At 67.5% G+C, this 55591-nt stretch carries 57 protein-coding genes (2 of these 57 only partly in view); 36 read left to right on the forward strand and 21 right to left on the reverse strand.

Translation table 11 applies throughout. From position 1 onward, the window contains the following. The 6 genes from narJ to ABZ789_RS01105 form a co-directional block, all read left to right on the forward strand. Positions 1-221, forward strand: the end of a protein-coding gene (narJ, locus tag ABZ789_RS01080) for a nitrate reductase molybdenum cofactor assembly chaperone (RefSeq protein WP_358417663.1). 463 nt of this gene lie to the left of the window's left edge; 221 of the gene's 684 nt are visible here — the last part of the coding sequence; its start codon lies off the left edge, out of view; it ends in the stop codon at positions 219-221. Continuing rightward, positions 218-949, forward strand: a complete 732-nt coding sequence (gene narI, locus ABZ789_RS01085) for a respiratory nitrate reductase subunit gamma (protein ID WP_358417666.1) — start codon at positions 218-220, stop codon at positions 947-949. Before narJ ends, narI begins: the two co-directional genes overlap by 4 nt. 98 nt (positions 950-1047) lie before the next feature. Continuing rightward, complete coding sequence (locus tag ABZ789_RS01090) at positions 1048-2385, forward strand: pitrilysin family protein (RefSeq protein WP_358417669.1); 1338 nt, start codon at positions 1048-1050, stop codon at positions 2383-2385. A gap of 186 nt (positions 2386-2571) precedes the next feature. Continuing rightward, positions 2572-3318 carry a 4-hydroxy-tetrahydrodipicolinate reductase gene (gene dapB / locus ABZ789_RS01095; protein ID WP_358418200.1) on the forward strand — a complete coding sequence of 249 codons (747 nt, stop codon included), beginning with the start codon at positions 2572-2574 and terminating at the stop codon, positions 3316-3318. A gap of 8 nt (positions 3319-3326) precedes the next feature. Next, entirely contained in the window at positions 3327-3794 is a 468-nt protein-coding gene (locus ABZ789_RS01100) for a hypothetical protein (RefSeq protein WP_358417672.1), read from the forward strand. Between the two features lie 48 nt (positions 3795-3842). Then, positions 3843-4346 (forward strand): flavodoxin, encoded by a 504-nt coding sequence (locus ABZ789_RS01105; RefSeq protein ID WP_358417674.1) that lies wholly within the window; start codon positions 3843-3845, stop codon positions 4344-4346. An 18-nt stretch (positions 4347-4364) separates the two neighbouring features. Here the strand turns inward: ABZ789_RS01105 and ABZ789_RS01110 are convergent, their stop codons facing one another. Together ABZ789_RS01110 and ABZ789_RS01115 are read right to left on the reverse strand one after the other, a co-directional pair. Next, positions 4365-4805 carry an SRPBCC family protein gene (locus ABZ789_RS01110; RefSeq protein WP_358417677.1) on the reverse strand — a complete coding sequence of 147 codons (441 nt, stop codon included), beginning with the start codon at positions 4803-4805 and terminating at the stop codon, positions 4365-4367. 58 nt (positions 4806-4863) lie between these two features. Beyond that, positions 4864-5421, reverse strand: coding sequence for a hypothetical protein (locus ABZ789_RS01115; protein WP_358417682.1), 558 nt, complete (start codon positions 5419-5421; stop codon positions 4864-4866). 142 nt (positions 5422-5563) lie between these two features. On the opposite strand from ABZ789_RS01115, the gene thyX reads away from it, so the two are divergent. The 6 genes from thyX (at position 5564) to ABZ789_RS01145 (ending at position 13835) form a co-directional block, all read left to right on the forward strand. Next, complete coding sequence (gene thyX / locus ABZ789_RS01120) at positions 5564-6319, forward strand: FAD-dependent thymidylate synthase (protein WP_358417685.1); 756 nt, start codon at positions 5564-5566, stop codon at positions 6317-6319. Between the two features lie 60 nt (positions 6320-6379). Beyond that, entirely contained in the window at positions 6380-7285 is a 906-nt protein-coding gene (dapA, locus tag ABZ789_RS01125; RefSeq protein ID WP_358417688.1) for a 4-hydroxy-tetrahydrodipicolinate synthase, read from the forward strand. Beyond that, complete coding sequence (locus tag ABZ789_RS01130) at positions 7285-9090, forward strand: ribonuclease J (protein ID WP_358417691.1); 1806 nt, start codon at positions 7285-7287, stop codon at positions 9088-9090. Before dapA ends, ABZ789_RS01130 begins: the two co-directional genes overlap by 1 nt. Before the next feature lie 88 nt (positions 9091-9178). Next, a complete protein-coding gene (locus tag ABZ789_RS01135; RefSeq protein ID WP_358417694.1) occupies positions 9179-9805 on the forward strand; it encodes a TIGR03085 family metal-binding protein in 627 nt (208 codons plus the stop codon). A gap of 91 nt (positions 9806-9896) precedes the next feature. Then, positions 9897-12683, forward strand: a complete 2787-nt coding sequence (locus ABZ789_RS01140) for a DNA translocase FtsK (protein ID WP_358417697.1) — start codon at positions 9897-9899, stop codon at positions 12681-12683. Positions 12684-12851: 168 nt separating this feature from the next. Next, complete coding sequence (locus ABZ789_RS01145) at positions 12852-13835, forward strand: TerC family protein (protein WP_358417700.1); 984 nt, start codon at positions 12852-12854, stop codon at positions 13833-13835. Here the strand turns inward: ABZ789_RS01145 and ABZ789_RS01150 are convergent. Both ABZ789_RS01150 and ABZ789_RS01155 read right to left on the reverse strand, forming a co-directional pair. Further along, complete coding sequence (locus ABZ789_RS01150; RefSeq protein WP_358417703.1) at positions 13825-14109, reverse strand: YciI family protein; 285 nt, start codon at positions 14107-14109, stop codon at positions 13825-13827. The genes ABZ789_RS01145 and ABZ789_RS01150 overlap by 11 nt on opposite strands. Positions 14110-14146: 37 nt before the next feature. Further along, positions 14147-14674, reverse strand: a complete 528-nt coding sequence (locus ABZ789_RS01155; RefSeq protein WP_358417706.1) for an amino-acid N-acetyltransferase — start codon at positions 14672-14674, stop codon at positions 14147-14149. 43 nt (positions 14675-14717) lie between these two features. Here ABZ789_RS01155 and pgsA point away from each other — a divergent pair, with 43 nt between their 5' ends. The 4 genes from pgsA to ABZ789_RS01175 all read left to right on the forward strand — a co-directional run bounded on the left by pgsA (position 14718) and on the right by ABZ789_RS01175 (position 17903). After that, on the forward strand, positions 14718-15431 hold the full coding sequence (gene pgsA / locus ABZ789_RS01160) for a CDP-diacylglycerol--glycerol-3-phosphate 3-phosphatidyltransferase (RefSeq protein WP_358417709.1): 714 nt from the start codon (positions 14718-14720) through the stop codon (positions 15429-15431). Positions 15432-15678: 247 nt separating this feature from the next. Further along, the gene (locus ABZ789_RS01165; RefSeq protein WP_358417712.1) at positions 15679-16062 is read left to right on the forward strand and encodes a helix-turn-helix transcriptional regulator; all 384 of its coding nucleotides are present in this window, start codon (positions 15679-15681) and stop codon (positions 16060-16062) included. Positions 16063-16256: 194 nt separating this feature from the next. Then, a complete protein-coding gene (gene pspA / locus ABZ789_RS01170; RefSeq protein WP_358417715.1) occupies positions 16257-17066 on the forward strand; it encodes a phage shock protein PspA in 810 nt (269 codons plus the stop codon). 27 nt (positions 17067-17093) lie between these two features. Further along, the gene (locus ABZ789_RS01175; RefSeq protein ID WP_358417718.1) at positions 17094-17903 is read left to right on the forward strand and encodes a hypothetical protein; all 810 of its coding nucleotides are present in this window, start codon (positions 17094-17096) and stop codon (positions 17901-17903) included. A 55-nt stretch (positions 17904-17958) separates the two neighbouring features. On the opposite strand, the gene ABZ789_RS01180 is transcribed toward ABZ789_RS01175, so the two are convergent. The 3 genes from ABZ789_RS01180 to ABZ789_RS01190 are packed head-to-tail and all read right to left on the reverse strand — an operon-like array spanning position 17959 to position 19858. After that, positions 17959-18564 carry an energy-coupling factor transporter transmembrane protein EcfT gene (locus tag ABZ789_RS01180; RefSeq protein ID WP_358417721.1) on the reverse strand — a complete coding sequence of 202 codons (606 nt, stop codon included), beginning with the start codon at positions 18562-18564 and terminating at the stop codon, positions 17959-17961. Beyond that, the gene (locus ABZ789_RS01185; RefSeq protein ID WP_358417724.1) at positions 18561-19241 is read right to left on the reverse strand and encodes an ABC transporter ATP-binding protein; all 681 of its coding nucleotides are present in this window, start codon (positions 19239-19241) and stop codon (positions 18561-18563) included. The genes ABZ789_RS01180 and ABZ789_RS01185 overlap by 4 nt, the downstream gene beginning before the upstream one ends. A 20-nt stretch (positions 19242-19261) precedes the next feature. After that, positions 19262-19858: a biotin transporter BioY gene (locus ABZ789_RS01190; RefSeq protein ID WP_358417726.1), complete on the reverse strand. Its 597-nt coding sequence runs from the start codon at positions 19856-19858 to the stop codon at positions 19262-19264. 164 nt (positions 19859-20022) lie between these two features. Here ABZ789_RS01190 and ABZ789_RS01195 point away from each other — a divergent pair, with 164 nt between their 5' ends. The 6 genes from ABZ789_RS01195 to ABZ789_RS01220 all read left to right on the forward strand — a co-directional run bounded on the left by ABZ789_RS01195 (position 20023) and on the right by ABZ789_RS01220 (position 24404). Continuing rightward, positions 20023-20277, forward strand: a complete 255-nt coding sequence (locus ABZ789_RS01195) for a hypothetical protein (protein WP_358418227.1) — start codon at positions 20023-20025, stop codon at positions 20275-20277. Between the two features lie 15 nt (positions 20278-20292). After that, positions 20293-21015 carry a PIG-L deacetylase family protein gene (locus ABZ789_RS01200; protein ID WP_358417729.1) on the forward strand — a complete coding sequence of 241 codons (723 nt, stop codon included), beginning with the start codon at positions 20293-20295 and terminating at the stop codon, positions 21013-21015. A gap of 39 nt (positions 21016-21054) precedes the next feature. Next, the gene (locus tag ABZ789_RS01205) at positions 21055-22200 is read left to right on the forward strand and encodes a nucleotide disphospho-sugar-binding domain-containing protein (RefSeq protein WP_358417732.1); all 1146 of its coding nucleotides are present in this window, start codon (positions 21055-21057) and stop codon (positions 22198-22200) included. A gap of 37 nt (positions 22201-22237) precedes the next feature. Beyond that, entirely contained in the window at positions 22238-22432 is a 195-nt protein-coding gene (locus ABZ789_RS01210; RefSeq protein WP_358417735.1) for a DUF3046 domain-containing protein, read from the forward strand. A gap of 221 nt (positions 22433-22653) precedes the next feature. After that, complete coding sequence (gene recA / locus ABZ789_RS01215) at positions 22654-23697, forward strand: recombinase RecA (RefSeq protein WP_358417738.1); 1044 nt, start codon at positions 22654-22656, stop codon at positions 23695-23697. Positions 23698-23798: 101 nt separating this feature from the next. After that, positions 23799-24404: a regulatory protein RecX gene (locus ABZ789_RS01220; RefSeq protein WP_358417741.1), complete on the forward strand. Its 606-nt coding sequence runs from the start codon at positions 23799-23801 to the stop codon at positions 24402-24404. A gap of 4 nt (positions 24405-24408) precedes the next feature. On the opposite strand, the gene ABZ789_RS01225 is transcribed toward ABZ789_RS01220, so the two are convergent. The 4 genes from ABZ789_RS01225 to gluA all read right to left on the reverse strand — a co-directional run bounded on the left by ABZ789_RS01225 (position 24409) and on the right by gluA (position 27733). Further along, entirely contained in the window at positions 24409-25317 is a 909-nt protein-coding gene (locus ABZ789_RS01225; RefSeq protein WP_358417744.1) for an amino acid ABC transporter permease, read from the reverse strand. After that, positions 25314-25994 (reverse strand): amino acid ABC transporter permease, encoded by a 681-nt coding sequence (locus ABZ789_RS01230; protein WP_358417747.1) that lies wholly within the window; start codon positions 25992-25994, stop codon positions 25314-25316. Before ABZ789_RS01230 ends, ABZ789_RS01225 begins: the two co-directional genes overlap by 4 nt. 109 nt (positions 25995-26103) lie before the next feature. After that, positions 26104-26937, reverse strand: a complete 834-nt coding sequence (locus tag ABZ789_RS01235) for a glutamate ABC transporter substrate-binding protein (protein WP_358417750.1) — start codon at positions 26935-26937, stop codon at positions 26104-26106. Between the two features lie 67 nt (positions 26938-27004). Further along, positions 27005-27733, reverse strand: coding sequence for a glutamate ABC transporter ATP-binding protein GluA (gluA, locus tag ABZ789_RS01240; protein ID WP_358418203.1), 729 nt, complete (start codon positions 27731-27733; stop codon positions 27005-27007). 221 nt (positions 27734-27954) lie between these two features. On the opposite strand from gluA, the gene miaB reads away from it, so the two are divergent. Then, entirely contained in the window at positions 27955-29484 is a 1530-nt protein-coding gene (miaB, locus tag ABZ789_RS01245; protein WP_358417753.1) for a tRNA (N6-isopentenyl adenosine(37)-C2)-methylthiotransferase MiaB, read from the forward strand. Continuing rightward, positions 29481-30065: a hypothetical protein gene (locus ABZ789_RS01250; RefSeq protein ID WP_358417756.1), complete on the forward strand. Its 585-nt coding sequence runs from the start codon at positions 29481-29483 to the stop codon at positions 30063-30065. The genes miaB and ABZ789_RS01250 overlap by 4 nt, the downstream gene beginning before the upstream one ends. 63 nt (positions 30066-30128) lie before the next feature. Here ABZ789_RS01250 and ABZ789_RS01255 read toward each other — a convergent pair whose 3' ends face one another. Next, entirely contained in the window at positions 30129-31547 is a 1419-nt protein-coding gene (locus tag ABZ789_RS01255; RefSeq protein ID WP_358417758.1) for a DUF349 domain-containing protein, read from the reverse strand. 149 nt (positions 31548-31696) lie between these two features. Here ABZ789_RS01255 and ABZ789_RS01260 point away from each other — a divergent pair, with 149 nt between their 5' ends. The 5 genes from ABZ789_RS01260 to ABZ789_RS01280 all read left to right on the forward strand — a co-directional run bounded on the left by ABZ789_RS01260 (position 31697) and on the right by ABZ789_RS01280 (position 36867). After that, positions 31697-32410: a hypothetical protein gene (locus tag ABZ789_RS01260; protein WP_358417760.1), complete on the forward strand. Its 714-nt coding sequence runs from the start codon at positions 31697-31699 to the stop codon at positions 32408-32410. Continuing rightward, entirely contained in the window at positions 32407-33387 is a 981-nt protein-coding gene (miaA, locus tag ABZ789_RS01265) for a tRNA (adenosine(37)-N6)-dimethylallyltransferase MiaA (protein ID WP_358417761.1), read from the forward strand. Before ABZ789_RS01260 ends, miaA begins: the two co-directional genes overlap by 4 nt. 10 nt (positions 33388-33397) lie before the next feature. Further along, positions 33398-34264, forward strand: a complete 867-nt coding sequence (gene dapF, locus ABZ789_RS01270) for a diaminopimelate epimerase (RefSeq protein ID WP_358417764.1) — start codon at positions 33398-33400, stop codon at positions 34262-34264. 93 nt (positions 34265-34357) lie between these two features. Beyond that, entirely contained in the window at positions 34358-35824 is a 1467-nt protein-coding gene (hflX, locus tag ABZ789_RS01275) for a GTPase HflX (RefSeq protein ID WP_358417767.1), read from the forward strand. Continuing rightward, positions 35824-36867, forward strand: coding sequence for a hypothetical protein (locus tag ABZ789_RS01280; RefSeq protein ID WP_358417770.1), 1044 nt, complete (start codon positions 35824-35826; stop codon positions 36865-36867). The genes hflX and ABZ789_RS01280 overlap by 1 nt, the downstream gene beginning before the upstream one ends. 2 nt (positions 36868-36869) lie before the next feature. Here ABZ789_RS01280 and ABZ789_RS01285 read toward each other — a convergent pair whose 3' ends face one another. The 4 genes from ABZ789_RS01285 to ABZ789_RS01300 are packed head-to-tail and all read right to left on the reverse strand — an operon-like array spanning position 36870 to position 41057. Further along, positions 36870-37127 carry an HPr family phosphocarrier protein gene (locus ABZ789_RS01285; protein ID WP_358417773.1) on the reverse strand — a complete coding sequence of 86 codons (258 nt, stop codon included), beginning with the start codon at positions 37125-37127 and terminating at the stop codon, positions 36870-36872. A 43-nt stretch (positions 37128-37170) separates the two neighbouring features. After that, positions 37171-39255 (reverse strand): fructose-specific PTS transporter subunit EIIC, encoded by a 2085-nt coding sequence (locus ABZ789_RS01290; protein WP_358417776.1) that lies wholly within the window; start codon positions 39253-39255, stop codon positions 37171-37173. A 48-nt stretch (positions 39256-39303) separates the two neighbouring features. Then, positions 39304-40293 carry a 1-phosphofructokinase family hexose kinase gene (locus tag ABZ789_RS01295; RefSeq protein ID WP_358417779.1) on the reverse strand — a complete coding sequence of 330 codons (990 nt, stop codon included), beginning with the start codon at positions 40291-40293 and terminating at the stop codon, positions 39304-39306. Further along, entirely contained in the window at positions 40290-41057 is a 768-nt protein-coding gene (locus ABZ789_RS01300) for a DeoR/GlpR family DNA-binding transcription regulator (protein WP_358418206.1), read from the reverse strand. The genes ABZ789_RS01295 and ABZ789_RS01300 overlap by 4 nt, the downstream gene beginning before the upstream one ends. 132 nt (positions 41058-41189) lie before the next feature. On the opposite strand from ABZ789_RS01300, the gene ABZ789_RS01305 reads away from it, so the two are divergent. Continuing rightward, on the forward strand, positions 41190-42878 hold the full coding sequence (locus ABZ789_RS01305; RefSeq protein ID WP_358417782.1) for a putative PEP-binding protein: 1689 nt from the start codon (positions 41190-41192) through the stop codon (positions 42876-42878). A gap of 124 nt (positions 42879-43002) precedes the next feature. On the opposite strand, the gene ABZ789_RS01310 is transcribed toward ABZ789_RS01305, so the two are convergent. Beyond that, positions 43003-43725, reverse strand: a complete 723-nt coding sequence (locus ABZ789_RS01310; protein ID WP_358417784.1) for a YoaK family protein — start codon at positions 43723-43725, stop codon at positions 43003-43005. A gap of 224 nt (positions 43726-43949) precedes the next feature. Beyond that, a complete protein-coding gene (locus tag ABZ789_RS01315) occupies positions 43950-44258 on the reverse strand; it encodes a hypothetical protein (RefSeq protein WP_358417786.1) in 309 nt (102 codons plus the stop codon). A 453-nt stretch (positions 44259-44711) separates the two neighbouring features. Here ABZ789_RS01315 and ABZ789_RS01320 point away from each other — a divergent pair, with 453 nt between their 5' ends. From ABZ789_RS01320 to ABZ789_RS01330, 3 genes are all read left to right on the forward strand, one after another. Beyond that, positions 44712-45101, forward strand: coding sequence for a DUF2776 family protein (locus ABZ789_RS01320; protein WP_358417789.1), 390 nt, complete (start codon positions 44712-44714; stop codon positions 45099-45101). Between the two features lie 39 nt (positions 45102-45140). Further along, positions 45141-46433, forward strand: a complete 1293-nt coding sequence (locus ABZ789_RS01325) for a solute carrier family 23 protein (RefSeq protein WP_358417792.1) — start codon at positions 45141-45143, stop codon at positions 46431-46433. A gap of 117 nt (positions 46434-46550) precedes the next feature. Continuing rightward, the gene (locus ABZ789_RS01330) at positions 46551-47693 is read left to right on the forward strand and encodes an acyl-CoA dehydrogenase family protein (RefSeq protein WP_358417795.1); all 1143 of its coding nucleotides are present in this window, start codon (positions 46551-46553) and stop codon (positions 47691-47693) included. Positions 47694-47773: 80 nt separating this feature from the next. On the opposite strand, the gene lexA is transcribed toward ABZ789_RS01330, so the two are convergent. Then, complete coding sequence (gene lexA / locus ABZ789_RS01335; RefSeq protein ID WP_358417798.1) at positions 47774-48484, reverse strand: transcriptional repressor LexA; 711 nt, start codon at positions 48482-48484, stop codon at positions 47774-47776. Between the two features lie 217 nt (positions 48485-48701). Here lexA and ABZ789_RS01340 point away from each other — a divergent pair, with 217 nt between their 5' ends. Together ABZ789_RS01340 and nrdR are read left to right on the forward strand one after the other, a co-directional pair. After that, on the forward strand, positions 48702-49238 hold the full coding sequence (locus tag ABZ789_RS01340; RefSeq protein ID WP_358417801.1) for a LysM peptidoglycan-binding domain-containing protein: 537 nt from the start codon (positions 48702-48704) through the stop codon (positions 49236-49238). 195 nt (positions 49239-49433) lie between these two features. Then, entirely contained in the window at positions 49434-49904 is a 471-nt protein-coding gene (gene nrdR, locus ABZ789_RS01345) for a transcriptional regulator NrdR (RefSeq protein WP_358417804.1), read from the forward strand. A 41-nt stretch (positions 49905-49945) separates the two neighbouring features. On the opposite strand, the gene hrpA is transcribed toward nrdR, so the two are convergent. Further along, positions 49946-53839 carry an ATP-dependent RNA helicase HrpA gene (gene hrpA, locus ABZ789_RS01350; protein ID WP_358417807.1) on the reverse strand — a complete coding sequence of 1298 codons (3894 nt, stop codon included), beginning with the start codon at positions 53837-53839 and terminating at the stop codon, positions 49946-49948. Between the two features lie 55 nt (positions 53840-53894). Next, on the reverse strand, positions 53895-54845 hold the full coding sequence (locus ABZ789_RS01355) for a TIGR03621 family F420-dependent LLM class oxidoreductase (protein WP_358417810.1): 951 nt from the start codon (positions 54843-54845) through the stop codon (positions 53895-53897). Between the two features lie 125 nt (positions 54846-54970). Here ABZ789_RS01355 and ABZ789_RS01360 point away from each other — a divergent pair, with 125 nt between their 5' ends. Further along, positions 54971-55591: the 5' portion of an aminotransferase class III-fold pyridoxal phosphate-dependent enzyme gene (locus ABZ789_RS01360; protein WP_358418208.1), read on the forward strand. The gene runs 573 nt beyond the window's last position; the window shows 621 of its 1194 coding nt (coding positions 1-621); its start codon is at positions 54971-54973; the stop codon falls past the right edge of the window.

A 55591-nucleotide genomic window follows, 5' to 3' on the forward strand; every position in this document is an offset into this window, starting at 1 on the left:
ATGTCCTCCATGCTTCTCTGCGCGATGCGTTGTCTCCGTACGCGCAGGTCGTCGAAGCGGTCTGCGCGACGCTCCCGCCGGTCACGGACCAGGAGGAACAACGTGCGCGGCGCCTCGCGCAGGCAGGCCCGCCTCGCGAATCGATCGGTCTCCAGCCGTTCACGCTGACGGTGCCGCCCCGGGCCGAGGGGACGCCGCAGAAAGGAACCTCGCAACCATGAGCGCAGGAGACACCTTCTGGGACATCGTGCCCTACGTGACGCTCGCGATCCTGGTGGTGGGTACCTGGTGGCGCTATCGCTACGACAAGTTCGGGTGGACCACCAGATCGTCGGAGCTCTACGAATCCCGGTTGCTGCGCATCGCCAGCCCCGTCTTCCATTTCGGGATCCTGGTGGTGGTCGTCGGGCATGTGATCGGTCTGGTGATCCCGCAGTCCTGGACCGATGCGATAGGTATCAGCGAGCACGGCTATCACGTGCAGGCGATCATCCTGGGAACAATCGCAGGTGCCTCGACTCTCGTGGGCATCTCACTGCTGATCTACCGCCGCCGCACCAATGGACCGGTCTTCTCCGCCACCACGCTCAACGACAAGGTGATGTACATCGTGCTCGTGGCTGCGATCGTGGTGGGACTGGCGACGACCCTCCTGGGTGTGGGCGCCGTGGGGGAGGAACACAACTACCGGCAGACCGTGTCCCCGTGGTTCCGGTCGATCTGGGTGCTGCAACCACGCGGGGAGCTCATGGCGGAGGCACCGTTCACCTTCCAGTTGCACACCTTCATCGGTCTCGTACTGTTTGCCATCTGGCCTTTCACCCGCCTGGTCCATGCGTTCAGTGCGCCGGTGGGCTACCTGTTCCGGCCGTACATCGTCTATCGCAGCCGGGACGAGGCCCCTCCGGGCCGGCTCGTGGGTTCCGAACCGCGACGGCGAGGATGGTGACCCGGCGCAGCCTGCTGTAGGCCGGCGGTCCCTGGGCCTGGGTGTACTGTGAAATGCTCCGCGCCCTCCCCAACCTGTCAGGACCACCGAAGATCCCCATGTCTGCCAGCTTCCACCTGAAGAACGACCCTTCGACTCCCGCACCCGCTGCGGATACCGGGGTCCGTCGCTCGGTCCTTCCCGGGGGCGTGCGGGTCGTCACCGAGCACGTGCCCGGGGTGCGTTCGGCGGCCGTCGGAGTATGGGTCGGCGTCGGATCACGCGACGAACAGCCATCGGTCGCCGGTGCAGCCCACTTCCTCGAACACCTGTTGTTCAAGGCCACCCCGACACGCACCGCTCAGGACATCGCCGAGGTGATGGACGGAATCGGTGGCGAGCTCAACGCCTTCACCAGCAAGGAGCACACCTGCTTCTACGCGCATGTGCTCGACGACGATCTGCCCATAGCCGTCGAGGTCGTCGCCGATGTGGTCCTGCGCGGCCGGTGCTTGAACGCGGACGTGGACGTGGAACGTCAGGTGGTGCTCGAGGAGATCGCGATGCGGGACGACGATCCCGAGGATCTGCTCGGCGATTCGCTGCTCACCGCGCTCTACGGAGCTCACCCCATCGGCCGGCCCATCATCGGCTCCGTCGAGTCGATCGAGTCGATGACCCGCACTCAACTGCACTCCTTCCACGTGCGCCGCTACACCCCGCCCCGGATGGTCGTCGCGGTCGCCGGCAACGTCGACCACGCGCACACCGTCGAACTCGTCCGGCGCGCCTTCGCAGGCCATCTCGACAATGCAGCAGATCCCGCGCCCTGCCGAGGGGGGAATCTCGCACTCCGGACCGCGCCGACGATGAGCATCGTCGAACGCGACAACGAGCAGGCGCACCTCACCCTCGGGGTGCGATCCTTCGGTCGCCACGATGGTCGCCGCTGGGCGCTGTCGGTGCTCAACGCGGTCGTCGGCGGCGGGCTGAGTTCGCGCCTGTTCCAAGAGGTGCGGGAGAAGCGTGGGCTGGCGTACTCGGTCTACTCGGGTACCGACACCTTTGCCGATACCGGTGCGTTCTCGGTCTACGCAGGTTGTCAGCCCGAGAATCTCGGCGAAGTCGCCGCAGTCGTTCGGGAGGTTCTCACCGACGTCGCCGAACACGGCATCACCGACGCGGAATGCGCCCGCGCGAAGGGATCGCTCCGCGGCGGTCTCGTTCTCGGTCTCGAGGACACCGGAGCGCGAATGCATCGGATCGGCCGCAGCGAACTCAGTTACGGCCGGCACTGGAGCGTCACCGAGACGCTGGAACGGATCGCATCCGTGTCCACCGAGGAGGTGCGCGCCGTCGCCGCCGACCTGCTGCATCGGCCGTTCGCGGTAGCGGTCGCCGGGCCTTATCGGCGTGCGCGGGACCTTCCGGCGTCGGTCCGCGAACTCATGTCCTGAGGCATCCGCAGCTCGGCAAGCCGACTCTGTCACAGCTCTACACGTCGGCCGGCTCTTCCCGCGGCCCGGTGGCCCGTGCGTACGAACCGGTTAGGCATACTCGCCCCGCTCGGGGCGCCCACCGGTGGTTGCGTAGGATCTCCGGGAAGACTGCAACGAAAGGGCGTGACGACGCAAGTGGATGCAATCAAGGTTCGGGTGGGTGTGCTCGGTGCTGCGGGCAAGGTCGGTCAGGCGATCTGTGCCGCTGTCGAAGCCGCCCCCGACCTCGAGCTCGTCGCCGCCGTCGACAAGGGTGACAGCCTCGACACCTTCGTGAGCTCGCGGACCGAGGTGGTCGTCGACTTCACCCATCCTGATGTGGTGATGGACAACCTGCGCTTCCTCGTGGAGAACGGCATCCACGCCGTGGTCGGTACCACCGGCTTCGACGACGAGCGTCTCGACCGGGTGCGGGGCTGGCTCGCCGACCGGCCCGAGGTGGGCGTGCTCATCGCGCCGAACTTCGCGATCGGTGCGGTGCTGTCGATGCGCTTCGCGCAGGCCGCCGCGCGGTTCTTCGATTCGGTCGAGGTCATCGAGCTGCACCACCCGAACAAGGCGGACGCGCCGTCCGGCACCGCGTACCGCACCGCTCGCCTGATCGCGCAGGCGCGTGCCGAGGCCGGGGTGGCTCCGAGCCCGGATGCGACCACCACCGAACTCGAGGGCGCGCGCGGCGCCGATGTCGACGGCGTCCGGGTGCACTCCGTGCGCCTCGCCGGCCTCGTCGCCCACCAGGAGGTGCTGCTCGGCACACAGGGCGAGACCCTCACCATCCGCCACGACTCGATCGACCGTTCTTCCTTCGCTCCCGGCGTGCTGCTCGGCGTGCGGGAGATCGGTGCACGACCGGGGCTCACCGTCGGTATCGACCCTCTCCTCGACCTGTGAAGATCGGCATGTTGAAAGTCCTCGCGCCCATCGCGTTCATCGTGGTGGCGCTGGGGTTCTACTTCGTTCTGCTCGGTTCGACCGGTCTCGAACTCGTCCGGTCCGGTGAGGTCGCGGCGATCGGTCTGGGAATCGGCATCCTCATCCTGCCCGTCGTGGGCGCGTGGATCGTCTACGCGACCATCCGGGCAGGTCTGCAGCATCAGCACCTCGCCCGGCGTATCCACGACGAAGGACTCGAACTCGACGTCGACGATATGCCGCGCATGCCCTCGGGGCGGATCGACCGGGACGCCGCCGACGAACTCTTCGCCACCGTGAAGCAGGAGTGGGAAGCGGACCCCGACAACTGGCGCAACTCCTACCGGCTCGCGCGCGCCTACGACTATGCCGGGGACCGGAGCCGGGCGCGCGAGACGATGCGGCGGGCTGTCGCGCTCGAAAAGCTCGAACGGGACGGGCGCTCCGGTTCCTGAGCCGCGAGCGACTTTGACAACCTTTCGCCGGTACCGCAGCCTGCAGGTGTGACAGACGAGGCGCAGCACGAGACGTCCGACCGGCCGGAGGGATCCCGCACGGTGCTGGTGGTGCACCACACGCCGTCGCCCTCCACCCGCGAGATCCTCGAGGCGGTGCTGGCCGGTGCGCAGGATCCGGAGATCACGGGTGTCACCGTCCGGGTGGTGCCCGCATTGGGCGCCACGATCCCCGATGTGCTCTCCGCCGACGGTTTCCTGTTCGGGACCACCGCCAATTTCGGCTACATGTCGGGAGCGCTCAAGCACTTCTTCGACACCGTCTACTATCCGTGCCTCGATGCGGTGGCCGGTCGCCCCTACGGGCTGTGGGTGCACGGGAACAACGACACCGCCGGTGCGGTGGCCTCCGTTCGCCGCCTGGTCACCGGGATGGGTCTCGTACAGGCCGCAGCCGATCTGGAGATCACGGGCCCGGTCGACGCGAAGGTGCGCGAACAGTGCTACGAACTCGGCGCCGTCCTTGCGGCGACCGCGGCCGGTGAGATCTGACGATCTGAGATCTGACGATCAGCGGAAATTCTTCTCCGTGAACGACTTCAGGCCTTTCCCCGCGGTTTCCAGTGCCATCTTCTCGGCCCGCCGGACGAGGAACCCGGGAACGGGGATCTTCGGGTCGATGGTCAGCGAGAACTCGACAGCCGTGCCGGGTCCCTTCGCGGCGAGAGTGTAGGCGCCGTCCTGCTGTCGCTGCTGGCTGCTCTCTACCAGGGTCCACGACATCGACTCGTCCCCGTTCCAGGAGTACTCGACGACCTGCTCGTCGGTGATGCCGACGATCGAGACGGTCATCCGCACGCGATGCGGACGACCGTCCGGATGAGTGGACTCGACGGTGACGGACTTGTGGGTCGACGACCATTCCGGCAGGCGTTCGACCGCAGCGAGCGCTGCCATCACCTGCTCGGGGGTCGCGTCGATGTCGAAACTCCTGGTACTGCTGACCGCCATGCGACCTCCGTCTCGCCCGAAATGTGTGCCTCGGCACTCTATCGTGAGGTGAGTTGCCTCACGCGTCGTCGCGCGGATCCGTGTCGGATCCCGCCGCATCGTCCTGATCCGACGGCTGCTCGGTGGGGGCCGGCGGGGACGGTTTCGCCCAACCGCCCTGCCGTCGCCATTCGTCGGCCCGGCGCTGGTAACGCATCTGCTCGCGCAGCGCGCCCTGCACGGCCTGCGCCATCCAGGAGTTGAGCGACAGGCCGCTCTGCTGTGCCGCTTCCTCCGCCTTGGTCTTGATCTGTTCGACGAGGCGCAGCGTGACCCGGCTGATGTCGCCGGTCATCTCCTCGAAGGAGGGTGTCGGATCCTCGTGCGGTGGAGCGGGCTCGCTGTGCACGACGAGGACGGCGTCGGTGCCGTCGAGGCGCACCGTGACGGTGCGGTCCCCGAGTTCCTCACTGACCTCGTTGGCCATGTCCGACAGGGCGGCCAGAACCGCGAGTCGGACGGGTGCGGCGATTGCCGTCGCCAAGGCCGCAGCGGTTCGGCGGGTCTGCTCGTCACCGAGTTCGGCTGCGGCGATCACGGAGTCGATGATCGCCGACGTGTACTTGTCGATATCCATGATGTCAGTGTGACGCCGAGTATGGCGTCATGCAAGGCGTCACTGTGATGTCATGGTTCCGCCGGGGCCGGGTCGCGTTACTGTGCGGACAGAACGACACGCGCCACCGAGCGCGCACAACGATCGAGGTGAGGAGGAGGCGATGGTGCCCGAACCCGCCTGCCCCAAGGTCCGGCTCGTCGCTACGACGGAGTTCCACCTCCCCGAGGACGTCGACTGGGGTACCGACGCCGACGGTGGCGAAGCGCTGATCGAGTTCGCGGGCCGCGCGTGCTACCAGAGCTGGGACAAGCCCAATCCCAGAACTGCGACGAATGCCGGCTACCTCCGGCATCTGCTCACCGTCGGCTACCTGTCGGCGCTCGAGCACGCGACAGCGACCTTCTACATCACCGGCATCTCGCGCTCGTGCACGCACGAACTGATCAGGCACCGGCATTTCTCCTTCTCCCAGCTCTCTCAACGGTTCGTCGCCGACGGAGACGTACCGGTGGTGGTCCCACCGGCGATCGAGGGAGACCCCGAACTCGAGAGCCTGTTCTTCGCCGCTGCGGAGCGCAGCCGCGAGGCGTATGTGGAACTGCTGGCAGCCTTGGACGAGAAGATGTCGCATCTACCTGCTGGGCCCCTGCGGGCGAAGCAGGTCAGGGAGGCTGCCCGGTCGGTTCTCCCCAACGCCACCGAGACCCGCATCGTGGTCACCGGTAACTACCGATCGTGGCGGCACTTCGTGGCCATGCGAGCGACCGAACACGCCGACGTCGAAATCCGGCGTCTCGCCGTCGAATGTGTGCGGCGGCTCGCGGAGGCTGCACCGAACGCCTTCTCCGACTTCGTCATCAGCACGCTGCCGGATGGCAGCGAAGTCGCTGTTCCCACTCTCGCGACCGATCTGTGATCCGTCTGAGGGGGGCGGGCGTGTGTCGAGGCGCCCAGGCCACGCGGTAGCCTTCTGACCATGACCAACGGTGATTCCGCAACTGCTGTCGAGCTTCCGTTCGGCACCGTCGCCACTGCGATGGTGACCCCGTTCACTGCCGATGGCAAGCTCGACGTGGATGCGGGTGTGCGTCTGGCGAACTACCTCGTCGACGGTGGCTGCGACGCACTGGTTCTCGCCGGTACGACCGGCGAATCGCCCACCACGACCGAGAACGAGAAGATGGAACTCATGCGAGCGGTGCTCGCGTCCGTCGGCGACCGCGCCAAGATCATCGCGGGGGCAGGAAGCAACGACACCGCCCACAGCGTCGAACTCGCGCGCGACGCTGCCCGCGCCGGTGCGCACGGCCTGCTCGTGGTGACCCCGTACTACTCGCGACCCCCGCAGGCAGGGCTCTACGCTCACTTCCTCGCCGTTGCCGACGCGACCGATCTGCCGGTTATGCTCTACGACATCCCACCGCGTTCGGTCGTACCGATCGAGACCGACACGTTGCGCCTTCTCGCCGAGCATCCGCGGATCCTCGCGGTCAAGGACGCCAAGGGCGACCTCAACGCGGGCGCCGAACTGATCGGAACCACCGAACTTCAGTTCTATTCGGGCGACGACCCCTTGAACCTGCCCTGGCTGTCCGTCGGAGCTGTCGGATTCGTGAGCGTGATCGGCCATCTCGTGCCGGGCCGCCTCCGCGAGCTGCACACGGCCTTCGCGGCCGGGGATCTCGAGCTCGCCCGCCGCATCAATCTGTCCATGATTCCGATCTATCGGGCCGTCGCGCGCCTGGGCGGAGTGAGCGCGTCCAAGGCCGGCCTGCGATTGCTCGGTATCGACGTCGGGGAACCACGTCTGCCGCAAGTCGCGCCGGTCGCCGCGCAGATCGATGCTCTCGCAGCAGATCTGCAGACCGCGGGGGTGCTGTGATGAGTCGTCCCGCCCGCGGTCGTGGCCGCGCTACCCGTAACGCCGGCCCGCCGGCCCGCGCCCCGCGCCGGGTGGCGCAGAATTCCGCCGCCGCTCAGCGCCCCGACACACGGATCGTCGACCCCACCGAGCGGCTGGGCACGCCCCCCAAGGCTCCTCGCAACGGTCTGCGGGTCGTCGCGCTCGGTGGTATCGGCGAGATCGGCCGCAACATGACGGTCTTCGAACACCAGGGACGCCTGCTCATCGTCGACTGCGGTGTGCTCTTCCCCGAAGACCAGCAGCCGGGTGTCGATCTGATCCTCCCGGACTTCCGGTACATCGAGGACCGGATGGCCGACGTCGAGGCGATCGTGCTGACCCACGGTCACGAAGACCACATCGGCGCTGTGCCGTTCCTGCTGCGACTGCGCCCGGACATCCCGGTCGTCGGCTCCAAGTTCACCTTGGCGCTGGTCGCCGCGAAGTGCCGCGAACACCGGCAGCGGCCCAACCTCGTCGAGGTCGTCGAGGGGCAGACCACCTCGCACGGCCCGTTCGAGTGCGAGTACTTCGCGGTCAACCACTCCATCCCGGACGCCATCGCCGTCGCCATCCGCACCGCCGCAGGTGTCGTGTTGCACACCGGCGACATCAAGCTCGACCAGTTGCCGCTCGACAACCGTCTCACCGACCTTGCGGGTTTCTCCCGCCTCGGCGACGAGGGCGTCGACCTCTTCCTCGTCGACTCGACGAACGCCGAGGTGCCGGGCTTCGTCACGCCCGAACGCGAGATCGGGGGAGTTCTCGACAACGTCATCGGCAAGGCCACGAACCGGGTGATCGTGGCGTCCTTCGCGAGCCACGTGCACCGCATCCAGCAGATCGTGGACGTCGCCGAACGCTACAACCGGCGCGTGGCGTTCGTCGGCCGGTCGATGGTGCGCAATATGCAGATCGCGCAGGATCTCGGTTACCTGAACGTGCCCGACGGTCTCGAGGTCGACATCGACACCGCGGCGAGCATGCCCGACGACCGCATCGTGCTGGTCTCGACGGGTTCGCAGGGCGAACCGCTCTCGGCCCTGTCCCGGATGGCGCGGGGCGAGCACCGGCAGATCAATATTCGCGCCGACGACCTCGTGGTGCTCGCGTCGTCGTTGATCCCCGGCAACGAGAATTCGGTGTTCGCGGTCGTCAACGGTCTCGCCAAGCGCGGAGCGAAGGTCGTGACGCAGCAGAACGCGAAGGTGCACGTCTCGGGCCACGCCTCGGCCGGTGAACTGCTGTATCTGTACAACGCGGTGCGACCGACCAATGCGATGCCGGTGCACGGCGAATGGCGTCACCTCCGAGCCAACGCGGCGCTCGCAGAGGCGACGGGTGTTCCCCGCGAGCGGATCGTGCTCGCGGAGGACGGCGTCGTCGTCGACATGGTCGACGGACTCGCCGAGATCGTCGGCCGGGTGCCGGTGGGCCACGTCTATGTCGACGGTCTGTCGGTGGGCGATGTCGGGGAATCCACCTTGTCCGACCGTCTCGTCCTCGGCGAAGGAGGGTTCATCTCGATCTCCGTGGCGGTCGACGCCACCACCGGTCGTGCGGTGAGCACCCCCGAGGTCTCGGGCCGTGGGTTCTCCGACGATCCGGCTGCTCTGAACGAAGCGGCGCAACTCGTCGACAAGGCTCTCAACGAACTCGCAGCCGAAGGTGTCACCGAGACCCATCGCATCGCCCAGGGCATCCGCCGGGTCGTCGGCCGGTGGGTGGCGGAGACCTACCGGCGTCGCCCGATGATCGTGCCCACGGTGATCGCGGTCTCCTGAGCGCAACCCCACGAATCCCGTCGGCGCGGGCCCGAACACGCGGGCTCGCGCGATGGGCGGGGCGATCACCGCTCGCTAGAGTGGCGGAATGAGCCTCGCCCGAAGCGAACGACATGCCCTCGTCCGCACCATGTCCGAGGTCGGCCCCGACGCCCCGACGCTCTGCGGCGACTGGACGGTCCGGGATCTGGCCGCGCATCTGCTCGTCCGTGAGCGTCGCCCGGATGCGATGCCCGGGATCATGGTCCCGGCCCTGTCCGGGCACACGGAGAAGGTGCGTCGCGCCGCCACCGACCGGCAGTGGTCACACCTGCTCGCGGACGTCGATTCCGGCCCGCCGAAGTGGTCCCCGATGTTCCTGCTCGATTCCGTGGCCAACGCCGCCGAGATGTTCGTGCACCACGAGGACGTGAGGCGTGCCCGGCCGGGCTGGGAGCCACGCACGTTGTCGGCGGCAGACCAGGACCAGCTGTGGCGGATGGCCCGGATGATCGGCCGGAGGAGCTACGGCGGCTGCGACGTCACCGTCGTGTTCGAGCGGTCCGACTCCGGCGAGAAGGCGACCGTGCGCAAGCGCGGTCCCCGCACGGTCGTCATGCGCGGCGAACCGTCCGAACTCCTGCTGCACGCCTTCGGTCGTGACGAGGTGCGGGTGGAGACCGACGGCGACGAGTCGGCTGTGACGGAACTGAAGGGATCGAAACGCGGGCTGTGAGCCGTCGCCGGAGGCCCGTGTGACCAGTGCCGCCGTGCGGCTCCCGTGTGGCTGATGGTTCAGGAGAGGCTCGTGCGGCTACCCTGGCGATATGGCAGGAAAGTCGTCGGGTGCTCGCGGAACGTCGTCTGCCACCTCTCGGTCGCGGACGGGGACGCGTAGCTCGGGTGGCAGCACTGCCCGCGCCCGCACCACGAGCGCGTCGAACTCGAAGAGCAGATCGACGACCAAGTCGTCGAAGGCGTCCGGTTCCGCGAACAGGTCCACCCCCGCACGTAGGCCGCGTGGCGGTGCCTCGACCACGAGCCGTCGGGCCTCGGGCACCGCGCGGCGTGCGCCGGCCGGTCGTCGCCCCGCGCCTGCCCGCGCCCGGCGCAGTTCCGGAGGAATCCTTACTGCGGTGGGCCGCACGATCAGCGCCGGCTGGGTGATGACGGCCCGTGCCGTCGGAGCCACGACCCGCACGATGGGACGCGCGACCGAGATCGAACACGGCCACCGCCGCGACGGGATCGCCCTCGGTCTGCTCGCGGCCGCTGTGATCGTCGCCGGCACGGTGTGGTTCGGCGTCGGCGGGCCGGTAGGGGAGTGGGTCGAGACGGCCGTCCGCGCCGTCACCGGTGGTGCGAGTGCAGTTCTTCCCCTCGCCGCGATCGGTGTCGCGGTCACTCTCATGCGTACCGAACCCCAGCCCGAGATCCGGCCCCGGCTCGTCGTCGGCGGATTGCTGCTGGGCCTGCCGGCGCTCGGACTGTGGCACATCGCGTCCGGCTCACCGACCGATGCCGACGGACGCGCCGAAGGAGCAGGTTTCGTCGGCGCCGCTGTAGGCGGGCCACTCACCACCGGACTGACGGTCTGGCTGTCCGTCCCGCTGATGCTGCTCGCGGCGGGCTTCGGAGTACTGCTGCTCACCGGAACCACCGTGCGCGAACTGCCCGAGCTCTTCCGCGACTACTTCGGGCTCGGCTACCGCGTCGACGACGAGTACGGCGACTACGACGACCACTACGACGACGGTTACGGACACGACGAGCCCCCGATGTTCGACGCCGACGGCTATCCCCTCGACGAGGCGCCGGCTCCGAGGAGATCGCGGCGCCGGCGCACCCCGGTCGAGAACTATCCGCCCGACGAGTTCGACGGCGACGCGAAAACCGAGGCCCCCCCGCTGTGGGAGGACGCCGACCCCGAACCCGAGGCGCCCCGCACCCCCCCACCGACCTCGGAGATGCCGGCGGCGGAGTCCGAGGCCGCAGCGGTTCCCGCGGTGCCGGCGCGCAGCAAGAAGCAGGCACCGGCTCCAGCGTCCCCTGTCGCCGACCAGACGTCGGAACCCGAGCCGGCCGAGACGTTCGTTCGCGATCGGGAGGTCGACGGGGACTACACGCTCCCGTCGCTCGCCCTGCTCACCAAGGGCGACCCGCCGAAGACACGCTCGGCCGCCAACGACCAGATGATCGAAGCGATCACCGAGGTCCTCGAACAGTTCAAGATCGATGCCGCGGTCACCGGTTTCACTCGCGGCCCGACGGTCACCCGCTACGAGGTCGAACTCGGGCCCGGCGTCAAGGTCGAGAAGATCACCGCGCTCGCGCGCAACATCGCCTATGCCGTCGCGACCGACAACGTGCGGTTGCTCGCGCCCATACCCGGAAAGTCCGCTGTCGGCATCGAGGTTCCGAACACCGACCGTGAACTCGTCCGCCTGTCGGACGTGCTCGCGGCACCCTCGACCCGCCGCGACCATCACCCGCTGGTCATCGGCCTCGGCAAGGACATCGAAGGGGATTTCGTCTCCGCGAACCTCGCGAAGATGCCGCACCTGCTGGTGGCCGGTTCCACGGGTTCCGGTAAGTCGAGCTTCGTGAACTCGATGCTCGTCTCGCTGCTCATCCGGGCGACTCCCGACGAGGTCCGACTCATTCTCATCGACCCGAAGATGGTCGAACTCACCCCTTACGAGGGCATTCCGCATCTGATCACACCCATCATCACCCAGCCGAAGAAGGCCGCTGCGGCGCTCGCCTGGCTCGTCGAGGAGATGGAGCAGCGCTATCAGGACATGCAGGCGAACCGGGTGCGGCACATCGACGACTTCAACGCGAAGGTGAAGTCGGGGGAGATCACCGCACCGCTCGGCAGCGAGCGGGTGTACCGGCCGTATCCGTACATCCTCGCGATCGTCGACGAGCTCGCCGACCTCATGATGACGGCGCCGCGCGACGTCGAGGATGCGATCGTGCGCATCACGCAGAAGGCCCGTGCCGCCGGCATCCACCTCGTGCTCGCCACCCAGCGACCCTCTGTGGACGTGGTGACCGGCCTGATCAAGACGAACGTCCCGTCGAGGCTCGCTTTCGCCACGAGTTCGCTGACCGACTCGCGTGTCATCCTCGATCAGCCGGGCGCCGAGAAGCTCATCGGTATGGGCGACGGGCTGTTCCTGCCGATGGGTGCGGGCAAGCCCGTGCGCATGCAGGGTGCCTTCATCACCGACGAGGAGATCGCGGCGGTCGTCGACTTCGCGAAGAACCAGGCCGAGCCCGAGTACAACGAGGGCGTCACCGCGCCGAAGGCCGGTGACAAGAAGGATGTCGACCCCGACATCGGCGACGACCTCGACGTATTCCTCCAGGCGGTCGAGCTGGTCGTGACGAGCCAGTTCGGTTCGACCTCCATGCTCCAACGCAAGTTGCGCGTCGGATTCGCGAAGGCCGGTCGCCTGATGGATCTGATGGAGACACGCGGAGTCGTCGGGCCCAGCGAGGGCAGCAAGGCCCGAGAAGTGCTGGTCAAGCCGGAGGAACTCGACGGGCTGCTGTATTCGATCCGCGGTGGCGGCGATGCTCCGGAGGACGCGTCCGGTGCCCAGTAGACGCCTGTGGCACAATCGAGGAAGCTGTGGAGGGGAGTATCCCCTGATCCGCGGCGGTCTCGTCAACACGTGCGGCGCCGATGCCGTCCCGGGGCCGTCGGTCCGGGAACGTTCCGGGCGGGAGAGACCTCCGGCAGGTACGAGAACCTACCGGAAGGCTGTGGGCCCGTGCACGTAACTCTGACGACCTGGCTGATCACGATCGCCGTCATCATCGGACTGTTCGTCTTCGACTTCTTCGCTCACGTCCGCAAACCCCATGCGCCGACGCTGCGTGAATCCGGATTCTGGTCGGCGGTGTTCATCGCGATCGCAATCGTCTTCGGCGTCATCGTCTTCGCCGTATGGGGGCCGACCTACGGTGGCGAGTACTTCGCCGGTTACATCACCGAGAAGGCGCTGTCGGTCGACAACCTGTTCGTGTTCGTCATCCTCATGGCGACCTTCGCCGTACCTCGCGAGTTCCAGCAGAAGGTCCTCACGATCGGCATCGTCCTGGCCCTGATCATGCGCGGTGTCTTCATCGGGGTCGGTGCGGCGGCTATCAACGCCTACAGCTGGGTGTTCTACCTCTTCGGCATCTTCCTGATCTACACGGCCGTCAAGCTGATCCGCGACCACGGCGAGGACCCGCAGGAGATCTCCGAGAATCGGATGGTCAAGCTGGCCCGGAAGTTCTTGCCGGTCCACGACGAGTACGACGGAGACAAGCTCGTCACGCGAATCGACGGCAAGAAGATGGTCACCCCGATGCTGCTCGCGCTCGTCGCGATCGGCTTCACCGACATCCTCTTCGCGCTCGACTCGATTCCGGCGATCTACGGGCTGACCGCCGAGCCCTACCTGGTCTTCACCGCCAACGCCTTCGCGCTGATGGGTCTTCGCCAGCTGTTCTTCCTCATCGGCGGTCTGCTCGAGCGGCTCGTGTATCTGTCCTACGGCCTCTCGGTCATCCTGGCGTTCATCGGTGTGAAACTGGTTCTGCATGCCCTGCACGAGAACACGCTCGGCTGGATCAACGGGGGCGAGCACGTGGCCGTACCCGAGATCTCGACGGGTCTGTCGTTGACGGTGATCGTGGGCGTGCTGGTCGTGACGACGGTGGCGAGCCTTGTCAAGACACGAGGGGCGGACGAACCCGTCAAGCGTTGAACACGCCCATCACCGGGGTCCACCCGGTGATGCGCACGGCCTCGACGAGGTCGCGCTGCGCGAACGGGTCCTGGGCCATGAGTTCGCGTGCCGCGGCCTCGTCCGCCACATCGATGAGGATGAGAGCGCCGGAACCGTCCGTCCACGGTCCGGTCGCCCGCACGATGCCCTGCTCCACCAGTTCGCCGAGCCAGGCCCGATGCTTCGGGCGGTGTTCGTCACGCGCCGGGGCGGTCGCGTCCGAATAGGTGTACTCGACGGCGAAGAGGGCCATCGTTCCTCGCTTTCTTCGTGGGGCTCTGTTCGGGGCTTCAGAGGGTGAGCAGCATCCGGGTGTTCCCGAGCGTGTTCGGTTTCACGTAGCTCAGGTCCAGGAACTCGGCGACGCCCGTATCGTACGAGCGGCACATCTCGGCGTAGACCTCGGCGGTGACCGGTGTCCCGTGGATCTCCGCAAAACCGTGCCGTGCGAAGAAGTCCACCTCGAAGGTGAGTACGAACAGCCGTTCCAACTCCAGCTCACGCGCGACTTCGATCAGCCGCGACACGATCAGGTGACCCGCGCCGTGGCCCTTGACCGCGGGATCGACCGCCACGGTGCGCACCTCGCCGAGATCCGACCACAACACGTGCAGCGCACCGCACCCGACGACACTGCCTCCGAGTTCGGCCACCCAGAACTCCTGGACTGCTTCGTACAACGTCACCAGATTCTTCTCGAGCAGGATCCGGCCGGCGTAGATGTCGATGAGTCTCTTGATCTCGGGCACGTCGGAGGTTCGGGCGCGGCGCACGACCATTCGATCGGTCGAGTCGTGATTCGTCGCCGATGTCGTCATGCGGTGAACAGTAGCGCGTGCGGCTACCGATATTGTGGGGCACATGAGCACGCCCCGCCAGCATGTCACCGCGTCGGGCGGGAGCGGTGCCGCACCGGGACCGCACGCCGGGAACCCGCACGAGCCGGTGCCGCTGTGGAACATCGCCAACATCCTGACGGTCGGCCGGATCGCACTGGTACCGCTTTTCCTCGTGCTGCTCTTCGTCGGCGACGGGCACGACACAGCGTGGAGGCTCGCGGCGACCGGAGTCTTCGCGATCGCCGCCATCACAGACCGGATCGACGGTCAACTCGCGCGGCGATACGGGCTCGTCACCGACTTCGGAAAGCTCGCCGACCCCATCGCCGACAAGGCCCTCATCGGCGCGGCGCTGGTAGGCCTGTCGTTGCTCGGTGACCTGTCGTGGTGGATCACCGGGATCATCGCCGCCCGGGAGCTGGGAATCACCGCCCTGCGCTTCGCCGTCCTGCGCCACGCTGTAATCCCCGCGAGCCGGGGAGGCAAGGCCAAGACTTTCGTGCAGACCCTCGCCATCGGGATCTACCTCCTTCCCCTGCCGGAGGCGGTGGCCCCGATTGCGATGGGCTCGATGATCGTGGCCGTCGCTCTGACGGTCGTGACGGGACTCGACTACGTGATCCAGGCCGCACGACTGCGCACCGGAGTGCGCCGCAGCGAGAACGCCCATGCCGAGGATGCCTTCGAAGGGGAGCGTTCCGACGCGGAGCGTGCTGTGGGTGAGGACGCTCGGTGAGGGTTTTCGTCGCGATCAGCGGACCCGGCGGGACCGCGATGACAGGGCCTCGGCCGGTCGGCGATCGTCGGCGGATCCGGCTCGGCGCCGTCGCCGGCGCTGTGTCGGGACTACTCGCGCGTCTGCAGTGGCCGTCGGCGTTGTAATGTCTGGACACCGCAGTATCGAGGTCCGATCGATCTGTGGGAACCTCGCGACGTCGTCGTGCGTTGTCGAGGTGTCGGCACGACGGACGAAGGAGGATGGGATGGCGCTGTTGTTGCGTGAGGCACTCGGTGACAGCCTTCGGCGCACCCGTGTTTCGCAGAGTCGCACCCTGCGCGAAGTTTCCAGCAGCGCCCGGGTCAGCCTCGGTTATCTCTCGGAAATCGAGCGCGGAAGAAAGGAAGCCTCGAGCGAACTGCTCGCGGCCATCTGCGATGCACTGGACGTCCCGCTGTCCGACGTGCTCTTCGACGTCAGCGGTCTGTTGGCAGACGGGGTCGCCCGTCGTACAGCTATGGAGACCACCGGATCCGAGGCGGCATCGGCCGACCGGACCGACAACGGCTCCGCCGAGCCCGGGTTGCTCGCTCAGGAGCCACGGATGGTGATTCCCGCACCCGCCGCACAGGCGCTGGCAGCCGCCTAACATGGATCACGAACCGTGTCGGCTTCGCCGGACACGGGTGGAAGGCGAGATGGACCGGGGGCGTTCACGGCCTCGGAGAGGGCAGGTGGGTCGCCGGGGATAGCAGCGGACCGGCGACCGTCGAACCGGGGCGCGAGGGCCGCGTCCCGGGTCGCGTTCGGCGCGGCGTACCAGATGGAGGCAGGATCACACCCATGGCTAATCCTTTCGTCAAGGGCTGGAAGTACCTCATGGCACTTTTCAACTCGAAGATCGATGAGAAGGCCGATCCGAAGGTCCAGATTCAGCAGGCGATCGAGGACGCTCAACGTCAGCATCAGGCGCTCTCGCAGCAGGCGGCTTCCGTCATCGGTAATCAGCGTCAGTTGGAGATGAAGCTCAATCGTCAGCTGGACGAGGTCGAGAAGCTCAACGCCAGCGCTCGACAGGCCGTGATGATGGCCGATCAGGCCACGGCCGCCGGCGACACCGAGAAGGCGATCCAGTACACGAATGCAGCGGAAGCGTTCGCTGCGCAACTCGTGACCGCCGAACAGTCCGTCGAAGATCTCAAGGTGCTGCACGATCAGTCGCTGCAGGCTGCCGCGCAGGCCAAGAAGGCGGTCGAGCAGAACGCCATGGCGCTGCAGCAGAAGGTCGCCGAGCGGACGAAGCTGCTCAGCCAGCTCGAACAGGCCAAGATGCAGGAACGCGTGAGCGAGTCGTTGCGGTCGATGGATTCGACCCTCGCCGCCCCGGGCAGCACCCCGAGCCTCGATGCGGTCCGGGAGAAGATCGAGCGCCGGTACGCCAACGCTCTCGGCTCGGCCGAACTCGCCCAGAACTCCGTGCAGGGACGCATGCTCGAGGTGCAGCAGGCCACTGTCCAGATGGCGGGCCACAGTAGGCTCGAGCAGATCCGGGCTTCGATGAAGGGGGAGGCGCTTCCCGGTGCGCCCGCCGCCAACCCTGCGGTCGAGACCCGCAAGGAACCACCGAACGCGGCCGGCACCACGGGCCGCTGATTCCGCACGTCGCCGAGTAGATCCACCGTGAACGCCCCCGGAGACGACCGGGCCGGGAACCTCTCCGGCTCGGCCGTTGCGGCCATCCGCGATATGACAGGTACCGCGTTGGATGCCGCGCGCCGCTGGCGTGATCCTGCGGCACGACTACGGCGAAAGAAGCGCCGTGCCCGTCGCCGCGCCAGTTTCCTCGGAGCCGGCTCGGCGACCACCGCGATCGGAACTGCCACGCTCGCCGTGGCGTCGGCCCCCGAATGGACGGTCGTGGCGACCGGAGGTGCCGCGGCGGCCCTCGCGGTGCCCGCCGTCCTGTCCCTCCGGACGTTCCGCCGCCTCGATTCGCGGCCCTTGCCCCCACCTCTGCCTCGTCGCCGGTCGCTCCCACCGGCCGGATCGGTCGCCCGTGCCCCGATGGAACGGCTGGCGGCGAACGAGGACAGCCTGAGGCGACTGCTCGGCGTGCTCGTTCGGTCGAACTCGGTAGCCGCGGAGGATCTCGCCGAGATCGACGATGCTGCCCGCGCAGCGGCGTCCGCTCTCGAGGACGTCGTGGAGGACGTCGTGGCCCTCGAATCCGCCGCACGTGGCAGCGCGGCCGCGAAAGCCCACCTGTCGGTCGCGATCACCGACGCGGGGGAGCGTCTGGGTATCGGCGTCGACCAGTTCGAGGAACTCGTCGCCGCGGCCGCACGTCTGGCCGCGACGGCGGAGGGCAACCGGTCGCTGACGCTGCTCGACCAGCGGCGTGCCGAATTGATCGCGACGTCCGACAAACTCGAGGGCTGGGCTCAGTCCTGGCGCGAAGTCGGGCAGATCGAGCAGCGTTACCGCAGCTGAGACCACCTCGTCACGACGCCTCCGACGTCCGCTTTCTCTGCGCCTTCCGGTGTGGTCAGTCGTCCACACCGCGGGCAGCGAGGGCCTCGCCCATCGCCTCGGCGGTGCGCAATGCTCCCACGACCACGGGCACCACGAGCGCGCGCAACGAGAAGCCGAGGCCGCGCGCCTTGCGTGCCTCGGTGACCCGGGTGACCACCGTTGCCAGCAATGGGATCGCGCGGACGGTCATCACCAGTACCAGCCCCACCCGATCGGGGTCCACTCCCACACGGGCGAGGGGCCGCGCCGCCCGCACGATCGCGTCGAGCATCTCGGTGGTCCGGGTCGTAAGGGTCACGAGGGCTGCGAGCGCGACCGCCACGAGCAGCGATCCGCAGATCACCACTGCGCGTTCCCACCCGGCCACGAGCATCTGGAACACCGCGACGACCCCCAGCATCCACACCAGCGGCCGCAACTGAACAGCGGCGAGACGCGGGGGGATGCGGGCCGCCGCGTAGGCGAGAACGGTCAGGCCCAGAGACGGAAGGACCTGCCAGGGCTGCCGGATCCACAAGGTCAGCGCGAGGATGATCGCTGCGGCGGCGAGCAGTTTCACTCCCGCCGGAAGCCTGTGCAGGACGGAGTCACCCGGGTGATAGAGACCGAAGGTGTTCACCCGATCAGGTCCCGGTAGAACGCCAGCGCCGGGACAGGCTCGTCGTCGGCGACGATGCGCCCCGAATCCACCACGAGAACGCGATCGAAATCGGTGAGTAGATCGAGATTGTGGGTCACCGCGATCACCTGCTGCGGCAGGTTCGCGAAGGTGCGCGCGATGAGTTTGGTGTTGCGGAGATCGAGGAGGGTCGTCGGTTCGTCGGCGACGAGCACCGCGGGGTCGGTGACCATGATCGCCGCGAGCGCGAGCAACTGTTTCTGTCCGCCCGAGAGCAGATGGCTCGGGTGGTCGTGGTGGCCCGCGAGCCCGAAGTCCTCGAGGACTTGCCGGACCCGGGATGCCCGCTCCTGCTTGCCGAGTCCGCTGCGTCGCAGGGAGAACGCCACGTCCTCGGCGACCGTCGGCATGACGATCTGGTGGTCCGGGTCGGTGAAGACGAAGCCCACCTTCCTGCGCACCTCACGGCCTTTTCCCGCCGTGTCGAGACCGTCCACGGTCACCGAGCCGGATGACGGGACGAGCAGGCCGTTGATCATCCGTGCCATCGTCGACTTGCCGCTGCCGTTCGCGCCGACGATGCCGATGCGCCGCTCGGTGAGGGCGACGTCGACGCCGTCGAGGACGGTGCGCTCGCCGTAGGCGTGTCGAACGTCCCGGAATCGGATCTCACTCATCGACGGCAGGTTTACCGTCGTCAGTGGGTGGGGTCGGCCGCGGGCCGGTGCGCGAGGCGCGGTGCCACCAGCGACGGGTAGGCGCGGTGCACCTGGGCGGCGACTGCGGCGGCGACGACCGCCTTGATCATGTCGCCGGGGAGGAAGGCGAGGTTGGCTGCGGCCGCAGCCCATACCGTGAGTTCGGTCCGCAGGACCATCCCCGCGATACCGAAGGCGTAGAGCACCACGATGCCGCCGAGCACGTTCACGGCGACACCGGGCAGCGTCCGATATCGCGGCAGCATTCGCATGCTGAGCCAGCCGATCACGGCGACCGCCGGGATCCAGCCGACGAGGAAGCCCACTGTGGGTCCGGCCAGCGATGTGAGAGTCGTGCGGCCGCCGGCGAGTACGGGCAGTGCCAGTCCCAGCACGATCACGGTGAGCACCGAGAGAACACCCTTGCGCGCACCGAGCAGTGCGCCCGCGAGCATCACACCGAGGGTCTGCAGCGTGATCGGCACACCGGACGACCCGATACTGATCTGACCGGGCAGGCCCAAGGCGATGATCAGGGCGGCGAAGACGGCGATCTGCGCGAGGTCGCGCGCGGGGACACGTCGGGACGAGGACACGATTTCTCAGCCTTCTGGTGTGGACGGTGAACCCGTCGAGCCTAAGCCGTGCAGGGGTGCCCTGCGTCACCGACCCGGCCCCGAGTGTTCGGGTGCCGCCCCGGGGTGCGCCTCGGGGAGACCCCCGATCTTTCCCTGATATCTGTGTTGACCTGGTGTTTTTCGTGGCAGCAGCTGCCAGGATCGAGGTGTACCAGCAAATGCAGGCCGGCGCGGAGCAGTCGGCATCGAGGGTGGGAGTACCCATGTTCTGGAAGATCGTAGGAATCGTCGCGGTGGTGTGGGTCGGACTCGCCGTGCTCGGCGCCCTGCTCGACAACCTGTTCGGCATTCTCGTGCTCGGCGCCGTGATCTTCGGCGGATATCTGCTGTACAAGGCAGTATCGGGAGGTGACAAGCACGATCTGACACGACTGTAGGACGAGGGGACGTCCATGGAGGCGGTACCGGAGGACTGGCAACGCGGACTGGTCGTCGTGGCCCACCCGGACGACATCGAATACGGTGCCGCGGCAGCGATCGCGCGATGGACCGGGCAGGGCAAGGAGATCGGGTACCTCCTGGCCACCCGGGGTGAGGCGGGTATCGAGGGTCTGCCGCCCGAACAGAGCGCTCCGCTACGTGAAGCCGAGCAGCGTGAGTCCGCACGGATCGTCGGGGTGGAGACCGTCGAGTTCCTCGGGCATCGGGACGGGCAACTGGTCGCGGGGCTCGATCTACGCCGCGATATCGCCGCCGCGATCCGGCGTCACCGGCCCGAGATGGTGGTCACGCTCGCCTTCACTCTCAACCCGCTGCCCGGGTGGATCAACAGCGCCGATCATCGGGCCCTCGGAATCTGTGTCGTCGACGGCGTGTCCGACGCCGCGAACGAATGGATCTTCCCGGAACTCACCGCGCGCGGCCTCGAGCCGTGGCGCGGAGTCCGATGGGTCGCTGTGTGCCCGTCGTCGTCGCCCACCCATGCGGTGGACGTGACCGAGACGGTCGATATTGCGGTCGAATCCCTTGCCGCACATAGGCGTTATCTCGAGGCTCTGGACGACAGGCCGGTCGAGGCCCAGGCGCGCGAGCAGGTCGAGGGCGTGTCGGCGCCCCTCGACGGATTTGCGGCCGCACGCGCCTCGGGATTCGAGTTGTACACCTTCGCGGGATAGGGGACGTCCCGCGAAGGCGGTGTGTGGCACGCTGGGCGCGTGCGAGTGGCGGTGGTGGCCGGACCCGACGCGGGTCATGCGATTCCGGCGATCGCGTTGTCGCTGCGGCTGGTGGGTGCCGGGCACGACGCGGTCGTCTTCACGGGCAAGCGGTGGCTCGGGGCGGACGTGCCGGGCGTGACGGTCGCGGAGTTGAAGGGACTCGCTCCTCGCTTCGAGGACGACGACGGTGACGCCGGGGCGAAGATCCACGCACGTGCTGCTCACATCGCGAACGAGATGATCGACGATCTCGGTGCTCTCTCGCCCGACCTGGTGGTGTCGGACGTGCTCACCGCAGGCGGAGGGATGGCCGCCGAGCGACTGGGGATCCCGTGGATCGAACTGTCACCGCACCCGCTGTATCTCCCGTCGCGTGGGCTCCCGCCCATCGGAAGTGGTCTCGACGTGGGCACGGGTGTGAGAGGTCGCCTGAGGGACGCTGCGCTGCGGACGATGACCGCGCGGTCGCTGCGGCAGGGGGAGCGGGAGCGCGTGGCCGCGCGCGTCGGAATCGGACTGCCCGCTCGCGATCCCGGACCGCGAGCGCGTCTGATCGCCACACTGCCGGCGCTCGAGGTGGCCCGCCCCGACTGGCCCGGGCATGCACATGTGGTCGGTCCGTTGCTGTGGGAACCCACCGAGGAGATCCTCGAGATTCCTCCGGGCGACGGCCCGCTCGTCATGGTCGCACCGTCGACCGCGACGACCGGCGTTGCAGGGATGGTCGAGACGGTGTGCGAGGCCCTCGACGGGACCGGCATGCGGGTCGCCGCAACGATGCTGGATCCTCTCGGGCAGTCGCTCCCGAATTGGGCTGTCGCCGGTCGCGGGAGGCAGGACGTCCTGCTCCGGCAGGCCGATGTCGTCGTGTGCGGTGGCGGCCACGGGATGCTGGCGAAGACTCTGAGTGCCGGGGTCCCCGCAGTGATCGTGCCCGGCGGCGGCGACCAGTGGGAGTTGGCGAACCGCGCCGCGCGGCAGGGGAGCGCAGTAGTGGTGCGTCCGCTCGCTGCCGCGTCGATCCGGTCCGCGGTGGACCGGGTGCTCTCGTCGCCGGACTTCGCTGTCGCTGCGCGGGCGGCTGCGGCCAGTGCCGGCCGCGTGCAGGATCCGGTCGAAGTGTGCGAGGCCGTACCGGACTGACTGTCGCAGCGCAGCGCACACGACTACCGTGGTCGGGGTGCGGTTGACGGAGTTCTACGAGGTGGTCCGGGACGAGTTCGGGCAGATGCACGGCGATGCACTGCTGCGTGATCACGTGCTGCTCACGCTCGGTGGGCGGACGGCAGCGGAGGCTATCGAGGCGGGGCAGGAACCCCGTGAGGTCTGGCGGGCCCTCTGCGACGAGTTCGACGTCCCACCTGTGCGACGGTAATCACCCCGAGCGCCCGGCGGGCGAGATGCGCCGCCCCTCGGGGCGAGGAATCATCCGGCTTCGAACACGTGTTCGGTTATGCTCGGGGTATGGACGGTTGTTGTCCACAGGTGGTGACGACATCCACAGATGCGGCGTTTCGCGCTCGCGGCGGCGAACTTGTCGGTGCCGGGTTCTAACGTCGTCGACAACAAGGACGAGATTCGATTAAGGGGACCAAGATGGCAGCACAGGCTCACGACCGCGAGAAGGCGCTCGAACTCGCCCTCGCGCAGATCGACAAGAGCTTCGGTAAGGGCTCGGTGATGCGCCTGGGCGAGGACGTACGTCCGCCCATCGCAGTCATTCCCACCGGGTCGATCGCACTCGACGTGGCACTCGGCATCGGCGGTCTGCCGCGCGGCCGCGTCGTCGAGATCTACGGGCCCGAGTCGTCGGGTAAGACGACGGTGGCTCTCCATGCGGTGGCCAACGCCCAGGCCGCCGGCGGTATCGCGGCATTCATCGACGCCGAGCATGCGCTCGACCCGGACTATGCTCGCAAGCTCGGTGTCGACACCGACGCCCTGCTCGTGTCCCAGCCCGACACCGGTGAGCAGGCCCTCGAGATCGCCGACATGCTCATCCGTTCGGGCGCGCTCGACATCATCGTCATCGACTCGGTGGCGGCGCTCGTACCGCGTGCCGAGATCGAGGGCGAGATGGGCGACAGTCACGTCGGCCTCCAGGCCCGGTTGATGAGCCAGGCGCTCCGCAAGATGACCGGTGCGCTCAACAATTCCGGTACCACCGCGATCTTCATCAACCAGCTGCGCGAGAAGATCGGTGTGATGTTCGGTTCCCCCGAGACCACCACGGGTGGCAAGGCACTGAAGTTCTACGCTTCCGTGCGTCTGGACGTGCGCCGGATCGAAACGCTCAAGGACGGCGGCGACGCGGTCGGCAACCGCACTCGGGTGAAGGTCGTCAAGAACAAGGTCTCGCCTCCGTTCAAGCAGGCCGAGTTCGACATCCTGTACGGCCAGGGCATCTCCAAGGAGGGCTCGCTCATCGATATGGGTGTCGAGCAGGGCTTCATCCGAAAGTCCGGTTCCTGGTACACCTACGAAGGCGACCAACTCGGCCAGGGCAAGGAAAACGCTCGCAAGTTCCTGCTCGAGAACACCGATGTGCGCGACGAGATCGAGAAGAAGATCAAGGAGAAGCTCGGCATCGGTGCCGTTCTCACCGATCCGAGCGACGTCGAGGAGCCGGTCGACTTCTAGTCACGGCCTCGAACGCCCCCGGGGCACGGACGCACGTCGTCCGTGCCCCGGGGCATTTCCGAGCAGCCGCATTGTCGGTGGGCTCGGTTAGTGTGCGCGTCATGGACGACACCGAGGATCGGCGGCCCGAGCGACGGTCGCGGCGGCGCTCCGCTCGCACCGAGCAGGAACTCCCCGGCGGGGGAACGGAAGCGCAGGCCAAGGATCTCTGTCTGCGTCTGTTGACCGATCGTGCACGCAGCCGGTCGGAACTCGCGGTGAAACTCGAGCAGAAGGGCTTCGCCTCGGAGGTCGCCGAGCGTGCCCTCGATCGTCTCACCGCGGTCGGATTGATCGACGACGCCGAATTCGCCAACCAGTGGGCGCGCTCGCGGCACCTGCACGCGGGGAAAGGCAAGCGCGCGATCGCACTCGAATTGCGCCGCAAGGGAATCGACGCCGCCGACGCGGCGTCCGCACTCGAGCAGATCGACACCGCCGACGAGCGCGAACGTGCCGTCGAACTGGTTCGCAAGAAGTTGCGGACCCAGCCGCCGCTACCCACCGAGGGTGATCGGCGCGAGGTCGCCGCCGAACGCGACAAGCTGGTGCGGCGACTCGTGGGCATGCTGGCCCGGCGCGGTTACGCGCAGGGAATGGCGTTCGACGTCGTGCGGGAGGAACTTGCGGCCCTCGGGGCGGATGCGAGCGACCTCCCGCACGACTGAGACGCTATCGGCGTCCCTCACCACTCATGTCCAGGCCCGGCACCGCCATGGTGGGAAGGGTCTGGGGCTCTTCGGTCCGGACCGCACCGCCCTTGCGCTTGCCGGAGCGCAGGCGCTTCTCGAGCCACATCGCGAATCTGGTCAGCGCGCTGTTGAGGACGATCATGATCGCGGCGACCACCAGGAGAGCCGGCAGATAGTTCGCGAAGAACGCGCCCAGCTGCTGACCGGACCGCACCACTTCGACGTAACCGATCAGGTAACCGAGCGCCGAATCCTTGAGCGCGATCACCATCTGCGACACGATGGCCGGAAGCATGACCGTGACGGCCTGCGGCAGCAGGATCAGCCGCATGATCTGGTTCTTGCGCATACCGATCGCGGCCGCGGCCTCGGACTGACCACGCGGAAGCGACCGGATACCCGCGCGAACGATCTCGGCGATCACCGACCCGTTGTACAGAGTCAGGCCGGTGATGACCGCGGCGAGCGCGAGGTACTCGGACTTGAAGACGCGATACTCGGCGAACACCTGGTACGCGAAGATCATCAGAATCAGCACCGGGACTGCCCGGAACAGTTCGACGATCGTCCCGGCGACCACGCGGACCCACCGGTGATCCGACAGGCGTGCGATTCCCAGCACCGTGCCGAGCAGGAGTGCCAGCACGATGGACGCGACTGCCGCCACGATCGTCCCGCGAATACCCGGCAGCAGATAGGTCGTCCAACTGGTGGATTCGAGGAAGGGCTCCCATTTCGCCGCCGTCAACTGTCCGTTGGCGTCGAGCGCACGGTAGACGATCCAGCCGACGAGGAGGAGAACCGCGACCACGACGACCGACAGGATTCGGTAGATCGCTCTGGCACGGGGTCCGGGAGCGTCGTAGAGAACTGTTCCGTGGGCACTCATCGGGCAACCTCGAATCGCTTGCTGAGCCGGCCGAACAGCAGTCCGGTGGGGAGGGTGAGGATGACGAATCCGAGCGCGAAGATGCCGCCCACGACGAAGATGGCCGCTTCGTTCTCGATCATCGTCTTCATCAGCAGCGAGGCCTCGGAGACGCCGATCACCGAGGCGATCGTCGAGTTCTTGGTCAGCGCGATGAGGACCGAGCCGAGAGGTGCGATGACGGCCCGGAACGCCTGCGGCAGCACGATCAGGCGCAGATTCTGACCGAACGTCAGGCCCAGTGAGCGGCCCGCCTCCGACTGACCGAGCGAAACCGTATTGATGCCGGAGCGAAGGGACTCGCAGACGAAAGCTGCCGTGTACACGATCAGTCCCAGCACCGCGAGCCGGAAGTTGTTGTCCACCAGGAAGGTCGGTGACGACTCGGAGGCCAGCTTGATGCCGAGGGTCTGAGACAGACCGAACAGGCAGAAGATGATGATCAGCGTCAGCGGTGTGTTACGGAAGATCGTCACGTAGGCGGTGGCCACGGCGCGTGCCACCGGTATCGGGGACACACGCATCGCCGCGAGGATCGTTCCGAGGATCAGGGCGCCGATCGCTGACGCGACGGTCAACTGGATCGTGGTCCAGAACGCGTCGAGTAGCTGGCTGTCGTATTTGCTCAACAGATCCACAGGTCACTCCGGGATCGAGGGGACGGGACTGGGTCCGGAACGGTCCGGCCGGTCCGTGTGCTTCCACAGACCGGCCGTACCGGCGGACGAGAACGATGAGCGCCTGGGCTCAGTACCGATCGACGGTGGGGGGCTCGGGGAGGGGGTAGCCCGAGGCGCCGACCGTCTCCTCGAAGGCAGCCTCCCAGGCGCCGCTGTCGATCATCTGCTGAACCGCGTCGTTGATGGCGGTACGGGATTCCTCGTCGCCCTTGGCGAGACCGATACCGTAGCGCTCGGTGGTGAAGGGCTCACCGACCACCTTGAAGTCGCCCGGGCTCTGCGCGGCGTAACCGGCGAGGATGATGTCGTCGGTGGTCACTGCGTCCACCGCGCCGTTGCGCAGCGCCTCGACACACAGCGAGTAGGTGTCGAATTCCTGGAGCTGAACGTCCTGCGCGTAGGTGTCCTTGACGTTCTGGGCCGGGGTGGATCCCGAGACCGAGCACAGACGCTTGCCGCCGCTCAGCGACTCGGGGCCGGTGATCTCGGTGTCGTCCGCGCGCACGAGGAGGGACTGTCCCGCGAGGAAGTACGGTCCGGCGAAGTCGACCTTCTCCTTGCGGGAGTCGGTGATCGAATAGGTCGCGACGACGAAGTCGACTTCACCGTTCTGGATGAGCGTCTCGCGCTGGGCGGAGGGTGCTTCCTTGAATTCGATGTTCTCCGCGGGAACACCGAGTTGCTCGGCGACGTACTCGGCGACCTCCACGTCGAATCCGCTGAACGAACCGTCCGGGTTGCGCAGGCCAAGGCCCGGCTGGTCGAACTTGATACCGACCGTCAGGGTGCCGTTCTCCGCGGACTGCGAGACGCTGCGGGTCTCGTCGCCTCCGCACGCCGTGGCGACCACTGCCACGGCAACGGCACCGACGCCCAGGCGGATGGAGCGGGACAATTTCATCGATTACCTCCGGTGCGGTTCGTTTCGAAAACGTCCGACGAGCGGGGCGCTCGTCGGATGCGGTCGTTCAGTGGCTGAGGATCTTGCCGAGGAAGTCCTTGGCGCGGTCGGACTCCGGAGTGGTGAAGAAGGTGTCGGGATCGGTGTCCTCGACGATGCGACCGTCGGCCATGAACAGCACCCGGTCGCCGGCCTTGCGGGCGAATCCCATCTCGTGCGTGACCACCACCATGGTCATGCCCTCTTTGGCGAGGGAGGTCATCACGTCGAGGACTTCTTGGACCATCTCGGGGTCGAGGGCAGAGGTGGGCTCGTCGAACAGCATCACCTTGGGGTTCATCGCGAGTGCCCGCGCGATCGCGACGCGCTGCTGCTGGCCACCGGACAACTGGGCTGGGTACTTGTCGGCCTGGTTCGCGATCCCGACCCGATCGAGCAATTGCATCGCCGACTCGCGGGCCTGGTCCTTCTTGATCTTGCGTACCTTGATCGGGCCGAGCATGACGTTCTCGAGGATCGTCTTGTGGGCGAACAGATTGAACGACTGGAACACCATGCCGACATCCGAACGCAGGCGGGCCAGCGCCCGCCCCTCCTCCGGGAGCAAGGTGCCGTCCACGTGGATCTCACCCGTGTCGATCGGTTCGAGACGGTTGATGGTGCGGCACAGCGTCGACTTCCCCGAGCCCGAGGGGCCGACGACGATCACGACCTGCCCACGGGGTATCTCGAGGTTGATGTCCTGCAGGACGTGCAGGGATCCGAAGTGTTTGTTCACTCCGCTCATCGAGATCATGGACGAGGTGTTGTCCGACTTCTCGGACGGACGATCCGTTCCGGCTGCCGCAGATGTCATGTGACGACCCTATGTCGTGCCGTCGTCGATTCTTCGCATTTCGGGACACCTGCGGCGAGTGTCACGGGATTTTTACGAGCGGTCCGGTAGCGGTCACCACAGGTGGGCCCTTGCACGGTCGGCGCCGCGAAGGCCGCGTCCCGCGTGAGATACCCTGAGACGTGTCACTGATCGACGAAGAAGCCCCCCGTACCGGTAGCCGGACCTACGAGGTCCGCACCTACGGCTGCCAGATGAACGTCCACGACTCCGAGCGTCTGTCGGGGCTGCTGGAGGAGGCCGGCTTCACCAGGGCGGAAGCCGGGACATCGCCCGATCTGGTCGTCTTCAACACGTGTGCGGTGCGTGAGAACGCCGACAACAAGTTGTACGGCAATCTGAGTCACCTGCGTCCGGTCAAGGACGACAACCCCGACATGCAGATCGCGGTCGGGGGCTGCCTGGCACAGAAGGATCGCGACACGGTCGTCGCGAAGGCGCCCTGGGTCGACGTGGTGTTCGGCACGCACAACATCGGCAATCTTCCTGCCCTGCTCGAACGCGCCCGGCACAACCGCCGGGCCGAGGTCGAGATCCTCGACGCACTCGAGGCGTTTCCCTCGACCCTGCCTGCCAAGCGTGAGTCGTCGTACGCCGGATGGGTGTCGATCTCCGTCGGCTGCAACAACACGTGCACCTTCTGCATCGTGCCGTCACTGCGAGGCAAGGAGGTCGATCGGCGTCCCGGCGACATCCTCGCCGAAGTGCAGGCGCTCGTCGACGAAGGTGTCCTCGAGGTGACCCTGCTCGGCCAGAACGTCAACTCCTACGGCCGTTCGTTCGCCGACCCCGAGCAACCCCGCGACCGCGGCGCCTTCGCATCGCTGCTGCGCGCGTGCGGTGACATCGACGGTCTGGAGCGGGTGCGTTTCACTTCCCCGCACCCCGCGGAGTTCACCGACGACGTCATCGAAGCGATGGCGCAGACCCCCAACGTCTGCCCGCAACTGCACATGCCTCTGCAATCCGGCAGCGACCGGATCCTGCGCGCGATGCGCCGCTCGTATCGCAAGGAGCGATTCCTGGGCATCATCGAGCGGGTACGGGCCGCCATGCCGCACGCCGCGATCACCACCGACATCATCGTCGGTTTCCCGGGTGAGACGGAGGAGGACTTCCAGCAGACCCTCGAGGTCGTGGAGAAGGCCCGGTTCACCAGTGCGTTCACCTTCCAGTACTCCAAGCGCCCCGGCACGCCCGCAGCCGACATGGACGGGCAGATTCCCAAGGCTGTGGTGCAGGAACGGTACGAACGCCTGATCGCACTGCAGGAGCGCATCACGCTCGAGGAGAACCGCAAGCTCGTCGGAACCGAGGTCGAACTCCTCGTCGCGGCGGGGGAGGGCCGTAAGAACGCGGAGACCGCCAGGATGAGCGGCCGCGCCCGCGACGGCCGCCTCGTGCACTTCCGTCCGGAGGGTGCGATCGACACCGCGATGCGTCCGGGCGACATCATCACGATCGTCGTCAGCGACGCCGCGCCGCATCACCTCGTCGCGGACACTCCGGTCCTCACGCACCGCCGTACCCGCGCCGGCGACCACTTCGAACAGGGCCGGCTCCCCAAGACTCCGCCGATCGGTGTCGGCCTCGGACTGCCCAGCATCGGCGTTCCGGAACCGCTGCCGTCACAGATGGGATGCAACGCATGACCGCCGACAAGCCGCACGATGACCATCAGGCCGGTGACATACGCGCCGAACTCGCAGCCGCCGAACGGAAGGTCGCAAGCGACATCGACCCGGGCGCCCGGGCGATGTTCGTCGCGATCGCGGTCCTCGTGCTGCTGGGAACGTTCACCCTGCCCCACGCCGGTTCCGCCAACGGGTGGGAGGTGCTGTCGTTCGCGCCGGACGCGACCACCGAGGAGATCGGTCTTCCGTCACGTCTCTTCGTGGTGTTCGCGGTGATCTTCTCCGGTCTCGGCTCGATTCTCGCGCTCCTCACTCGCAAGTGGGCGATGGCGTGGGTCGCCCTGGCCGGTTCGGCGGTGACCATCGTCTTCGGCATGCTGGCGATCTGGTCGCGGCAGACACTGCCGGTGGAGTCGTCCGCTGCGGGCCCGGGTATCGGTCTCGTGATCGGATGGTTCGCCGTGATGGTGATCGTCTTTCATTGGGCTCGGGTGGTGTGGGCGCGCACTTCTGCCCATCTGGAGGCCGAAGCAGAGCTGCGAAAGGTGACCGCACAGCACGAACGTCCGCGCCTCATGCGCGACGACTCCGGATCCTGACACTCCGGCTCCGAACCGACGAGCCCCTCTCCGTACGGAGAGGGGCTCGTTGCGTAAAGAGATTCAGCGTTCGCCGACCGCGCCTTCTGCGGCGTCGGCCCATTCGCGCCACTGCGCTGCCTGCGCGAGGGCCTTCTCGGCTTCCTTGGGCCGGCCGGCCGCGGTCGCCTTGGCGGCCTGTTCCTCGAACTGGCGTACCCGCTCACGGAACTGCGCCGCACGGGCGAGGGCTTCGGGGTCGGTACGTCTCCATTCGGAGTCCGCGGCCTCGCGCACCTTCTTCTCGACAGCCCTCAGACGGCCTTCGAGATCGTGCATACGCTCGCGCGGAACCTTGCCGATCGCCTCCCACTGATCCTGCAGCTCGCGCAAACGTGCCCGGGCACCTTCCAGATCTGCCGACGGATCGATCGACGAGGCCGCCTCGAGGAGCGCCTCCTTCGCGCGGGCGTTCTCCTCGTATTCGGCGTCCCGTTCGGCATTCGCGGCATTGCGGGCGGCGAAGAAGACGTCCTGGGCGCCCTTGAAACGTTTCCACAGTTGGTCGTCGGCGTCCTTGGGTGCGCGACCGGCGGCCTTCCACTCGGTGAGCAGGTCGCGGAAAGCAGCTGCGGTGGCACCCCAGTCGGTGGAGTGCTGCAGTTCTTCCGCCCTCACGACGAGCTCCTCCTTACGGCTCTTCGCCGCCGCTCGCTCGCGATCGAGTTCCGCGAAGTGGGCTCCACGACGCCGGTTGAATGCTTCACGCGCCTTGGAGTAGCGACGCCACAACACGTCGTCGACCTTCCGGTCGACTCCGCGGATCGTCTTCCATTCCTCGAGGATCTCGCGCAGCCGATCGCCCGCGGCCTTCCACTGGGTCGACTCGGCGGCGATCGTCTCGGCCTCGGCCGCGAGCGCCTCCTTACGGGCGGTGCTCTCGGCGCGACGCTTCTCCTTCTCCTGCTTTGCGAGCGCCGCAGCTTCCTCGGAGTGTTCGATGATCGATTCGAGCCGGGCGGCGAGTGCGTCGAGGTCGCCGATGACCGCTGCCGTCGGCAGCGACTCGGCGAGTGCCTCGGCCGCCGCCCGGGTCTTCTTCACGTCGGCGGTGCCGGAGGACAGCCGCGTCTCGAGGATCGCCACCTCGGTGGCGAGATCGTCGTAACGACGCCCGAAATGGGCGAGCCCTTCGGCGGCGTCGCCTGCCTGCCACGAACCGATGCACCGCTCACCCTCGCTCGTGCGGACCCAGGCAGTGCCGTCCTCGTCCACGCGTCCGAAGAGGCTCGGATCGCTTGCGGGCACCGCGGGAGCATGCGGATGCGTGTGGGCTGCCACGGGGTGCGGCTTGGGGGGCGCTGTGGTCGAGCCCTCACCGTCTCGTGCCGTAGCGGTGGTGCCGGGCGTTGCAGCAGCACGGGCTCCGGGTGTGGGGCCGGGACGCGGGGTCCGGTCCTGCGTCGGTTCGCCCGTTCGGTCCTGTGCGTTCGGGTCGCTCATCGATACCTCATCTCTGCCGCGCGGCACGGCTGCCTGGTCGCATGGTTCTACCGCAGGTCGATCCCGGGGCTCCGCGATCGTGTCCGCCCACTATTGAAACAGGTCATGTCGCTGCGGGGCGCCGGGTCCGGTGGACTACGGTTGCCGATGTGTTGACCGCCGCGGCGTTCGTGCCCTCCCCACCGCTGCTCGTTCCCGAATTGAACGGTCTCGCTGCCGCCGAGACCGACGACCTTCGACAGTCGGTTCTCGAGGTCGGTCGTAGCCTGTCCGGCGCTGCGGAATGGATCGTCGTCGGTGCCGGGACGGCCGGGCAGATCGTTCCGTCCACCGCGTGCGGAACCTTCAAGGGATTCGGCGTCGACGTCCGGGTGCAGCTCGGACCCGAGGCCGCGGGAGAACCCGACCCTGCGCTGCCGCTGGCGGCGCTGGTGGCCGGCTGGATCCGCGACCGTACGGCACCTCGCACTCGGGTGACCACCCACGTGATCGCCACCGACTCGGACGCTTCGCATTGCGCGGAGCTCGGCCACGATCTGCGCGCGGCCCTCGACGGCGACGACCTGCCGCGGGCACTGCTCGTCGTAGCGGACGGAGCCGCGACGCTCACCGCCAAGGCACCCGGCGCATACGATCCGAGGTCCGGGGAGGTGGAGGCGGCGCTGGCGACCGCGCTCGCCGCCGGCGATCCGGATGCGCTCAGGGTGCTCGACCCCGGCCTGTGCGCGGAGATCGAGCTCGCCGGACGCGCCGCGTGGCACGTGCTGGCGGCAGCCTTCACCGGCCGGCCTCGGTCGGCTTCCGTCAGCTACTCTGCCGCGCCGTACGGGGTCGGATATCACGTGGGGATCTGGACGCCATGAAGGAGACATCCACCGGCGGGCAGGCTCGCTCCCTCGGCGCCGACCTGCCCCGGCCGGTTGCGGTGGTGGGGCCCACGGCCACGGGTAAGTCCGATCTCGGGCTCGATCTGGCCGAGGCGCTCGGCGGCGAGATCGTCAACATCGACGCAATGCAGCAGTACCGGGGAATGGACATCGGGACGGCGAAGCTCTCACTCGAGGAGCGTCGCGGGATTCCGCACCATCAACTCGACGTCCTCGATGTCACGGAGACGGCGACCGTCGCCCGGTACCAGCGGGCAGCGACCGCCGATGTGGAGGCGATCCGCGAGCGCGGCCGTGTCCCGATCGTCGTCGGCGGCTCGATGATGTATGTGCAGGCGCTGCTCGACGAATGGCAGTTTCCTGCAACGGATCCTCGGGTGCGGGCCAAATGGGAGGCGGTGCTCGAGTCCGACGGCCTCGCCGCGATCCATCAGGCGCTGAAACGCGCCGATCCTGCCGCCGCGGCCACGATCCTGCCCACCGACGGTCGGCGCATGGTCCGTGCGCTCGAGGTCGTCGAATTGACCGGCGAACCGTTCGCGGCGTCGCAGCCGACGATCGGCGAGCCCCGCTGGGGCACGGTGATCCTCGGTGTCGACCGAGCCACCGGTGAACTCGACGAACGCATCGCGCGGCGCACCGACCTGATGTTCGAGCGCGGTCTCGTCGAGGAGGTGCACGAGCTGGCCGGGGCCGGTCTGCGTGAGGGTGTCACCGCTCCTCGCGCCATCGGCTATGCGCAGGTCCTGGCGTACATCGACGGCGAGTACAGCCTCGACGAGGCGCGGGAGCGGACGTTCGTCGGGACGCGGCGCTACGTCCGGCGTCAGCGCTCGTGGTTCCGCCGCGATCCGCGCATCCACTGGCTCGACGGCGCTGATCCGGATCTGCTCGGCTCGGCCCGGCGACTCGTGCAGGACGCGTGGACATCGTCTGCCCCACCTGCCCGATAAGGTATCGCCCATGGAGTTCAGCAAAGGGCACGGAACCGAGAACGATTTCGTGATCCTTCCCGATCCCGCCGCGCGCCTGAACCTCGACGCCGACCGGATCGCAGCCCTGTGCGATCGGCGGCGCGGACTCGGAGCCGACGGCGTGCTCCGGGTCGCGCGCGCCGGTGCGCTGGTCTCGGCCGGGGTGCTCGAGGAACTTCCCGGCGGCACCGATGCGGACGACTGGTTCATGGACTACCGCAATGCGGACGGATCCATCGCGGAGATGTGCGGCAACGGCGTGCGGGTCTTCGCGCACTATCTCACTGCGCACGGGCTCGAGAGCCGACGCGAATTCGTGGTCGGCAGCCGGGCAGGTGGCAAACCCGTGCAGGTCCACGAGACGGGACCGGTCCTGGGTGAGGTGACCGTGGACATGGGGCCGGTGCGCGTTCTGGGCGAGTCGGCCGCGACGATCGACGGGCGGGTCTACCCGGGCCTCGGGATCGACGTCGGCAACCCGCACCTGGCGTGCGTGGACGCGCATCTGAGCGAGGCGAGCCTGGCGGGTCTCGATCTCACCTCCCCCGGGTTCGATCCGGGGTTCTTCCCCCAGGGGGTCAACATCGAGTTCCTGACACCGATTGCGTCCGGGACCGTCCACATGCGGGTCCACGAACGCGGAGTGGGGGAGACCCGCTCCTGCGGCACCGGCACGGTGGCGGCCGCCGCTGCGGCCCTGCGCTTCGACGGCGTGTCCGACGGGGTGGTGCGTGTCCGCGTTCCCGGTGGTTCGGTCGAGGTGCGGATCGAGGACGGACGGGCCTGGCTACGGGGACCGTCGGTGCTCGTCGCGGCCGGTGAGATCGACGAGACATGGTGGTCGGCGCCCAACTGATCCCGTCCGCGTGCTGCCCTCGCGACATGCCGTGAGCAACGGGCAGAAAAACTCGAATGCACCGATTCGGGCTTCGTGACACCATGGAGGTGTATGACGAACACAGAGCGCACCCCCCGCGCAGACACAGACGACAGCTCTTCCGGCGCGTACGACGCGTCCGGAGGCTGGACCGCCGAGGATCCGTCCGTCGGCGAGATGCAACTCGAAGACCGTAGCGCATTGCGGCGTGTGGCCGGTCTGTCCACCGAACTCGAAGACATCACCGAGGTCGAATACCGACAACTCCGGCTCGAGCGGGTGGTGCTCGTCGGGGTATGGACGGGCGGCACGGCGGCCCAGGCCGAAGCGAGTCTGGCCGAACTGGCCGCACTCGCCGAGACCGCGGGCTCGGAAGTACTCGAAGGTCTCGTTCAGCGTCGCGACCGGCCCGATGCCTCCACGTATATCGGTTCCGGCAAGGCCGATGAGCTCCGGCAGATCGTGCTGGCAACCGGCGCCGACACCGTCATCTGCGACGGTGAACTCACTCCTGCCCAGCTCACCGCCCTGGAGAAGGTCGTCAAGGTCAAGGTCATCGACCGCACCGCGCTGATCCTCGACATCTTCGCGCAGCACGCCACCTCGAGGGAGGGCAAGGCGCAGGTCTCGCTCGCCCAGATGGAGTACATGCTTCCGCGTCTGCGCGGCTGGGGCGAGTCGATGTCGCGTCAGGCCGGTGGTCGCGCCGGAAGCAACGGCGGTGTGGGCCTGCGTGGCCCGGGTGAAACGAAGATCGAGACCGACCGACGACGGATCCGTGAGCGGATGGCGAAACTGCGTCGCGAGATCAAGGCTATGAAGGCCGCGCGCGACACGAAGCGCACTCGGCGCCTGCGCAACCGGGTCCCGTCCGTGGCGATCGTGGGTTACACCAATGCCGGCAAGTCCAGCCTGCTCAACAAGCTGACCGGATCGGGGGTGCTGGTACAGAATGCGTTGTTCGCGACGCTCGACCCGACCACTCGCCGCGCCAACCTGCCCGACGGACGCGAGTACGTGCTGACCGACACGGTCGGCTTCGTCCGGCACCTTCCGACCCAGCTGGTCGAGGCGTTCCGCTCGACGCTCGAGGAGGTGGCCGATGCCGACGTGCTGTTGCACGTCGTCGACGGTTCCGACCCGTTGCCCACCGAACAGATCAAGGCGGTCCGCGAGGTCATCACCGAGGTGCTGCGCGAATCGGACGCGCCACCACCGCCGGAGTTGATCGTCGTGAACAAGATCGACGCTGCAGATCCGGTTACCCTCACGCAATTGCGTGGCCTGATCCCCGGCGCCGTGTTCGTCTCCGCCCACACCGGGGAAGGTATCGACGATCTGCGGGCCCATCTGGCATCTCTGCTCGAGGATCCGGATGTCGAGGTGAAGCTGCTCCTGCCGTACACACGCGGTGATCTGCTTGCCCGTATCCACACCGACGGGCAGATCCTGTCGTCCGAGCACGAGGTGGACGGCACGCGGGTGCATGCCAAGGTGCCGACGGCACTGGCATCGGCATTGGTCGATTTCGCGGCCTGATGCGGGTCGTGCGCCGGGCGGTGCTGCTCGCTGCCGTCGCGGCCTTCGTCCCCGTCTCGCCTGCTGCGGCGGACGAGACCGAGATCCCGGTCGCCGACGTTCCGGCCGAGACACTGTGTACTCCGGGCGATCCCGCACTGGCCGAACTGTCCGGCCTGGTTTCGCTCGGTTCGCGATTGTTCGCGACTCCCGACGCAGGTGAGGACGAGCGGATCGTCGAACTCGCCGAGGACTGCTCCGTGCTGCAACGGATCGCGTCTCCCGTCGATCCGTACGACGTCGAGGATCTCGCCGCAGGACCCGACGGGCGGTTGTGGCTGGGGGATGTCGGAGACAACAGCCGGGCTCGCGAGACGATCGCGTTGATCTCTCTCGATCCCGATACCGGGCAGGGCGAACTGCACCGGTTGACCTATCCCGACGGCCCGCGAGACGCCGAGGCCGTACTCGTCTCGGCCACCGGGGAACCGGTGATCGTGACCAAGGCGCTGTTCGGGGCGAGCAATGTGTATCGGCCTGCCCGCGGACTCACGATCGGCGAGCTTCCCAGTCCGGGGCCCGCGTCGCTCGAGAAGGTCGGGAGCCTGGTACTCGGTCCGTCCGAGACTCCCGGTGGACCCATCCCCGGCGCCTCGTCCACGCTGATCACCGGGGGTGCCCTCAGTGCGGACGGGACGGTGGCCGCGGTCCGCACCTACACCGACGTCTATCTGTTCCACGTGCCGGACGGTGATCTCGCGGCCGCGCTGGTCGCCGGTCCCCGGTTCCGCATCCCGGTGCCCGACACGCCGCAGGGCGAAGCAGTGGCGTTCACAGCCGCGGGTGACCTGCTCACCGCCTCCGAGCGAGGCGCTGCCGGTGGTGGGGCACCGGGAGAGAACCCGCCGATCCTGATCCATCGCGGAGTGACCGACCTGTTCGGCGCCGACGACGCCGGTGCCGCGGACGAGATGTCGTCCGCGGCACCGGCGCTCGCGGTTATCGGGGTGACGGCCGGAGTGGTCGCAATCGGTTTCCTCGTGCGTCGCCGTACACGTCGGTGAGGTCAGGCGTCCAGATCCGCTGCCACCAACTCCGCGACCTGCGCGAGAACCGCGTCGTCCTCGCACGAGACGGTCACCGGTGTGCCCTGTTCCGCGCCCAGGGTCATGATCATCAGGGCCGAACCGGCGTCGACCGGTTCGCCCCCGTCCACCGCCAGGGTGACCGGTACGCCCGCCTCGACGACGGCCTCGGCGATGATCCCTGCGGGACGAGCATGGAGGCCGATGGACGAACCGACGGCAACCGTGGTGCTGGGCATGTGAATCTCCTTCGTGATGGGACGACGAGCGCTGGGGAGTCGATCAGGACTGTGCGGCTACCGGTCGAGGGTTCGCGCTGCCGGCCGGCGCGTCGGTGGCGCGCGTTACGGACTTGGCGATCGTGACCGCGAGTGCCGCGACCACCGTGCCGGCCGCGAGTGCGATCAGGAACCACACGACGTGGTCCATGGCGAACAGGACGAACAGTCCGCCGTGCGGAGCGGTGAGGGTGACCCCGGCAGCCATGACGATGCCGCCGGTCACAGCGCCGCCGAGCATCATCGAAGGGATCACCCGGAACGGGTCGGCGGCCGCGAACGGGATGGCGCCCTCGGAGATGAACGACGCGCCGAGCAACCAGGCAGCCTTGCCGTTCTCGCGTTCGGCCGGGCTGTAGAGACCCGGACGGAGGAGCGACGACAGTGCCATGGCGAGCGGGGGAACCATACCGGCCCCCATCACCGCGGCCATGATCTCGAGAGATGCGGTGTTGGCGACGTCGAGACCCGCGACGGCGAAGGCATAGGCCGCTTTGTTGACGGGACCTCCGAGGTCGAAGCACATCATCAGGCCGAGGATGACCCCGAGGAACACCGCGGATCCGCCGGACAGTCCGTTGAGCCAGTCGGTCAGACCCGTCGTGATCGCGGCCAGTGGACGGCCGAGCAGCAGGAACATGAGCCCACCGACGATCAGGCTCGCAAGCAGCGGAATGATCACCACCGGCATCAGGCCCCGGGCCCAGGCGGGCAGCGGGATGCGCCCGACCCACAGTGCGGCGAAGCCGCCGATGAGGCCACCGATGAGACCGCCGATGAAGCCGGCTCCGACGAAGACGGCGACCGCACCTGCCGTGAAGCCCGGTGCGAGGCCCGGACGGTCGGCGATGGCGAAGGCGATGTAACCGGCCAGCGCCGGGACGAGGAAGGAGAACGCCAGCGACCCGATCTGATACAGAACCGCACCGAGATAGGTGCCGAGTCCGCCCGCCGGCAGGTTGGTGAGCGTGTTGTCGAGCACGATGTCGGCAGCGGAGTCGCTGATATCGGGACCTGCGAGCAGGTAACCGAGGGCGATGAGCAGGCCGCCTGCGGCGACGAACGGGATCATGTAGCTCACGCCGGTGAGCAGGATCTGACGCAGTCGGGTGCCCCAGCCGAGTTCTCCGCTGTTGTCGGTGTCGCCGGTCGAGGTGCCCGACGCGGCGGCCTCGACGGTCCGTGCCGCCGGATCGGTGGAAGCGTGCAGAGCCTCGGCGATCATGGTGTCCGGTTCGTTGATGGCTCGCTTGACACCCGATGCGATGACGGGCTTTCCGGAGAACCGTTCGCGGCCCTTGACTCCCACATCGGTGGCGAAGATGACGGCGTCGGCACCGGCGATCACATCGGTGGGCAGTGGGGTGCTGCCGCTCGACCCCTGGGTTTCGACTCGCACGGTCACGCCTGCGCGTTCACCGGCTGCGGTCAGTGCGTCGGCGGCCATGTACGTGTGCGCGATGCCGGTCGGGCATGCCGTGACCGCCACGATCGTGCGGTTGACATCGGGCTGCTCCGTGCCCTGCGGGGGTGAGGCGGCAGGCTCGGCAGCGGCGGCCGCCGGCGTCGCGGGCGCAGAGGACGCCCCCGAGCCCGGAGAAGCCGGTCGCGGTGGGAGAACGTCCTCGACCAGCGCGATAACTTCTTCTGCGGACGAGGCCGTGCGTAGCGACGCGACGAAGTCCGGACGGACGAGTGCACGCGCGAGCGCTGTCAGCAGCTTCATATGGTCTCCGCCGGCGCCTTCCGGTGCGGCGATGAGGAAGACCAGATCGGCCGGTCCGTCGGGTGCTCCGAAATCGGCCTTCGGAGACAGCCGTGCGAAAGCGAGGGACGGTGTCGTGACCGCTGCGCTGCGGGCGTGGGGGATCGCGATGCCACCGGGAAGGCCGGTCGCCGATTTCGCCTCTCGTTCGAGGACGGCATCGGTGAGCGCGTCGGCGTCCGAGGCGCGGCCGGTCGCAGTAAGGCGCGCGGCAAGCGCGGCGATGACGGAGTTCTTGTCGGTTCCCAGGTCGGTATCGAGCGAAACGAGTTCCGTGCCGATGATCGCGGAACCGCCTGCGGAGCCGGAGGTGGTGTCGGACATGACGTTCCTTACGAGTGGGTGGGGAGCCTTACGAGTGGGCGGGGAGTCTTACGAGTGGGTGGGGAGCGCTCGGGGTCGGGGATGGATGTCGGTCACGTGTACGTGGGAGGGGTCGACGGAATCGGGAGTGGGAAGGGCGGTTCCGGGAAGTGCGACGGCGGCGGTGCCGTAGGCGACCGCGAGTCGCAGGCGTTCGGGGGGTTCGAGGCCGGTCTGCTCGGCGAGGAGATATCCGGCGAGCGACGAGTCGCCGGCGCCGACCGTGCTACGGACCGTGACCTCGGCGGAGGTTGCGCGCCATGCCCCGGCATCGGTGACGAGAACGGCGCCTGCGCTTCCCAGGGTGGCGAGGACAGTTCCGACGCCGCGGCCGACCAGCACCCTGCCTGCCTCGACCACCGCGGTGACATCTCCTGCGGCGGCACCGGCTTCGAGTTCGCCGGCGTCCGTACCCGTGAGCTGGGCGAGTTCGTCGGAATTCGGCTTGACGACGTCCGGGGCCGCCTCGGGGAACCGCTCGGCGAGGGCGAGCAGTGGCCCCTCGGAGGTGTCGACGGCGACGCGGCATCCGAGACTGCGGAGAGCGCCGACGAGGTCGGCGTACCACGACTCGGGGATGCCGGGTGGAAGGGAACCCGACAGGACGGTCCATGCGGCATCCTGCGCGCATTCGAGCAGTGCTGCGTGAAGCTCACCCAATGCTCTTCCGGTACACGGAGTTCCGGGTTCGTTGAGTTTTGTGGTGGTGCCGTCGGGTTCGGCGATGGTGATGTTGTTGCGTGTCGGTCCCGAGGTGGGCACGGCACGATAGGCGATTCCTTGTCCGCCGAGCGCAGCGATCAGTGGATCGCCGACGTTGGCCGGAAGGACGGCGAGCACGTCGCTCCCCGCGGAGTGAAGCACCCGGGCGACGTTGATTCCTTTGCCACCGGGATCGACGGTCGATCGTTCCGTGCGGTGCACCCTTCCACGTTCGAGCGGGCCCGTCAGTTCGACCGTCCGATCGAGACTGGGATTGGCTGTGAGTGTGACGATCATGCCGTCACCACCTCGATTCCGTGTTCGATGAGTTGTCGACAGTCGGTCTCGTCGAGGTCGGTGTCGGTGACGAGGACGTCGATCGGTTCGAGCGACGCGAAACTCAGCAGATTCCGTCGTCCGACCTTCGACGAGTCGGCGACGACGACCACTCGGTCGGCGGTGTGCACCATGGCTCGTTTGACTGCGGCCTCGTCGGCGTCGGGGGTGGACAGGCCGTGGTCGATGCTCAAGGCGTTGGTGCCGATGAACGCGACGTCCACATGCATCGTCGCGAGGGTGGCCAGGACCTCGGCGCCCACCGCGGCCTGAGTGATCCCGCGGACGCGCCCGCCGAGCAGGTGCAATTGCACCGCACTCATCACGGCGAGGCGGGCGGCGATAGGCACCGAGTTGGTGATGACGGTGAGTTCGCTCTCGGGTGGCAATGCGCTGACGATCCGGCCTGTGGTGGTGCCCGCATCGAGGAGCACGCTCCCTCCCGAGGGGGGCAGGAAACACGTCGCCGCAGCCGCGATCCGGTCCTTGTGCTCGGCGCGTGTGTGTTCGCGCTCGGAGAGGGCGGGCTCGGCCACGGTGAGTGCAGCGGACGGGATCGCACCTCCGTGAACCCTTCGTACGAGGTTGAGTCGTTCGAGATGGGCGAGATCGCGTCGCACGGTCTCGGTGGTGACGCCGTAGCGGTCGGCGAGAGCCGTGACCGACATCCGCCCGCGGGCTGCCACGAGCGCTGCGATCGCTTGCTGTCGTTCCTCTGCGTACACCGTCACTCCTGAGGGTACCCGGTTCGTGGGAAATAAATGTGGGTTTATGTTGTTTTCCGCCCGTATGCGTTGACATGTCAAGGCTACCGCGTAATCTGGATCACATCGAACTACCGTTGTGAGGAGATTTCCATGGAGCAGTCGGCACTAGCCCTGCACGGCACGCCTGTCGTTCCCGGAATCGGATACGGGCCGGTGATCCGCCCCGTCGCCCGTCCCGTCATCCCTGCCGAGGGCACCTCCATCCCCGACACGGCCCGCGAGGCCGAGGTGGGGAGATTCGAGGACGCTGCGAAGGCCGTCGCCGAAAGGTTGCGGGACCGTGCCTCTCGTACGGCGGGTGCCGCGGGCGAGGTTCTCCAGGCCACAGCGGTGCTCGCGGAGGATCGTGCGTGGCGCGGAGCCGCCGCGACGAAGATCCGATCCGGCACCGATGCGGTGGGCGCTACCGTCGCTGCCACCGACCGGTTCGCGGCGCTGTTCGAGAAGATGGGCGGTCTGCAGGCGGAGCGTGTCACGGACCTCCGCGACATCCGCGACCGCGTGATCGCCGAGTTGCAGGGCGAACCCGAGCCCGGTCTCGAGATGCCCGGCGAGCCGTCCGTTCTCCTGGCGGCCGATCTCGCACCCGCCGACACCGCCGGCCTCGATCCCTCTCTGATCGTCGCGCTCGCCACCTCTCTCGGTGGACCTACGAGTCACACCGCGATCATCGCGCGTCAGCTCGGCATCCCGTGTGTGGTCGCAGTCGCCGGTCTCGACGACGTTCCGACGGGGACCGCGGTGCTGGTCGACGGTGCGAGCGGGCGAATCGTGATCGCTCCGGACGGCACCCAGGCGGCCGCCGAAGTCGAGCGGGATCGCGTCGAGCGTGAGCGTGTCGCGGGCTGGGTGGGGCCCGGTGCCACCCTGGACGGTCATCCGGTCGAGATCCTCGCCAATGTCCAGGACGGTGCAGGTGCCCGCGCGGCACGGCAGACCCCGGCGCAGGGAATCGGACTCTTTCGCACCGAACTGTGCTTCCTCGACCGCGATACGGAACCGACCGTCGTGGAGCAGGCCGACATCTATGCGGAAGTGTTCGAGACTTTCGCGGGTCGGAAGGTGGTCCTGCGGACCCTCGACGCCGGATCCGACAAGCCGCTCCGCTTCGCCAACCACCCCGAGGAGGCCAATCCGGCTCTGGGAGTCCGCGGTATCCGGATCACCGCCTCGGCGCCGGGTGTGCTCGATCGGCAACTCGACGCGGTCGCCGAGGCCGCATCGCGCACCGGTGCTCACCCGTGGGTGATGGCACCGATGGTGGCGACTGTGTCCGAGGCTGCGGAGTTCGCCGTGAAGGTGCGCGAGCGTGGACTCTCACCCGGAGCCATGATCGAAGTGCCGTCCGCAGCGCTGCTCGCGGACCGGATCCTCGAGCACCTGGATTTCCTGTCGATCGGCACCAATGATCTGGCGCAGTACACGATGGCGGCCGATCGCATGTCGCCGCAGCTGGCCGCACTCACCGACCCCTGGCAGCCGGCCGTCCTCGATCTGGTGGCATGCGCCGCACGCGCTGGTGCGGAGGTCGGGAAGCCGGTCGGGGTGTGCGGTGAAGCCGCCGCCGACCCGCTGCTCGCGTGCGTACTGGCAGGAATGCGGGTGACCTCACTGTCGTGTGCCGCATCGGCGATCACCTTCGTGGGTGCGCGCCTCGCGTCGGTGAGCATCGACCAGTGCCGATCGGCTGCGGAGGCCGTGCTGCAGACCGCCGACCCGGCGGCGGCGCGCGCTGCGGCTCTGCGCTATCTGGGTGGGCCCGTGGAACGCAACAGCTGAATCCGAGAATCAGTTCACAGCAAGGGATTTCGGTGAAGACCCGCGCTGCCGACTTCATGCCCGTCTCGGTGTCTCCGTCCTCGAACAGGCGGGGGGCAGGGAGCCGGTTGAATGCCCCGAAGTGTCAGGGATGCTGTGGGGGTTCGGTCGTCGGCGTGCTCGATGGTGGGGCGCCGGCCTTCGCGCGGATCGGTGCTCCGGTGATCTCGGCTCGGGAGGGTAGGGCGCACGCAACCGCAGCCAAGCCGACCGCGATCCATAGTGCTGCTGTGCCGAGCCGGTGAAAGGCGAGGCCTCCGAGGGTCGCGCCGACAGCGAAGATGAACCAGTAGCCGATGGTGGCGAGCCAGCTCCACGGATGCGCGGTGCGGATGTCGGCCACCAGTTGGTGGGCGGCCTTGACCAGGGTGCCGGTCACGTAGGTCAGGCCGACATGAACGTCGGTGTTCGTTGCCAGTGCCGAATTGGTCAGTCCCCCCACGACCGCGAGCATCAGCACTCCCGACCATGCCGATGCCGTATTCGCCACGATCGCACCCGCCAGGGTCGCGAGGGCGATCGACGCCATCAGCACCCGATGGGCTGCCGACCTGAGCCACCGTACGATGGCGGCTCCGGTGAGGCATCCCGCGAAGAACAGGCAGATCAGCAGGGCGGACAGGCCCGCAAGGGACCAGTGACCGGTCGCGGTCGACGAGGCGAGGATTGTCGTATTGCCGGACATGAACGCCACGAAGCTGCCCTGCAACACCACGAAGGCGATCGCGTCCACGAAGCCTGCCATCACCAGCAGCCAGGCGCCGAGCAGAACGTCCGATGAGCGCACACGAGCGATTGTTTTCGTCACGCGCACTAAACCCCTTCGGTCCAGTCGTCATGTGCTTCCGCGGGCCGGACAACACCTGCGCAGGCCGGCTGAGAGCCACCGGGCGGGGCTACCCCGCCGGGTACCGAGGTAGCACCGGACTCCGTTGTCTGCAGGCGATGCGGGAAACGGCCTGCTTCCGACTTCGAATCGGAGCCCTCGGTCGCACAGGCGACGCGCCCGGTCGGGTATCGGGGCCGGCCCGTTCAGTGATCGCGGAAGCAAGCGATGTGGAAGGGGCGGGCAGCGGGTTTTCCGCTGGCGTCGTAGGTGTGGACCCTCATTCGGTTCGGATCTTCGTCCAGTGACACCGTGATGAGGCCCGGCTCGACGGGCTCGGCCAGCGCGCTGCCGATGGTCCCCGCGAAGTTGGTCTTTGCCTCCCCCTGCAGTGGGACCTTCCAGGTCAAGATGTATTCGTTCTCCCCGACCAACTCACACTCCCCGATCAGGTAGCCGCGTGCGATGGTGCCGTCTGCAGCGATTACACAGGCGAGGCGGTTCTCGAATGTCATCGGTCCTCCATGGATTCGGTCGGGTAGTGCTTCCGGACGTGGTTTTGCGGATCAGCGTTTTCGGGAGGCCCGGCTGCATACGCCGCTCGTGCCGGGACGCCCGCGATGTCGAGAAGCTGTGGTCGTAAGTCGGTGATACGTCGCCGAACGGGCGTAGGACGCCCCATGCCCACAGGTAACGACTTCTCGCAGATCCGATGTGTCCCTCAGCAGGAACCGGGTGGCGGGATCGCGCTCGTTCGAACTCCGGTTCTGGCAACGATACTCGGGCCGAGTGCTCTTCGGGAAGGAATCGTATAGCGCGCAGATGGATTGACGATGTTCCTGATCGTGCCCTCGACCCGGGTTGAAATGGTGCGTTCGCTGCCCATCCATCCGGAGAAGCCGATCCCGACCGCGGCGGCGTCACGTGCGTCATGGTGCCCAGGATTGCAACGGTCGCCGAGGTCGGCGATGGGTCGTCGGCGCAGCCGGGCGCACTGTCCTCCGGCAGTCGCCGTCCTCGGGCTCGTGGCCCGCGACGCACGTGCAGGTGCGGCGGCGGGGAGCGGTCGCACAACAGCGGAAGCCGACGGAGTGGCCGGTCGCGTCGTGCTGTACCTCAGCAAGGTGGGCCCGCTCGCTCTCGCCTGGCGCCGCACCTTCGCGTCGGCGAACCGGGTGCCGCGGGTCCCGATCGTCACCGCACCGTCCTGCTTGTTCCTCGCGGCCTTCGTGTTCGAGGCGGCAGTCGCTGATCCGTCGGTCTACATCGCCGCCCGTGTGCTGGTGGGGCTGGGTGCGGTCTGCTTCACGCTGTATTCGATTGTCGGCATCCTCGAGAGCGGCACGTCGTCCGGGTAGCGACGTCCGGGCGCGCGGTGGGGCCTACCATGTCGTCTCGTGACTGAACGAGTGAAGCGGGCCGGACGCACAGCCGCGGGCCTGGGATGGACGCTGCACGGCGACGGACGTCGTATCAACCCCGGTGCGGTAGTCGCGCCACACGAGCGACTGTCGTGGCCACGCACCGTGGGAATCGGGATGCAGCACGTTATCGCGATGTTCGGAGCAACCCTGCTCGTTCCGACGATCACGGGTTTCCCCGTGACGACGACGCTGCTGTTCTCCGGTATCGGAACCGCGCTGTTCCTGATCATCACCCGAGGACGGGTGCCCAGCTATCTCGGCTCCTCGTTCGCCTTCATCGCGCCGCTCACCGCATCGGCCGGATCCGGCCCCGCGGCGCAGCTGGGCGGCATCGTCGCCGTCGGCGTCGTGCTCGCGCTGATCGGTGTGCTGGTCAAGGCGGCAGGATCTCGCATCATCGACGCGGTCATGCCGCCGGTGGTCACCGGAGCGATCGTCGCCCTCATCGGGCTCAATCTCGCACCGACTGCCGCGGGATCGTTCGAAGCGCAACCTCTCGTCGCCACGGTCACGCTCGTGGTCACCTTGCTCGTGACGGTCGTCGGACCGGGAATGCTCGGCCGTCTCGGCATCCTCGTCGGTGTGATCGTCGGCTGGGTCTTCGCAGCACTGACCGGCGCGATCGCGTCCGAACGCATCGACGCCATGAAAGAGGCGGCCTGGTTCGGATTGCCGGAACTGCGCGGCCCCACCTTCGAGCTGTCCGTGGTCCTGTTGGCTCTGCCCGTGGTGGTCGTCCTGGTGGCCGAGAATGTCGGGCACGTCAAGGCTGTCGCCGCGATGACCGGCAAGAATCTCGACGACGTGGCCGGCGACGCCCTGATCGCCGACGGCCTCGCGACCACTCTCGCCGGCGCGGGCGGCGGTTCGGGAACGACGACCTACGCGGAGAACATCGGCGTGATGGCTGCGACGCGCGTGTACTCCACCGCGGCGTACGCCGTCGCAGCGGTCACTGCGGTCGTCCTCGCCTTCTCTCCGAAGTTCGGTGCGCTGGTCTTCACCGTGCCGGACGGTGTCCTCGGCGGTGCGACGCTGGTGCTCTACGGGCTCATCGGCATTCTCGGCGTCCGGATCTGGATGGATGCGAAGGTCGATTTCACCGACCCCGTGAACCTCACCGTTGCGGCCGCAGCACTCGTCGCCGGTATCGGTGATCTGACCCTGTCGATCGGGTCGGTTGCACTCGGCGGAATCGCATGGGGTTCGATCGGCATCCTCGTCGCGTATCCGATCCTGCGCAAACTCGCCGACGTGCGGCGCTGACCGGAATTCCGAGGAAGGGTCGTACGGGTCACAAAACTCGCTCGATTGTGTCAGCGTCACGCTGCGATCGTCTGCATACCGTGAGTATGTCGAACGACGTCGGACACAGGAGCGCAGATGGAACGCACCCTTTTCGAGCCCGAGCACGATCTCTTCCGTGAGTCGTACCGGAAATTCCTCGAACAAGAGGTGGCCCCCTTCCACGAGCAGTGGGAGAAGGACAAGATCGTCGATCGTGAGGTGTGGAAGAAGGCCGGCGCGCAGGGCTTCCTCGGCATGGCAGTGCCGGAGGAGTACGGCGGCGGCGGGATGGACGACTTCCGCTACAACGCCATCATGGCCGAGGAGACCACGCGTCTGGGCTTCAGCGGACTCGGCTTCATGCTGCACAACGACGTCGTCGCCCCGTATCTGCTCGAACTCACCAACGAGGAGCAGAAGAAGCGGTGGCTGCCGGGGTTCTGTACCGGCGAACTCATCACGGCGATCGCGATGACGGAGCCGGGTACCGGCAGCGACCTGCAGGGCATCAAGACCCGCGCGGTGCGCGACGGTGACGACTGGGTCCTCAACGGTGCCAAGACCTTCATCACCAACGGTATCCACTCCGATCTGGTGATCGTCGTGGCCTGCACCGACCCGGAGAAGGGCGCCCAGGGATTCTCGCTGCTCGTCGTCGAGCGCGGCATGCCCGGCTTCGAGCGCGGGCGCAATCTCGACAAGATCGGTCTCGACGCCCAGGACACGGCGGAGCTCAGCTTCAACGACGTGCGCGTTCCGGCAGCGAACCTTCTCGGGCAGGAGGGGATGGGCTTCATCTACCTGATGCAGAACCTCCCTCAGGAGCGTCTCGCCATCGCGGTGGTCGCGGCCGCTGCGATGGAGCGCGTGCTCGAGGACACGATCCAGTACTGCCGCGACCGCAAGGCGTTCGGGAAGCCGATCGGCAAGTTCCAGAACACGCGCTTCGAACTCGCCGAGCTCGCGACCGAGACCCAGCTCGCGCGGGTGTTCGTGGACAAGTGCATCGAGCTGCTGAACGAGAAGAAGCTCACCGTCCAGGAGGCCGCGATGGCCAAGTACTGGACGACGGACAAGCAGGTCGAGCTGATCGACCGGTGCCTGCAACTGCACGGTGGCTACGGCTACATGCGTGAGTATCCGGTCGCGAAGGCGTACCTGGACGCACGCGTGCAGAAGATCTACGGCGGTACGAACGAGATCATGAAGGAAGTCATCGGGCGCGGTCTCAACATCTGAGGCGCGTACGACGAGGCCGGGGTGGCTCCACACAGCGTGGGGCCACCCCGGCTTCGTCGTGTCGGGAGAACTCCCGCGGATCAGATCTTGCGGACCACCGTGACGACCTTCCCCAGGATGACTGCGTCGTTGCCCGGGATCGGTTCGAACATCGGGTTGTGCGGCATGAGCCAGACGTCGCCGTCGACCCGCTTGAACGTCTTGACCGTGGCCTCGCCGTCGAGCATCGCAGCGACGATGTCGCCGTTGTCTGCGACATTCTGCTGCCGGACGACCACCCAGTCGCCGTCGCAGATCGCGGCCTCGATCATCGATTCACCGACGACCTTGAGCAGGAACAACGAGCCCTGGCCGACGAGTTCGCGGGGAAGGGGGAAGACGTCCTCGACCGCTTCCTCGGCTAGGATCGGACCGCCGGCTGCGATCCGGCCCACAACGGGAACCATTGCTGCGGAAGGGATTTCGTCGGCGGAGGAAGTGGCAACCACCTCGGGTGACGTCTCGCCCGCAGGGGACGGCTCGAGGCCGCGTACGTCCACGGCGCGGGGGCGATTCGGATCCCGGCGCAAGAATCCCTTGCGTTCGAGCGTGCGCAACTGGTGTGCGACGGACGACGTCGAGTTGAGCCCGACCGCGTCGCCGATCTCGCGGATGCTCGGCGGGTAACCGCGTTCGCTGACGGAATCGCGGATGACCTCGAGAACGCGTCGCTGACGCTCGGTGAGACCCGCGGCGGGGTCGTCGGTCGTGGGTCCGCCACGGCGGGCTGTGGATGCTGCGTCCGCCTTCATCGTGACCTCCGTGCGGCGAGTGTCGGATGGGTTGCAAGTTGTCTTTCGAATCTATCGAGATCCCGCGCGTATATCAAACAGATGTTCGAGATTCACCTGCGATGGGGGCTGACGACGGGCGTGACTCGTGATAGAACATTCGAACAGACTTTCGTTCGAACAAGTGATCGAGTGTTCGGCGGGTTTCAGACCACGCACAGCGACACGGAGGATTCCGATGAGCAGAGCGGTTCGGATCGATACGGCAATTCCGGCGGGTGTGGCAGTTCGAGTCGGCCCGGCAGTGCGGGTCGCGGCGACGGGCACCGGCGGCCGGGTCACCCGCGGCATCCGGCCGATCGCCGCGACCTCGCTGCCTGGTCCCGCTCGTGTTCCGGCGCGCACGAGGCAGCGCGTCGCCGCTTCGTCCCGGGAGCCGCTTCATCGCCGGTCGACGGTGGCCCCACGTGGTCGCAGTCGTGCCGGAGGCACGACCTGGCGGCAGATGGCCGCCACGATATTTCTCACCGCGGTCGCGACCACTCTGCTTCTCGTGCTGGCTCACGTCCGGACCGGAGAGGTGATCTCGCAGAGTGCCGGCACCGCCGTAGCAGTCGTGCAGGAGGGGGAGACCCTCGAGGCATTGGCCTTTCGGCTGCATCCGGACGTCCCGGTCGATGTCACGGTGGCGAGGATCGCCGAACTCAACTCGCTGGGCGCTTCCGGTGCGCGAGCCGGAAGCCGTCTGCTGGTACCGGATCCCGTTCGGGGATGACGGTGCGCCATGACCCACGCCGACCCTCCACCCGCGCCCGAATCGGACAGCCGGGTATTGTCTAACACTGTCAGTCACACCACACCGTGTGGTTGCGGCGGTGTCGGCCCACTCGCGAGTGGAGACGGTTCCGGTCCGGAGGCGTCGCTTCGCCGCCGACGCCGCGACCCTCACGGGCGCGACGAAGGAACCGAGATGTACTGCCCGTATTGCCGCCACCCCGACTCTCGGGTGGTCGATTCGCGTGAGGCAGACGAGGGTGCCGCGATTCGTCGCCGACGTGCGTGCCCCGAATGTGGGCGCCGTTTCAGCACCGTCGAGACGGCTGTGCTGTCTGTGGTCAAGCGCAGCGGCGTGACCGAACCGTTCAGCCGTGAGAAGGTCGTGCGCGGGGTGGCCCGCGCCTGCCAGGGCCGCGACGTCGACAACGACGCGCTCAACAAGCTGGCGCAGCAGGTGGAGGATGCGGTGCGGGCGAAGGGCTCTCCCGAGATCCCGAGCCACGAGGTGGGGTTGGCGATCCTCGGTCCCCTGCGCGATCTCGACGAGGTCGCCTACCTGCGCTTCGCGTCGGTCTACCGCTCTTTCAGTTCGGCGGAGGACTTCGAACGCGAGATCCACGAACTGCGCGAACATCAGAAGTCCAGGACCCCCGAGGACGACTGAACGTCGCGGTCGGGGTCGCCGCCGAGGGGTGATCCGGATCCTTACCTGATCGCCTCGATGGCTTTCAGTACGCGCTTCTCCGAGACCGGAATTCGGGTCCCGAGTCCTTGCGCGAACAGGCTCACGCGCAATTCCTCGATCATCCAGTAGATTTCGATCACCTCGGTCGCGGTGCGTCGCTCTTCCGGCAGACGCGCGAGCAGTTTGTCGTAGGCACCGTAGACGCGATCGAGCACATCCATTCCGGTGGCGTCGCGATGTGCACTGGCCGGCAACGCCTCCAGGCGCTGAGCGGCCGCGGAAAGATAGCGCGGAAGATCGGCGATCCGACGCGAACCCAGTTCGGTAACGAACCCGGCGAACAACAGCGACTTCAGTTGTTCGCGCACGTCGTCGGCTGCTTCACCGCTCATGCGATCGAGCAGGATTCCCACTTCGTGGGCGCGCGAGAGTACAGGCACGATCGCCTTCAGCAGTCGGGCGACGCGTCCGGGTAGTTGTGACCGTACGGTGGCGGCCAGTCGCTCGAACTCGTCGGGCGTCCGCACCGGAGCGCCGTGCGCGGCAACGATGTCGTCCACTGCGCAGGCCCGGCAGTCCTCGATGAGAGCCTCGAACGAACCGTCCGGATTCCGTCCGAGCGCGAGCCGTTCCATGTTGTTCAGCCCCGAGGTCACGGCCTTGGACTTCGTCGGCGCCGATGCGAGGAGCAAGGCGCGTAGGCCGTGGCGGGTCGCATTCTGCTGTGCCTGCGGTGTGCTCAGCACGCGTACCGCCACACCGCCGTCTTCGGCCACCAGTGCGGGATAGCCGGTGACCTTCCGTCCGGCGACCTCCCGGGTGACGGTGGGCGAGAGGTTTCCGAGCGTTTCGGCCGTCCACACCAGGGCTGCGGGACGCTCGGTGCCCGCGGCCGCACGCGAGACTTCTGCCTCGACCCGCGGGGCCAGCTTCTTCCGGAGTGCGGTGAGGCTCTTGCTGCGGCCGAGCACGGTGCCCCGTTCGTCGACCGCCGCGAAGGTCATTCTCAGGTGGTCGGGCAGCGCGGCGGGATCGAAATCCGACGGCTCGATCGTGCACCTGCCCAGACGCGACAGTTCGCGAGCCATCGCATTGACGAGGGGTTCGGACCGCGGAGTCACCGACGCCAGCGCCGCTGCAGCGAAGTCGGGTGCCGGAACCACCTGTCGCCGTATATGTTTGGGTAACGTCTTGATGAGGGCGGTCACGAGTTCGGTCCGCATGCCGGGGACGAGCCAGTCGAAACCGACGGCTTTGAGGTTGGCGAGCAGCGCGACGGGGACGCGCGCGGTGACGCCGTCCTCCTCCGTTCCGGGCTCGAACTGGTAGGTGAGAGGGAACTGGATCTCGCCTTGGCGCCAGGCATCCGGGTAGTCGCCCTCGAGCACCGATGCGGCATCGCGGTTGACGACGTTCTCCGGGGTGAACGTCAGCAGGTCCGGCTGCGTGCGGCGGGTCTTCTTCCACCAGGTGTCGAAGTGCCGGGCAGATACGACTTCAGGGCCGATCCGCTGGTCGTAGAAGTCGAACAGGGTCTCGTCGTCGACGACGATGTCGCGGCGCCGCGCCCGGTGTTCGAGCTCCTCCACGTCGTCGAGCAGAGCGCGGTTGTCGTGGAAGAACTTGTGCCGAGTCCGCCACTCGCCCTGGACCAGTGCATGCCGGATGAACAGTTCGCGGGAGACCTCGGGGTCGATGCGACCGTAGGGGACCGGTCGTTGCGCGACGAGGGGGATGCCGTACAGGGTGACGCGCTCGTACGCCATGGCCGATTCGCGGCGCGTCGACCAGTGCGGCTCCGAGTAGGTGCGCTTGACGAGGTGCGGGGCGAGTTTCTCGACCCATTCGGGTTCGATGCGTGCGACCATTCGCGCCCAAAGGCGCGAGGTTTCCACGAGTTCGGCCGCCATGACCCAACGCGGAGGCTTCTTGAACAGCGACGACCCGGGGAAGACGGCGAAACGTGCGCCGCGGGCTCCGAGGAAGTCGCGCTTGTCGCCTTCGCGCAGGCCGATGTGGGAGAGCAGTCCGGCGAGTAGCGACTTGTGGATGTCGTCGGGGTCCACCTCGCGGTGGTGCGTTTCCCACCCCATCGTGAGGGTGATCTGGCGGAGTTGCCCCTGGAGGTCCTGCCATTCACGGATCCGCAACCAGTGCAGGAACTCGTCGCGGCACAGTTTGCGGAACCGGCTCGACGAGAGGGTCTTACGCTCTTCCTTCAGGTAGTCCCACAAGCGGAGGAAGGCCAGGAAGTCCGAACCCTCCACGGCGAAGCGTGCATGCTTCTCGTCTGCGGCCTGCTGGAACTCGGCGGGGCGTTCTCGTACGTCCTGGATCGACAGCGCCGAGACGATGATGAGCACTTCGCGCAGACACCCGTTGCGATGGCCCTCGACGATCATGCGGGCCATCCGCGGATCGACGGGCAGCCGGGCGATCTCGCGACCCGTCGCGGTCAGGCGCGGGCCCTCGCCTGTCTTCGCGGGCTCGAGAGCACCGAGTTCTTCGAGCAGGGCGATACCGTCGCGGATCGCGCGGGGATCCGGTGCTTCCACGAACGGGAATGCTTCGATATCGCCGAGGCCGAGCGCGGTCATCTGCAGGACGACCGATGCGAGGTTGGTGCGCAGGATCTCCGGTTCGGTGAACTCCGGTCGACTGTCGAAGTCCTCCTCCGAATACAGGCGGATGCAGATGCCATCTGCGACGCGACCGCACCGCCCGGCGCGCTGACGCGCCGAGGCCTGCGAGATCGGTTCGATCGGCAGTCGCTGCACCTTCGTCCGTACCGAATACCGCGAGATGCGGGCGGTCCCGGGGTCGACGACGTAGCGGATCCCGGGGACGGTCAATGACGTCTCGGCGACGTTGGTGGACAGCACCACCCGCCGCCCCGTGTGCGGCGCGAAGACCCGGTGCTGCTCGGCGGCCGACAACCGGCCGTAGAGCGGGAGTATCTCGGTATTGCGGAGTTTGCGGTCGCGGAGCGCGTCGGCGGTATCCCGGATCTCGCGTTCGCCGGAGAGGAAGACGAGGATGTCGCCGTCGCCCTCGCCCTGCAATTCTTCGACGGCCTCGCAGACCGCGTCGACGGGATCACGGTCGATCAGGCCGTCTCCGGCCTCGACGGTCAGGGGACGGTAGCGGACTTCGACGGGATAGGTGCGGCCGGAGACCTCCACAATGGGTGCGGGTGTCCCGTCGGCCGCGGCGAAATGCCGCGCGAAGCGTTCCGGATCGATCGTCGCCGAGGTGATGATCACCTTCAGGTCGGGGCGACGTGGAAGCAACTGAGCGAGGTAGCCCAGCAGGAAGTCGATGTTGAGGCTGCGTTCGTGTGCCTCGTCGATGATGATGGTGTCGTACTGCCGTAGCAACCGGTCGCGTTGGATCTCGGCGAGGAGGATGCCGTCGGTCATGAGCTTGACCACGGTCGAATCGGTCACCTGATCGGTGAACCGCACGGTGTAGCCCACGGCGGCGCCGAGTTCGGTGTCCAGTTCTTCTGCGAGGCGCTCGGCGACGGCGCGAGCAGCGATGCGCCGCGGCTGGGTGTGGCCGATCAGGCCACGTACCCCTCGTCCCAGTTCGAGGCAGATCTTCGGGATCTGCGTCGTCTTGCCCGACCCGGTCTCGCCGGCGACCACCACGACCTGGTGCTCGCGGATCGCGGCGGCGATGTCGTCCTTGCGCTGGGAGACGGGAAGGTCGTCGGGATAGCGGATCGCCGGGACGGTTGCTGCCCGTGCGGCGAGTCGCTCGCGTGCGTTCTCGATCTCTGCAGCGATGTCTGCGAGGGCGTCCGCTCCCCGTGCCCGGTCGAGGCGCCGGCGGAGCCGGTTCTCGTCGCGGAGCGAGACCTCGGACAGTGCCGCGCGCAGTTCGCGGCGATTCGGGGCGGGGGAGATGGACATGCTGATCAGACAGCCTAGCGAAACGCCGGGCCGGTGAGCTGTCGGCCCCGGCAATTCAGCTCGTCAGGGCGCGTACCCGTGCGATCACGTCGGAGAACAGTTCCCTGTACGGGGCGTGGACGGTGAAATGGGTGAATCCGTATCGGTCCCGACTGTGCACGAGCTGATGCGCCATCTCGTCCACCGTGCCGATCAGCACGAACGGAGAGTCGAGAAGATCCTCGGCGCCGATCGATCGATCGAACCGGGCGGCGAGTTCGGCGGCGGTCGCCGCCCGGTCGTCCGTCTCGACGACCGCCTGGAGCAAGGTATGCCACTCGATGTCGTCTACGCGCTCCGCCGCCCGCGATCGCGCGAAGGCGACACGCTCGTCGGTCTCGGCCGCGGTGGCGATGCGGAATGTTCCCGGCGGCCTTCCGGCTATCTGGAAGACACCCGCGACACTCACCACGTCCGCGTGGGCCGCGGCAATCTCGAGGATCCGGTTGCCGGTGCCCCCGACGATCAGCGGGGGGCCGTGCCCGCCGAATCCGCGGCGCTGCACCGGGCCGAGCGCTGGAAGACCGAATGCCTCGCGCATCCCGGCCTGCTCGGCGTAGGCGGGCTCGGTGAACGAGCGCCGCAGTTCCAGCACGGTCGCCTCGAGTCGGTCCGCGCGCACATCGAAAGGCTCCCATGCGATCCCGGCGGCCTCGAACTCCCACTTCATGTGCCCCGCGCCCAGGCCGACCTCGAGGCGACCGCCCGTGAGCACGTCGGTCGTCGCGATCTCGCGAGCGAGCAGAGCCGGATTCCAGAAGCCGGCGTTGAGCACCAACGTGCCCACCCTCAGCCGCTCGGTGGCCGCCGCGGCGGCCACCAGGACCGGGAACGGAGCGGGGACACCGAGGTGGTCGGCCGCGTACAGCGCGGCGTATCCGGCCTGCTCCACCTCGCGGCAGTAGCGGGTGAAGGACTCCGCAGACCCGACTTCGAAGATGTTGACGGAGAAGCGGAAATCGTTCATGGGACCAGGGTGACGGGCGCACGGTCTCGGCGCCAGGGCCGTCTCGCCCGCATACCATGGCGGATGTCGTGATCGGTCGTGGACGGGAGTGGGTCGTGGGTGCGTTGTGGCACGGATTCTCCGATATGGGCGCGATCGAACGGGACGGTGCGTTCGTCGTCGCGCGCGGAGAAGGCGTATACATCTGGGACGACGCCGGTAATCGCTACCTCGACGCCACCGCCGGGCTGTGGTTTGCCAACGTCGGCCACGGCCGCACGGAGATCGGCGAAGCGATCGCGGCGCAGGTCGCCAAGCTTGCCCACTACTCGAATTTCGGCGACCTCACCTCCGAACCCGCGGTGGAACTGGCCGAACGGCTCGCAGCCCTCGCTCCCGTGCCAGGCAGCAAGATCTTCTTCACGTCGGGTGGATCGGACTCGGTGGACTCGGCGGCAAAGCTCGCGCGCCGCTACTGGCAGGAGGTCGGCAAGCCGGACAAACGCCTGCTGGTCTCGCGTGAGAAGGCCTACCACGGCATGCATGTCGGTGGCACCTCACTCGCCGGCCTCCCCGCCAACGGCGAGGGTTACGGCCGGTTGTGGGACGACACCGCGCTGGTTCCGTGGGACGAGGCCAAGGCGCTGCTCGAGCTGATCGACGCCGTGGGCGCCGACAGTATCGCGGCGTTCTTCTGCGAGCCCGTCATCGGTGCGGGCGGGGTGTACCTGCCGCCGGAGGGCTATCTCGCCGAAGTCCGCGACATC

Origin of the sequence: Rhodococcus sp. NPDC047139, assembly GCF_040643435.1 — a bacterium.
In the GTDB taxonomy this organism is placed as follows: domain Bacteria; phylum Actinomycetota; class Actinomycetes; order Mycobacteriales; family Mycobacteriaceae; genus Rhodococcus.

What these genes read in the sequence shown, in the direction of transcription:
- ABZ789_RS01255 (WP_358417758.1), bottom strand. Translation starts at nt 31,547, where the DNA reads ATGAGCGACCCGAACGCACAGGACCGAACGGGCGAACCGACGCAGGAC.
- ABZ789_RS01140 (WP_358417697.1), top strand. Translation starts at nt 9,897, where the DNA reads ATGGCAGGAAAGTCGTCGGGTGCTCGCGGAACGTCGTCTGCCACCTCT.
- ABZ789_RS01110 (WP_358417677.1), bottom strand. Translation starts at nt 4,805, where the DNA reads ATGGCGGTCAGCAGTACCAGGAGTTTCGACATCGACGCGACCCCCGAG.
- gluA (WP_358418203.1), bottom strand. Translation starts at nt 27,733, where the DNA reads ATGATCTCGATGAGCGGAGTGAACAAACACTTCGGATCCCTGCACGTC.
- ABZ789_RS01220 (WP_358417741.1), top strand. Translation starts at nt 23,799, where the DNA reads ATGGACGACACCGAGGATCGGCGGCCCGAGCGACGGTCGCGGCGGCGC.
- ABZ789_RS01315 (WP_358417786.1), bottom strand. Translation starts at nt 44,258, where the DNA reads ATGACATTCGAGAACCGCCTCGCCTGTGTAATCGCTGCAGACGGCACC.
- ABZ789_RS01320 (WP_358417789.1), top strand. Translation starts at nt 44,712, where the DNA reads ATGGGTCGTCGGCGCAGCCGGGCGCACTGTCCTCCGGCAGTCGCCGTC.
- ABZ789_RS01100 (WP_358417672.1), top strand. Translation starts at nt 3,327, where the DNA reads ATGTTGAAAGTCCTCGCGCCCATCGCGTTCATCGTGGTGGCGCTGGGG.
- ABZ789_RS01340 (WP_358417801.1), top strand. Translation starts at nt 48,702, where the DNA reads ATGAGCAGAGCGGTTCGGATCGATACGGCAATTCCGGCGGGTGTGGCA.
- lexA (WP_358417798.1), bottom strand. Translation starts at nt 48,484, where the DNA reads ATGAAGGCGGACGCAGCATCCACAGCCCGCCGTGGCGGACCCACGACC.
- pgsA (WP_358417709.1), top strand. Translation starts at nt 14,718, where the DNA reads ATGAGCACGCCCCGCCAGCATGTCACCGCGTCGGGCGGGAGCGGTGCC.
- ABZ789_RS01305 (WP_358417782.1), top strand. Translation starts at nt 41,190, where the DNA reads ATGGAGCAGTCGGCACTAGCCCTGCACGGCACGCCTGTCGTTCCCGGA.
- narI (WP_358417666.1), top strand. Translation starts at nt 218, where the DNA reads ATGAGCGCAGGAGACACCTTCTGGGACATCGTGCCCTACGTGACGCTC.
- nrdR (WP_358417804.1), top strand. Translation starts at nt 49,434, where the DNA reads ATGTACTGCCCGTATTGCCGCCACCCCGACTCTCGGGTGGTCGATTCG.
- recA (WP_358417738.1), top strand. Translation starts at nt 22,654, where the DNA reads ATGGCAGCACAGGCTCACGACCGCGAGAAGGCGCTCGAACTCGCCCTC.
- ABZ789_RS01135 (WP_358417694.1), top strand. Translation starts at nt 9,179, where the DNA reads ATGAGCCTCGCCCGAAGCGAACGACATGCCCTCGTCCGCACCATGTCC.
- ABZ789_RS01225 (WP_358417744.1), bottom strand. Translation starts at nt 25,317, where the DNA reads ATGAGTGCCCACGGAACAGTTCTCTACGACGCTCCCGGACCCCGTGCC.
- ABZ789_RS01285 (WP_358417773.1), bottom strand. Translation starts at nt 37,127, where the DNA reads ATGCCCAGCACCACGGTTGCCGTCGGTTCGTCCATCGGCCTCCATGCT.
- ABZ789_RS01290 (WP_358417776.1), bottom strand. Translation starts at nt 39,255, where the DNA reads ATGTCCGACACCACCTCCGGCTCCGCAGGCGGTTCCGCGATCATCGGC.
- miaA (WP_358417761.1), top strand. Translation starts at nt 32,407, where the DNA reads ATGAAGGAGACATCCACCGGCGGGCAGGCTCGCTCCCTCGGCGCCGAC.
- ABZ789_RS01295 (WP_358417779.1), bottom strand. Translation starts at nt 40,293, where the DNA reads ATGATCGTCACACTCACAGCCAATCCCAGTCTCGATCGGACGGTCGAA.
- ABZ789_RS01165 (WP_358417712.1), top strand. Translation starts at nt 15,679, where the DNA reads ATGGCGCTGTTGTTGCGTGAGGCACTCGGTGACAGCCTTCGGCGCACC.
- ABZ789_RS01090 (WP_358417669.1), top strand. Translation starts at nt 1,048, where the DNA reads ATGTCTGCCAGCTTCCACCTGAAGAACGACCCTTCGACTCCCGCACCC.
- ABZ789_RS01235 (WP_358417750.1), bottom strand. Translation starts at nt 26,937, where the DNA reads ATGAAATTGTCCCGCTCCATCCGCCTGGGCGTCGGTGCCGTTGCCGTG.
- ABZ789_RS01355 (WP_358417810.1), bottom strand. Translation starts at nt 54,845, where the DNA reads ATGAACGATTTCCGCTTCTCCGTCAACATCTTCGAAGTCGGGTCTGCG.
- hrpA (WP_358417807.1), bottom strand. Translation starts at nt 53,839, where the DNA reads ATGTCCATCTCCCCCGCCCCGAATCGCCGCGAACTGCGCGCGGCACTG.
- pspA (WP_358417715.1), top strand. Translation starts at nt 16,257, where the DNA reads ATGGCTAATCCTTTCGTCAAGGGCTGGAAGTACCTCATGGCACTTTTC.
- ABZ789_RS01330 (WP_358417795.1), top strand. Translation starts at nt 46,551, where the DNA reads ATGGAACGCACCCTTTTCGAGCCCGAGCACGATCTCTTCCGTGAGTCG.
- dapF (WP_358417764.1), top strand. Translation starts at nt 33,398, where the DNA reads ATGGAGTTCAGCAAAGGGCACGGAACCGAGAACGATTTCGTGATCCTT.
- ABZ789_RS01250 (WP_358417756.1), top strand. Translation starts at nt 29,481, where the DNA reads ATGACCGCCGACAAGCCGCACGATGACCATCAGGCCGGTGACATACGC.
- ABZ789_RS01185 (WP_358417724.1), bottom strand. Translation starts at nt 19,241, where the DNA reads ATGAGTGAGATCCGATTCCGGGACGTTCGACACGCCTACGGCGAGCGC.
- ABZ789_RS01200 (WP_358417729.1), top strand. Translation starts at nt 20,293, where the DNA reads ATGGAGGCGGTACCGGAGGACTGGCAACGCGGACTGGTCGTCGTGGCC.
- ABZ789_RS01130 (WP_358417691.1), top strand. Translation starts at nt 7,285, where the DNA reads ATGAGTCGTCCCGCCCGCGGTCGTGGCCGCGCTACCCGTAACGCCGGC.
- dapA (WP_358417688.1), top strand. Translation starts at nt 6,380, where the DNA reads ATGACCAACGGTGATTCCGCAACTGCTGTCGAGCTTCCGTTCGGCACC.
- thyX (WP_358417685.1), top strand. Translation starts at nt 5,564, where the DNA reads ATGGTGCCCGAACCCGCCTGCCCCAAGGTCCGGCTCGTCGCTACGACG.
- ABZ789_RS01155 (WP_358417706.1), bottom strand. Translation starts at nt 14,674, where the DNA reads ATGACGACATCGGCGACGAATCACGACTCGACCGATCGAATGGTCGTG.
- ABZ789_RS01150 (WP_358417703.1), bottom strand. Translation starts at nt 14,109, where the DNA reads ATGGCCCTCTTCGCCGTCGAGTACACCTATTCGGACGCGACCGCCCCG.
- ABZ789_RS01280 (WP_358417770.1), top strand. Translation starts at nt 35,824, where the DNA reads ATGCGGGTCGTGCGCCGGGCGGTGCTGCTCGCTGCCGTCGCGGCCTTC.
- ABZ789_RS01115 (WP_358417682.1), bottom strand. Translation starts at nt 5,421, where the DNA reads ATGGATATCGACAAGTACACGTCGGCGATCATCGACTCCGTGATCGCC.
- hflX (WP_358417767.1), top strand. Translation starts at nt 34,358, where the DNA reads ATGACGAACACAGAGCGCACCCCCCGCGCAGACACAGACGACAGCTCT.